The 57,671-nt window shown below is 63.5% G+C and carries 39 protein-coding genes; 22 read left to right on the top strand and 17 right to left on the bottom strand.

The features are described from left to right. Positions 1-159 precede the first annotated feature (159 nt). Positions 160-696, bottom strand: a complete 537-nt coding sequence (locus tag OXT71_08225; protein ID MDE2926368.1) for a cytochrome c3 family protein — start codon at positions 694-696, stop codon at positions 160-162. 203 nt (positions 697-899) lie between these two features. Between OXT71_08225 and OXT71_08230 the strand changes: the two genes are divergently transcribed. Both OXT71_08230 and OXT71_08235 read left to right on the top strand, forming a co-directional pair. Continuing rightward, complete coding sequence (locus tag OXT71_08230; GenBank protein ID MDE2926369.1) at positions 900-3,926, top strand: DUF1553 domain-containing protein; 3,027 nt, start codon at positions 900-902, stop codon at positions 3,924-3,926. Positions 3,927-3,940: 14 nt separating this feature from the next. Next, positions 3,941-5,383 carry a DUF1501 domain-containing protein gene (locus OXT71_08235; GenBank protein ID MDE2926370.1) on the top strand — a complete coding sequence of 481 codons (1,443 nt, stop codon included), beginning with the start codon at positions 3,941-3,943 and terminating at the stop codon, positions 5,381-5,383. A 265-nt stretch (positions 5,384-5,648) separates the two neighbouring features. On the opposite strand, the gene OXT71_08240 is transcribed toward OXT71_08235, so the two are convergent. From OXT71_08240 to OXT71_08270, 7 genes are all read right to left on the bottom strand, one after another. After that, complete coding sequence (locus tag OXT71_08240; protein ID MDE2926371.1) at positions 5,649-6,419, bottom strand: hypothetical protein; 771 nt, start codon at positions 6,417-6,419, stop codon at positions 5,649-5,651. 115 nt (positions 6,420-6,534) lie between these two features. Beyond that, positions 6,535-8,337, bottom strand: a complete 1,803-nt coding sequence (locus tag OXT71_08245) for an ABC transporter ATP-binding protein (GenBank protein ID MDE2926372.1) — start codon at positions 8,335-8,337, stop codon at positions 6,535-6,537. A gap of 7 nt (positions 8,338-8,344) precedes the next feature. After that, the gene (locus OXT71_08250; GenBank protein ID MDE2926373.1) at positions 8,345-9,565 is read right to left on the bottom strand and encodes an ABC transporter permease; all 1,221 of its coding nucleotides are present in this window, start codon (positions 9,563-9,565) and stop codon (positions 8,345-8,347) included. Between the two features lie 14 nt (positions 9,566-9,579). Continuing rightward, a complete protein-coding gene (locus tag OXT71_08255; protein MDE2926374.1) occupies positions 9,580-10,320 on the bottom strand; it encodes an ABC transporter ATP-binding protein in 741 nt (246 codons plus the stop codon). Next, positions 10,320-12,059: an efflux RND transporter periplasmic adaptor subunit gene (locus OXT71_08260; protein ID MDE2926375.1), complete on the bottom strand. Its 1,740-nt coding sequence runs from the start codon at positions 12,057-12,059 to the stop codon at positions 10,320-10,322. The genes OXT71_08255 and OXT71_08260 overlap by 1 nt, the downstream gene beginning before the upstream one ends. Positions 12,060-12,126: 67 nt before the next feature. Continuing rightward, a complete protein-coding gene (locus OXT71_08265; protein MDE2926376.1) occupies positions 12,127-13,923 on the bottom strand; it encodes an arylsulfatase in 1,797 nt (598 codons plus the stop codon). After that, positions 13,907-15,583 carry a hypothetical protein gene (locus tag OXT71_08270; protein ID MDE2926377.1) on the bottom strand — a complete coding sequence of 559 codons (1,677 nt, stop codon included), beginning with the start codon at positions 15,581-15,583 and terminating at the stop codon, positions 13,907-13,909. Before OXT71_08270 ends, OXT71_08265 begins: the two co-directional genes overlap by 17 nt. Before the next feature lie 78 nt (positions 15,584-15,661). Here OXT71_08270 and OXT71_08275 point away from each other — a divergent pair, with 78 nt between their 5' ends. From OXT71_08275 to OXT71_08285, 3 genes are all read left to right on the top strand, one after another. Continuing rightward, the gene (locus OXT71_08275; GenBank protein MDE2926378.1) at positions 15,662-16,555 is read left to right on the top strand and encodes a CAP domain-containing protein; all 894 of its coding nucleotides are present in this window, start codon (positions 15,662-15,664) and stop codon (positions 16,553-16,555) included. 153 nt (positions 16,556-16,708) lie between these two features. Continuing rightward, entirely contained in the window at positions 16,709-17,977 is a 1,269-nt protein-coding gene (locus OXT71_08280) for an ATP-binding protein (GenBank protein ID MDE2926379.1), read from the top strand. Beyond that, on the top strand, positions 17,977-20,175 hold the full coding sequence (locus OXT71_08285) for a hypothetical protein (GenBank protein ID MDE2926380.1): 2,199 nt from the start codon (positions 17,977-17,979) through the stop codon (positions 20,173-20,175). The genes OXT71_08280 and OXT71_08285 overlap by 1 nt, the downstream gene beginning before the upstream one ends. A 98-nt stretch (positions 20,176-20,273) precedes the next feature. On the opposite strand, the gene OXT71_08290 is transcribed toward OXT71_08285, so the two are convergent. Together OXT71_08290 and OXT71_08295 are read right to left on the bottom strand one after the other, a co-directional pair. Further along, positions 20,274-21,746, bottom strand: coding sequence for a DUF1501 domain-containing protein (locus OXT71_08290; GenBank protein MDE2926381.1), 1,473 nt, complete (start codon positions 21,744-21,746; stop codon positions 20,274-20,276). Between the two features lie 39 nt (positions 21,747-21,785). Continuing rightward, on the bottom strand, positions 21,786-24,314 hold the full coding sequence (locus tag OXT71_08295; GenBank protein MDE2926382.1) for a PSD1 and planctomycete cytochrome C domain-containing protein: 2,529 nt from the start codon (positions 24,312-24,314) through the stop codon (positions 21,786-21,788). Positions 24,315-24,531: 217 nt separating this feature from the next. Here OXT71_08295 and OXT71_08300 point away from each other — a divergent pair, with 217 nt between their 5' ends. The 4 genes from OXT71_08300 (at position 24,532) to OXT71_08315 (ending at position 29,226) form a co-directional block, all read left to right on the top strand. Further along, positions 24,532-26,298, top strand: coding sequence for a formate--tetrahydrofolate ligase (locus tag OXT71_08300; GenBank protein MDE2926383.1), 1,767 nt, complete (start codon positions 24,532-24,534; stop codon positions 26,296-26,298). A 5-nt stretch (positions 26,299-26,303) separates the two neighbouring features. Next, positions 26,304-27,104, top strand: a complete 801-nt coding sequence (locus OXT71_08305; protein ID MDE2926384.1) for a glucose 1-dehydrogenase — start codon at positions 26,304-26,306, stop codon at positions 27,102-27,104. 79 nt (positions 27,105-27,183) lie between these two features. Next, positions 27,184-27,564 (top strand): cupin domain-containing protein, encoded by a 381-nt coding sequence (locus tag OXT71_08310; GenBank protein MDE2926385.1) that lies wholly within the window; start codon positions 27,184-27,186, stop codon positions 27,562-27,564. A gap of 45 nt (positions 27,565-27,609) precedes the next feature. Continuing rightward, positions 27,610-29,226, top strand: coding sequence for a hypothetical protein (locus tag OXT71_08315; GenBank protein MDE2926386.1), 1,617 nt, complete (start codon positions 27,610-27,612; stop codon positions 29,224-29,226). Positions 29,227-29,248: 22 nt separating this feature from the next. On the opposite strand, the gene OXT71_08320 is transcribed toward OXT71_08315, so the two are convergent. Then, the gene (locus OXT71_08320) at positions 29,249-32,440 is read right to left on the bottom strand and encodes a TonB-dependent receptor (protein ID MDE2926387.1); all 3,192 of its coding nucleotides are present in this window, start codon (positions 32,438-32,440) and stop codon (positions 29,249-29,251) included. Positions 32,441-32,693: 253 nt separating this feature from the next. Between OXT71_08320 and OXT71_08325 the strand changes: the two genes are divergently transcribed. Continuing rightward, entirely contained in the window at positions 32,694-33,425 is a 732-nt protein-coding gene (locus OXT71_08325) for an aspartate/glutamate racemase family protein (protein MDE2926388.1), read from the top strand. Between the two features lie 79 nt (positions 33,426-33,504). Continuing rightward, complete coding sequence (gene menC, locus OXT71_08330; GenBank protein MDE2926389.1) at positions 33,505-34,626, top strand: o-succinylbenzoate synthase; 1,122 nt, start codon at positions 33,505-33,507, stop codon at positions 34,624-34,626. A gap of 41 nt (positions 34,627-34,667) precedes the next feature. On the opposite strand, the gene OXT71_08335 is transcribed toward menC, so the two are convergent. Continuing rightward, the gene (locus OXT71_08335) at positions 34,668-36,554 is read right to left on the bottom strand and encodes a pyrroloquinoline quinone-dependent dehydrogenase (GenBank protein ID MDE2926390.1); all 1,887 of its coding nucleotides are present in this window, start codon (positions 36,552-36,554) and stop codon (positions 34,668-34,670) included. A 286-nt stretch (positions 36,555-36,840) separates the two neighbouring features. Between OXT71_08335 and OXT71_08340 the strand changes: the two genes are divergently transcribed. From OXT71_08340 to OXT71_08375, 8 genes are all read left to right on the top strand, one after another. Next, positions 36,841-38,589, top strand: a complete 1,749-nt coding sequence (locus OXT71_08340) for a hypothetical protein (protein ID MDE2926391.1) — start codon at positions 36,841-36,843, stop codon at positions 38,587-38,589. 91 nt (positions 38,590-38,680) lie between these two features. Beyond that, on the top strand, positions 38,681-40,441 hold the full coding sequence (locus OXT71_08345; protein MDE2926392.1) for a hypothetical protein: 1,761 nt from the start codon (positions 38,681-38,683) through the stop codon (positions 40,439-40,441). A 279-nt stretch (positions 40,442-40,720) separates the two neighbouring features. Further along, complete coding sequence (locus OXT71_08350) at positions 40,721-41,284, top strand: helix-turn-helix domain-containing protein (GenBank protein MDE2926393.1); 564 nt, start codon at positions 40,721-40,723, stop codon at positions 41,282-41,284. After that, complete coding sequence (locus OXT71_08355) at positions 41,281-41,880, top strand: RES family NAD+ phosphorylase (GenBank protein MDE2926394.1); 600 nt, start codon at positions 41,281-41,283, stop codon at positions 41,878-41,880. The genes OXT71_08350 and OXT71_08355 overlap by 4 nt, the downstream gene beginning before the upstream one ends. Before the next feature lie 330 nt (positions 41,881-42,210). Continuing rightward, positions 42,211-43,083, top strand: a complete 873-nt coding sequence (locus OXT71_08360) for an extracellular solute-binding protein (protein ID MDE2926395.1) — start codon at positions 42,211-42,213, stop codon at positions 43,081-43,083. A gap of 6 nt (positions 43,084-43,089) precedes the next feature. Next, positions 43,090-44,718 (top strand): iron ABC transporter permease, encoded by a 1,629-nt coding sequence (locus OXT71_08365; protein MDE2926396.1) that lies wholly within the window; start codon positions 43,090-43,092, stop codon positions 44,716-44,718. A 3-nt stretch (positions 44,719-44,721) separates the two neighbouring features. Then, positions 44,722-45,774, top strand: coding sequence for an ABC transporter ATP-binding protein (locus OXT71_08370; GenBank protein MDE2926397.1), 1,053 nt, complete (start codon positions 44,722-44,724; stop codon positions 45,772-45,774). Between the two features lie 395 nt (positions 45,775-46,169). Next, entirely contained in the window at positions 46,170-47,711 is a 1,542-nt protein-coding gene (locus OXT71_08375; GenBank protein MDE2926398.1) for an ankyrin repeat domain-containing protein, read from the top strand. A gap of 110 nt (positions 47,712-47,821) precedes the next feature. Here OXT71_08375 and OXT71_08380 read toward each other — a convergent pair whose 3' ends face one another. The 4 genes from OXT71_08380 to OXT71_08395 form a co-directional block, all read right to left on the bottom strand. Next, positions 47,822-48,880 carry a hypothetical protein gene (locus OXT71_08380; protein MDE2926399.1) on the bottom strand — a complete coding sequence of 353 codons (1,059 nt, stop codon included), beginning with the start codon at positions 48,878-48,880 and terminating at the stop codon, positions 47,822-47,824. Positions 48,881-48,955: 75 nt separating this feature from the next. Next, complete coding sequence (locus tag OXT71_08385; protein MDE2926400.1) at positions 48,956-50,119, bottom strand: Xaa-Pro peptidase family protein; 1,164 nt, start codon at positions 50,117-50,119, stop codon at positions 48,956-48,958. 28 nt (positions 50,120-50,147) lie between these two features. Beyond that, entirely contained in the window at positions 50,148-50,918 is a 771-nt protein-coding gene (locus OXT71_08390) for a maleate cis-trans isomerase (protein ID MDE2926401.1), read from the bottom strand. Beyond that, positions 50,911-52,176, bottom strand: coding sequence for a hypothetical protein (locus tag OXT71_08395; GenBank protein ID MDE2926402.1), 1,266 nt, complete (start codon positions 52,174-52,176; stop codon positions 50,911-50,913). Before OXT71_08395 ends, OXT71_08390 begins: the two co-directional genes overlap by 8 nt. Positions 52,177-52,416: 240 nt before the next feature. On the opposite strand from OXT71_08395, the gene OXT71_08400 reads away from it, so the two are divergent. The 3 genes from OXT71_08400 to OXT71_08410 all read left to right on the top strand — a co-directional run bounded on the left by OXT71_08400 (position 52,417) and on the right by OXT71_08410 (position 55,834). Beyond that, a complete protein-coding gene (locus OXT71_08400; protein MDE2926403.1) occupies positions 52,417-53,925 on the top strand; it encodes a hypothetical protein in 1,509 nt (502 codons plus the stop codon). A gap of 72 nt (positions 53,926-53,997) precedes the next feature. After that, a complete protein-coding gene (locus tag OXT71_08405; GenBank protein MDE2926404.1) occupies positions 53,998-54,552 on the top strand; it encodes an MOSC domain-containing protein in 555 nt (184 codons plus the stop codon). A gap of 265 nt (positions 54,553-54,817) precedes the next feature. Beyond that, positions 54,818-55,834 (top strand): hypothetical protein, encoded by a 1,017-nt coding sequence (locus OXT71_08410; protein ID MDE2926405.1) that lies wholly within the window; start codon positions 54,818-54,820, stop codon positions 55,832-55,834. 19 nt (positions 55,835-55,853) lie between these two features. On the opposite strand, the gene OXT71_08415 is transcribed toward OXT71_08410, so the two are convergent. Then, positions 55,854-57,395, bottom strand: a complete 1,542-nt coding sequence (locus tag OXT71_08415; protein ID MDE2926406.1) for a hypothetical protein — start codon at positions 57,393-57,395, stop codon at positions 55,854-55,856. Positions 57,396-57,671: the final 276 nt, after the last annotated feature.

The raw sequence follows: 57,671 nt of genomic DNA on the forward strand, positions 1-57,671 counted from the left end.
CCGCCCCCCCACCCCCGGCGGGGGGGGGGCCCCTCCCCGGGGGGGGGGGCGCCCCCCCCCCACCACCCCCTCCCCCCCCCCCGCCGGGGGGCGGGGGGGGGGGGGCCCCCCCCCCCCCCCCCCCCCCGCCCGGAATCGGCGGCAGGAAAGCCGCCGCCCCTACTCGCCCAGCTCGTGGCAGAGATGGCAGTCGGTCGAGACCGACGAGGCCTTGTGGCAGTTCATGCACATCTCCATGTTGGCGGAAACCTCCTGGTTCAGAACCTCGTGGGTTTCCACGGCGCCGTGACAGGCGTTGCAGGGCTGTTGGGCGTTCACGTGGTTGGCGTGACTGAAGAAGACGAAGTCGGGAAGCTGGTAGACCCGGACCCACTCGGGCTCCTTGCCCTGCCGGTGCAGGACCTTGAGCGCCTCGATTCCCGGATCGTTCTTCCGGACCGTGTCGTGGCAGGTCAGGCAGACGGCGGTGGCCGGAAAACCGGCTCGCGCCCCCTTGGACGCTCCCGCGTGACAGCCTCCGCAGGTCAGTCCCAGCCGGGAGTGAAGCTTGTGACTGAATGGTATCGGCTGGGGCGCCACGACCCGGGGCAGATTCTCCTTCTTTCCCTTGTACTGCGGCACGACTTGGGCGAGGCTCAGAACGCCAAAGCCGGTAAGAACCGGAAGGAGCAGCCACCCGAGCCGTCCGCTGTCCATCGGCAGATGTTACCACCACCCTCCTCGACAACGCTCCGCGCAGGAGTGCCCCTTGTGGGTCCCCGCTTGACTTTCCGGCAGTTGAACTGCCGGAGAACGCTGGGTAGAGTCAGGACAGACTCATGCCGGGTTCAGCGCCTCCCTCGTCCTCTTACGGAACACGACGCCGCAGGGCAGGTGTCGCACGCGGCACGGCGCAATCCATGAATCGCATCCAGTTGGCTGTCGCCCGGGCCGGACTCGCCGGATTGCAGGTGGTGCTTCTGGCGGTGACGGCTCTGGGGAGCGAATCCTCTCCGGGGGGTGCCACCGGCGAAATCTCTTCCGTCCTGCAGAAATGTCAGTTCTGCCACCGCGGGGTCGGCGCCATGGCCGGCCTGGATCTGTCGAGCCGGGAAGGAGCCCTGTTGGGAGGGAGCTCCGGTCCGTCGCTGGAGCCGGGCGAGTCCGGACAAAGCCTCCTCTATGAAAAGGTCCGATCCGGCGAGATGCCCCCAAGCGATCCCCTGTCGAAAGCCGAGGTGGACCTGGTGCGGCACTGGATCGATCAGGGCGCCGTCTGGCCGTCCGGGGACCAGGATGGATCCCAGGCCGGAGCCGCTGCGCCCGAACCGCTCTGGTGGTCTTTGAAGCCGGTGCACCGCCCGGCCGTTCCGGTAGTGAAGCAGGCGGCCTGGGTTCGAAAGCCCGTCGACGCCTTCATCCTGGCGGCTCTGGAGGAACAGGGATTGAAGCCCTCTCCGCCGGCGTCCCGGGAGGCGTTGATCCGGCGGGCGACCTTGGATCTGCTGGGATTGCCGCCCACGCCCGGGGAGATCGAGGCGTTCGTCTCGGACACGTCGCCCCGGGCCTACGAGAACCTGGTGAACCGCCTTCTCGCCTCGCCCCACTACGGCGAGCGCTGGGGCCGGCATTGGTTGGATCTGGCCCGCTTCGGGGAAAGCCAGGGATTCGAGCGGGACAAGATCCGGGATCATGCCTGGCCCTACCGCGACTATGTGATTCGGAGCTTCAATCAGGACAAGCCCTATGCCCGTTTCGTCCTGGAGCAACTGGCCGGAGACATTCTGGAGCCCCGGTCCCGGGACGGAGTGGCGGCCACCGGTTTCCTGGTCGCGGCTCCGTGGGACGAGGTGGGAAACACTCAGCAGAGCGCCATCATGCGAGCCCGGGTCCGGGCCGAGGAGATGGAAGAGATGGTGGGGACGGTGGCCCAGACCTTCCTCGGCATGACGGTCAACTGCGCCCGATGCCACGACCACAAGTTCGATCCCATCTCCCAACGGGACTACTATCGATTGAAGGCCTGCCTGGACGGAATCCGGCCCGGCAACCGGCCCTGGATGACGCCGGAGGAGACGGTCGCCCACGAGGAACGAACCGAGCCTCTCAAGGCCGGAATCCGCAATCTGAAGCGGCGGGTGGCCCAGCTTCAGGACAAGGTCCGGGAGCGGGTTCTGAGGAAGCGGGGGATCGCTTCGCAGCCGGTCGCCGAACCCATCGCTCGTTGGACCTTCGACCTGAACGGGATCGATTCGGTGGGTGACGGGCATCTGTCCCCGGAATCGGGACCGTTGGTCGAAGACGGCGAATTCCGGTTCGAGGATGGCGGGATCCGGTTCAAGGACGCCGAGGGCCGATCCGACGCGTTGACCGTAGACCTGTCGGAAAAGACCCTCGAGGCATGGGTCCGGGTTTCAAAAGAGAACCGCCAGTTCCACTTCTTCAAGGTCGAGGATACCGATTCGCCGCTGCCCAGGGGGCGGTACGATGCCATCTACTACCACCACGAATCCAGCACCTGGCGAAACCTGAGCGAGTTCAAGAACCGCACCGTCAGTCCCGAGCGGTCCAAGGAGACGAAGACGGAGACCCCGATTCATATCGCCATTGCCTATGACTCCCGGGGCGGCATCCGAATCTACCGTGAGGGGCTGCTCTATTGGGCCCAGGATCCCAAGGGAGAGGGCCCCGAGTCCGCGCTTCAATTCTATGCCCGGGGCCGGACCAGGGTGGTCTTCGGCGGGAACAGGACGGGGACGGTGGACGAGGCCCGGCTCTATGATCGACCGTTGACCTCCGAGGAGATCGCAGCCTCCTTCCGGGCCGGCATTCAGCGGGTCACTCCCGAGGAGTGGAACGCCGAGGCCAGCTCTCAAGAGCGCCTCGCCAGAGATGAGCTGCTGGAAGAGGCGGCCCGTCAGGAGCGGCTGCTGGAGGGCGCTCCACCGGTTCCCCTGGTCTACGCCGTCCGGACCTACCGATCCGGTCCTCAGGTGATCATGGATCGGGGGGACCCCGCGACGCCGGGGGATCCGGTCGAGCCCGGAGGGCTCCTCGCCATCTCTTTGCCGGAGCCTGAATTCGGATTGCCTCCCGATGGGAACGAGGCCCGGCGGCGGCTGCGCTTGGCGCAATGGATCACCGACCCGGACCATCCTCTCACGGCGCGCGTGCTGGTGAACCGGGTCTGGCACTATCACTTCGGGCGGGGAATCGTCTCGACCCCCAATGACTTCGGATTCAACGGAGGCCGCGCCTCGCACCCCGTGCTCCTGGACTGGCTGGCGCAGTCCTTCCTCCGGCACGGCGGCAGCGTGAAACAGTTGCACCGTGAGATCATGCTCTCCAACACCTACCAACAGTCGTCCGCGTTCCGGGCCGACGCGGCGGCGGCCGACGCTGAAAACCGGTGGCTCTGGCGTTTCTCTCCCCGGCGGCTGGAGGCGGAAGTGATCCGGGACTCGCTCCTCGCCGTCAGCGGCCGCCTGAATCGTGAGTTCGGCGGCCCCGGATTCCGCCCCTTCGAAGTGAAGTTCTTCAACAGCCACTTTTACAACCTGGTCGACTCGGCCGATCCACCGATGCGGAAACGCACCATCTACCGGATCGTGGTCCGATCCGGGCACGATCCCATGTTGGAAGCGTTCGATTGCCCGGACGCCTCCGACAAGGCGCCCCGCCGCAGCCATACCACGACCCCCATCCAAGCCCTGGCGCTCATGAACAGTCCGTTCGTCCTGCGCCAGGCGGATCATCTGGCGGACCGGCTCCGCTTGGCTCTACCCGGTGACAGGGCGGGACAGATCGATTTGGCGTATCGGCTGAGCTTGGGGCGAACGCCCGGCCCTGAGGAAACGACCCGTGCCGTGACCCATGCCGGCGAGCATGGACTGGAGAGCTTCTGCTGGGCGCTGTTGAACTCGAGCGAATTCCTTTATCTCAACTGAAGCGGAAGGGTCCCATGGAAAACTCCAACCCGAAGCCAACATCGCTGCTGCCCAGAAGGCACTTCCTTTGGAATTCGGGCAGCGGTTTGGGCGCCATCGCTTTGGCCTGCCTGCTCCGGGAGGAAACCCGGGGAAGCGACACCCGGTCCAGGTTCGGGGCTCGTCCCTCCCATTTTCCAGGTCCCGCCAAGAGGATCCTGCACATCTATGCTGCGGGAGGCGCCAGTCACGTGGACACCTTCGACTACAAGCCCGAGTTGACCCGGTTGGATGGCAAGACCATGGCCGGGAAGCGAAAGGTCGACACCTTCTTCGGGCAACCCGGGACCTTGATGCAGAGTCCCTTTGAATTTCGGCGAAGGGGCCAGAGTGGGCTCTGGGTGAGCGATCTTCTGCCTCACTTGGCGGAGTGCGCCGACGATCTCTGCATGATCCGGTCCATGGTGGCCAAGAGCTCCAATCACACACCGGCCACATTTCAGATGAATTCGGGATTCACCCGCAACGGATACCCCTGTATGGGGTCCTGGGTCACCTACGGCCTGGGCTCCGAGAACCGGGACCTGCCCGGTTTCATCGTGCTTCCGGACCCCCGGGGTCTTCCCGCCGGAGGGTCCATCAACTGGACCGCCGGGTTCCTGCCGGCGTCCCATCAGGGCGTGGCGTTCCGAAACTCGGGCGATCCCCTGCCGTACCTGTCGACTCCGCCCACCGTCTCCTCCCGGCGCCGCGCCAGCGAGATGGAACTCCTGGCCCGGATGAATCGGGAACACTTGGAAATCAATCCCGGAGACAGCGCCTTGGAGGCGCGGCTCCAATCCTACGAGTTGGCCGCCCACATGCAGATGACCATCCCCGACATCGTGGATCTGGACACGGAGCGGCCGGAAACGCGGCGGCTCTACGGCCTGGACGAGGAGAAGACGAACAGCTTCGGCCGGAATTGCCTGCTGGCTCGCCGGCTGCTGGAAAAAGGTGTCCGGGTCGTTCAAGTCTGGATCGGCGGCGCCTTCGGCCGGCCTCGCATCAACTGGGACGGGCACGAGGACATCAAGGAGAATCACACCGATCAGGCCGACACCATGGATCGTCCGTTGGCCGGACTCCTGAAAGACATGAAGGAGCGGGGCATGCTGGAGGACACCCTGGTGGTCTGGTCGACGGAGTTCGGCCGGACCCCGTTCACCGAAGGGCTGGGCGCCAAGGGCCGCGACCATCACCAGCTCGCCTTCACCTGCTGGCTCGCGGGCGCCGGTGTCCGGAAGGGATTCAGTTACGGCGCTTCAGACGATGTGGGCTACGACGTGGCCCGGGACCCGGTCACCATCTACGATTTTCACGCCACCATCCTTCATCTGCTGGGGCTGGACCACAAGAAGCTCACCTTTTACCACAACGGCATTCAGCGCCGCCTCACCGACGTCCACGGCCACGTGGTGCGTGGTGTATTGGCGTAGGGTCGAGTCGTCACCGCCTAATTCCAGGATGTTCAGCTCCGCCATCCGGGACCCGGACTAAACCTGGGATTCCCGCGCAATGCCGAGGAACGGACCGTCCATGCTCCTCCTGTGAAATACGAAACTCAGTTAACACGAACCCGAGCCAGAACTTCCGTTCGGAACACAACCATCCTGTTTCTGGTGTCCGTGGAGCCTTCACCGCCAACGTACTGGACAAGGATGGACTTCATGTCTTGTTCCTCCTTCAAATCCCTCGCTTGACTCACTGGAACCTCACCCGGATCTGAAACTCCTGTCGAAACACCACTATCTGACTGGCAGACCCGGAGGTCCCCTCACCGCCGACGTACTGGACCACCAACCGGCCCGAGGTGGGGCCTCCGTCGTAGGCGTGGCGCATCTGGACCATGAACGGACCGTCCCTGGCGTACTCGGCTCCCCCGGCTGACTTCTCGGCCCAATAGGCCAAGTGCGTTCCAAGGGCCTTGCCCCCGGACCTCAGCATCTCGAAGCCCACAACTTTATCGTGGATCGCCCACTGGAGAAGCCTGCCGTGTTTCCAGGGGCCCATCGCGAACATCTGCTGGGCGAACTGTACAACCCGTACGGCGATCAGGCCGTTCGCAGCGTCGAACCCCAGGCTCCGGTCGCCCTGGCTCATGTTCGTGAAGATGTTTCCGAGCATGAAGAGCTGGAGCGTGTACTGGCCAAAGAACTCCGCATCACAGTATTTGTTGCCATCAACATCCGTCTCCAGCGTATAACCAGCGTTGCATGACTCGCATTGGCCATCACTGCCCAGTGTCCCATTTTCACAAGTACCCTCACGGCCAGATTCGGCATCCATGTTTCCGTTCAGCGAGTCAACCGACCTCACGACGGCGACGGTCTGCCAGTACATCGGGTCGTTCCCGATCACGTCAACGGCAATCGGGTCCGGGAACCTCAGTTGCGCCTCATCATAAGTTTGACCGAACCCCAACACCCCGAACGCGAGAAACGCCGCCAGGAAAACACGACACGAAAACTTCATGACACCCTCCTACTTCAACCTTGAGGTCCTTGCTTGTTCTCTCTAACGTGCGGGTGTTCAGATCTGTGAGACCTGGCTGACGGGAAGGCAACGATGGTGGTTGGAGTTCAGGTGGCTACGCCGTTCGCACCTGCCAGTGCCGTGACGTGTCCTGAGCCGTCCAGAGACGTTCGTAGAGGCCTGCGGCGTGGATCAGCCGCGAGTGGGTTCCCGTCTCCACGACCCGTCCCTCCTGGAGCACCACGATCCGGTCGGCGTTGCGGACGGTAAAGAGGCGGTGAGCGATGACCAGGACTGTCCGGTCCCGGGTCAGGCGGGTGATGGCTTCCCGGATCTCCAACTCCGACTCGGTGTCCACGCTTGAGGTGGCTTCGTCCAGGATCAGGACGGGCGCGTCTTTGAGGAGGGCGCGGGCGATGGAGATCCGCTGTTTCTCGCCTCCCGAGAGGCGCGCTCCCCTCTCCCCGACCATGGTGTCGTAGCCCTGGGGCAGGGATAGGATGAATTCCTCGGCGTTGGCGGCTCGGGCGGCGTCACGGATTTCGGCCTCGGTGGCGCCGGGGTTTCCCACCAGGATGTTCTCCCGGATGGTGGCATGGAAGAGATACACGTCCTGCATGACGTGGGCCACACTCCGGCGCAACGGTTCCAGCGCCAGATTCCGGACGTCGATCCCGCCGACCTTCACCGCTCCGAACTGCGGTTCGTAGAACCTGGGGACCAGGTTGCAGGAGGTCGTCTTGCCGGCGCCGGTGGGGCCGACCAGGGCCAGGACTTCGCCCGCTTCGGCCCGGAAACTCACCTCCCGAAGGACGGGAATCTCCGGCGCGTAGCCGAAGGTGACCCGGTCCAGCTCCACCGACCAGCGGAGGTCGCCGGGAATGGCGGCCAGGCCGGCCGCCCGCGATTCCACCGGCAGTTCCAGTAGCTCGAAGACTCGCCGCGCCGAGGCGGTCGCTTTCTGGATGACGTCGTTCAGGTTGGCCAGCCGCAACAGGGGCTGGAAGATCTGTCCCAGGTAGAGGACAAAGACCACCAGGTCGGCCAGGGCCACGTCTCCTCCCAAGGCCAGGCGTCCCCCCGCGGCGACGACCAGGAGGTAGGCCAGGCCGCCGGCGAATTCGACCACGCCCGCCGGGATCAGAGACCAGCGATTGGCCCTCACGATGCTGTCGCGATAGCGGGCGCTGGCCTGCCGGACCCGCCGCAGCTCGGAATCTTCCCGGACGAAGGACTTGATGACCGTGTGGCCGCCGATCCGGTCCAGGATCTCGGCCACCAGGTCGGCGCGGCGGCCCCGGGTTTTCCTCCAGGCTCGACTGGTCCGCCCCGCGAGCCGGTACACCAGCCAGGCGACCAGCGGCAAGGGCAGCGTGACGATGAGGGCCAGCTCGAAGTGAATGTTGAAGAGGATCAGGAGCATGGCTGCCGGCATCACCGCCGCCAGGAAGATCTCCGGCACCCCGTGGGCCAGAAAGTCCTCGATGACCTCCACGTCGTTGACGGTCCGGGACATGAGTGAGCCGCTGCGGCGATGCGTGTAGGCTCCGGGCGGGAGGGCCTGAACCCGGGCGTAGGTGCGGCCCAGGAGGTTGTGCAGCGTGCGGTAGGCGGCCACGTGGGAGAAGACACCGTAGCCGTAACGGAAGACCCCCCGCAGGAGAAAGAGTCCGGCCAGAGCAAGGGCCATCCAGATCAGCGTGGACCCGGAAAGACCCCCCTCCTGAAGCAACTGGATCAGCCGTCTCAAGACCAGCGGAGGGAAGAGTCCGACCACCGAGAAGAGGAGGCCGCACAGGAGCGACAGGGCCAGCAGTCTCCGGCTCTCCACTGCCAGATGGAACAGCCGGACCATGAGGGTTCGAGTCGAGTTGCCGCTCCGGTCCATCCGTGTCCCCGTTGCCACGTCCGGACCCACAGGAAGGCTACTCGTAGTGGAGCGCTTCGATGGGGTCCAGTTGTGCTGCCTTGTGGGCCGGATAATATCCGAAAAAGACCCCGATGGCAGCCGAGAAGAAGATGGAGACCGCGATGGCGTTGGGGGAGATCTGGGTCGGCCATCCCATGCCCTGGGAGACGAGGAAGGATCCACCGATCCCCATTCCAAGGCCGATCAAGCCGCCCAACAGGCAGAGCACGATGGATTCGGACAGGAACTGGACTCTCACGTGTCCGGGCCGGGCTCCGATGGCCATGCGAATGCCGATCTCCCGGGTCCGTTCGGTCACCGAGACCAGCATGATGTTCATGATGCCGATGCCCCCCACCAGGAGGGAGACGGCGGCGATGCTGGCCAACAGGCTGGTCATGACCCGGTTGGTGGCTTCGGCCGCTTCCGCGAACTCGCTCAGATTCCGAACCCGGAAATCGTCGGCCTGATCCCGACCCAGATTGTGGCGCTGGCGCAGGAGCGCGCTGATCTGCTCCTGGGCCGCGAAGCTCGCGCGGGCGCTCACGGCGGAGATCAGGCCGGACTGGACGTAGAGGACCCCTCCCTGGAACTTCTTCTGGACCGTGGTGTAAGGAACGATGATGGTGTCGTCCTGATCCCGCCCCCAGTTGTTGGCGCCCTTCTTCTTGAGGACTCCCAGCACCTGGAACGGGAGGTTCTTGACCCGGATCGTCTGGCCCACCGGGTCGCCTCCGCCGAAGAGCTCGTCGACGACGGTCTGGCCCAGGACGGCGACTCGAGCTGCCGTCTTCACGTGACTCTCTTCAAAGAATTCACCTTGGGTGAGGGGCCAGTTGCGCAGCAGCTGGTATTGCTCGTTGTACCCTTCGATGCGAGTGTTCCAGTTCTGGTTGCCGAACACGACCTGGGCCATGGTGGAAGCGCTGGGGCTCACGGCCTGTACCGTGGGAACCTCTTGAAGGATGGCCTCGAAGTCGGCGGCGGTGAGGGTGTTCTGAGTTCCCGATCCGCTCCGGATTCCCCACGACCGGCGGCTGCCGGCCCGGATCCAGAGGGTATTGGTCCCCATGGCGGCGATCTCCTCCTGCACCTGCCGCTGGGCCCCCTGACCCAGGCTGACCATGGTGATGACGGCGGCGACGCCGATGATGATCCCCAGCATGGTGAGAATGGAGCGGATCATGTTCCGGCCCAAGGACTTGAGGGAGATTTTCAAGATCATCCAGAAACCCATGGCGATTCTCCCGACTAGTGAAATTTGTCGCTGACGATAAGACCGTCCCGCAGTTGGATCGTGCGCTTGGCGTGAGCCGCGATGGACGCCTCGTGGGTCACCATGATCAGCGTGATGCCCTGATCCCGGTTCAGATCCACGAGAAAGCGCATGATCTCTTCCGACGTCGCCGAGTCCAGGTTGCCGGTGGGTTCGTCGGCCAGCAGGATGGCCGGCCGGTTGACCAGGGCCCGGGCCACGGCGACCCGCTGCTGCTGACCGCCCGACAGTTGATTGGGCATGACCTGGGCCTTCTCCGGGATGCCCACCACTTCCAACGCCTCCTCGATCCTGCGGGCCCGCTCCTGGCGGGGAACGCCGGCGTAGAGCATGGGCGCTTCCACGTTCTCCCAGATGGAGGTCCGGGGCAGCAGGTTGAAGCTCTGGAAGATGAATCCGATCTTCTGGTTCCGGATGTCCGCCCGCTGGGACGCCGAGAAGGTGGAGACGTCGATCCCGTCCAACCGATACTGTCCGCGGGTCGGCCGGTCCAGGCATCCCAACAGGTTCAGCAAGGTCGATTTGCCTGAACCCGAGGCTCCCATGACGGCCACGAACTCGCCCGAGACGACCTCCACGGAGACTCCCCTCAGGGCTTCGACCTGGACCTCTCCCAGGTCGTAGATTTTCCAAACGGCTTCAAGAGAAAGGAGACTGTCCCCGCCCGGCGGCGCGGAGTCGCGGAGATTCTGCTGCGCTGCGGCCACTTGAACCATCAACGGCCTCGACTGCCGGTGCCGCCGCCTCGGCCACCGGTCCCACCCCCTCGGGCGCCGCTCCGGTTGCTCGAGCTCCGGTTCCGGCGCGGCCCGAAGGCTCCGCTGAAGGGAGAAGTGCTGCCGCGCTGGACCTGGCCCGATTCGTCCAGCTTCCAGGTGATGATCTTCTCGTCTTCCTCCAGATCACTGCGCAATATGGCCGTCTCCCTTCCGTCGGTGATCCCCAGGAGAACGCGGCGCGGCTGGGGCTCGGCGTTTTCGTCCAGCACCCAAAGCAGACCGGGCCGGGGACGGGTCCGCTCGGCGCGGGGAAACCGGATCTTGGGTCCGGGACGGATGCCGTACTGTTCGATGGTGGAGATTCCGATCTCGGCATGGGAGATCTCGTCTCCGCCCCGGCGCGGTCCCCGCCGTTGCCCTCCGGGGCCCCGGCCTCGTCCTCCCCACGCCGGACGGCCGCCTCCGCCGTCAGCGTCGGCCAAGGCGGCCCGGTCGGCTCCCGGTCCTCGGCCGGGGCCGGCCATGGCGGTGCCGGGCCCGCCTCCCGAAGGCCGCCGTCCGCCGCCTCGCATCAACGCTCGAATCTCTTCCGGAGATATGCCCTCGGGCCGGAAACGAAGCGCCGAGTTGGCCACTTTCAGCACGTCCGCTTCCTGAGCGACCACGAAGTTGACGGTGGCCGTCATGGAGGGCCGCAGCTTCAATTGCGTGTTCTCCACGTCGATGATGACGTTGTAGACCACCACGTTGGTGGCACCGCCGCCGCTCTGCGCTCCGCCGGCCGATTCGGTGTTGGGGAGCTTGGAGCTCAAGCGGATCTCGGTAATCTTGCCCTCGAAGCTCTGTCCCGGAAACGCGTCCACGGCAAAATCGACCTGGGCCATTTCCGAGATGGCGCCGATGTCCGCTTCGTCAATCTGGGCGATGACCTGCATCTTCGCCAAGTCGTTGGCGATCAGAAAAAGGACCGGCGCCTGGAAGCTGGCAGCGACGGTCTGGCCGATGTCCACGTTGCGCTCGATGACGACGCCGTCGATGGGAGAGGTGATGTTGGTGTAGTGCAGGTCGACCTGCGCCATCGTGAGGCTGGCCTTGGCTTGCTGCACGTTGGCGGCGGCTTGATCGTTCTGGGCGTGGGCCGAACGGATGGAGGCTTCCACCTGGCTGACTTGGGCGTGGTTCTGGCTCAGGCGCGCCTTGGCCTGGTCGAAGGCCGCCTGGGCGTTCTCCAGATCGCGGTCCGAGATCACCTCGGCTTCGTAGAGCTCGCGGCTCCGTTTCAGCTCCCGCTCGGCTTCCTGTAGATTGACCTCGCCCACCTCCACGTTGGCCCGGGCGCTCTCCAATTCGGCCTCCCGGTTGATGAGGTTGGCCGCGGCGCTCTTGACGGCCGCTTCGGCGGTGGCCAGAGAGGCCTTGGCCCGCTCCATCTGGGCCTCGAAATTGGCCGGGTCGATGATGGCCAGGGTCTGGCCCTTCTTGACCACGCTGTTGAAGTCGGCATGGAGCTCCTGGATCCGTCCCGAGACCTGACTTCCCACCTGCACCGTCACCACGGCCTGCAGCAGACCGGTGGAGCTGACGGTTCGCCTCACGTCTCCGCGGCTCACCGGGACGGTCAGGTAGTCTTCGCCCGGCTGGCTGTCGGAGGGGCCCAGGTAGAGATAGCCGGCCGCGGAAACGGCCAGGACCAGGATGATGGTGACGACGGTGCGGAGGGTGCGCTTTTTTCTCACAAAATGATTATACGCCTGCCGATCTCACATGTTTCAACGAAAAATGAAGAGCTGCCGGAGAACCCGCTCAGCGCCCTTCGGAGGTCCCGGATCCGGACTGGACAAGGGAGACTTCCACGTAGCGGACGCCCACCGGTTTGTCGCCCCTGTGAAGCACGGCCTGCAGGCGAGTTTCACCCTCATCCAGCAGGACCTGGTCAAACGTGACTTCGGATGTCCCCGGGTCGAAGGGTTGCATTCTTCGGACCTGTTGAAGCCTCAACTCGGCATTTCCACCACCGGATGCCGGACCGAATAGGAACCGGATCCGATAGGCGCCCGCGCGATGGACCGTGATTTCCCAAAACCCCAGGTCGGTGTCTCCCCATCCGTCGGGACCCACCATGCGCCAGTCCTGGCGAGTGAGGATGACGGGGTCATCGTGGACCGTCCCCACCGCGATCCGGGGAGGAGCGTAGCCTCGGGAGGAGGAAACGTCCTGGAGCCAGTCCGCATAGGCGGAGCGAAGCCGCCCCACCACCTCGGGACGTCCGCCTGAAATATCCTGTTGTTCTCCCGGGTCGGCCTCCAGATCGTAGAGTTCCAGGGGATAGTCCTCGAATGTCTCGCCGGCGGGCAGACCGCGCGTGGCGAAGGCCACCGGCTGGACCAGCTTGTACCGCTGCTCGATGGCGGCGAAGTGGCGGAAGGGTTGGGGCTCGTTCCCCCGGTGGGACTGGATGAAGAGGGTCCGGTCGCCGGGATCCTGGCCGGCGCCGTCGAGCCGGGACATGAGGCTGACTCCGTCGAAGGCAACCCCGTCGGGAAACGCGATTCCGGCCGCCTCCAGCAGCGTGGGCATCAGGTCGATGTGGGCGGCGATGCGGCCGTCCGTGCCCGGCTCGAGCCGTCCCGGCCAGCGGAGCAGAAACGGCACCCGGATTCCCCCATCGTAGACTGTCCCCTTGAGTCCTCTGAGTCCGGCGGTGTACCGGCGCGTGGTGGCTCCGTTGTCGGTCATGAAGATGAGGATCGTGTTTTTCTCCAGTTCCATCCGCTTCAGGCCGTCCAACAGACGGCCCACGTTGTCGTCGATGTTGGTGATCATGCCGTAGATGCGGGCATCCTTGTCCTCCAGTCCGGTCTCCAGGTAGGACTGGCGGTAGGGTTCGGGTACGTCGTAGGGGGAATGAGGCGCGTTGGTGGGGATGTAGACGAAGAAGGGGCTCTCCCGATTCTCCTCGATGAACTCCAGCGCCTCCCGGAAGAAGATGTCGGTGCAGTAGCCCGGGTACGGCTTGGCCTTCCCGTTGTGCTGCAGGATGGGGTCGAAATAGGAGGTTTCGGGCGGGTCGGAAGGCTGGCCGATGCCGCCGCCCTTGTGGACCACCGACTCCTGGAAGCCCTGGTCCATGGCCCGGAGTGGATAGTTGTCCCCCAGGTGCCACTTTCCGAAGATCCCGGTCCGGTAACCCGCCTCCGAGAGAGTCTCGGCCAGGGTGACCTCGTCCGAGTGCATCATGGCCCGTCCCACGTAGGTGTCCACCACGCCGGTCCGGTAGTTGTAGCGGCCGGTCATGAGGCTGGCCCGGGTGGGAGCGCAGACGGGAGAGACGTAGAACCGGGTCAGCTCCACGCTCTCGGTGGCCAGGCGGTCCAGGTGGGGCGTGCGGAGGACATCGTCCCCATGGCTTCCCAACTGGGCCCAGCCCTGGTCGTCGGTGATGACGAGAATGATGTTGGGCCGTTCCGCTTCCTGAGCCGGAGGCGGCGAACATCCGAGAATCCAACAGCACAACAGAAGCAGCAGCCCGGATCGGGTGCCGGGCCCGCGGGGGTGCCGGCCAGCTGTGGAGGCGAGTGGAGAATCAACTGTAGTGGACATGGAGAAGAATCTGCTTGAGGTTCAATTTCCCGCTGGCCCGGGAACTGCGCTTCGCAACGCCGATCTCGAACCGGTTCATCCCCTGGCGGACCGGATCGGCCGAGAGCTTCCCGGACCGGAAGGGAACCCCCTTTTCCCCTTCCTTGCGAGGCGGCCGGACGCCTTCGGAATCCAACTCCACGGGCGTCTGATTGAGGGTGATCTCCAAGCGTTCGCCCGGCATCAGGTTGGGGACCTCCACTTCGATGTCCACACTCTTCAATCGTCCCGCTTTTTCGGCGGCAGGCAGGTCGTCTCCGACCCGCATCTCGACCGCTGTCCGGTCTTGACCGGGGCTTTCCGCCAAGTCCACCGGAACCTGGCCCGGATAGCTGGCGATGGAGTAGGGGCCCACGTTGCCCATGACGTCCACCGTCTGGACGTAGTCGATGGCGAAGGTCTTGTCCTGGTAACGGAGCGCGTCGCTGGAACCGATGTGGTTCAGGACTTCGTAGCCTTCCGCCGCAGGCCGTCCGTAGGAGATCCTGGGCACCCTGCGGTATTGGAAATTCCAGAGATAGATGCCGTCGGCTCCGGCCCAGAGGATGTTGGAAGCGGCTCCCCGGAAGGCGGCGTCGGAACCGAACATTTGAGTTCCGCAGTTGATGCAGGGGTAGACGGGGACCTGGTGCCGGTGGCCCAGTCGGACCAGCTCCTCGGCCGGATTGGTGAAGGGGACGTAGCCTCCACCGATGAGAAGGCGGTCCACCAGCCCCTCCTTCAGCCAGGTCTCGATGTCGATGCCGATGCGCCGACAGGCGGCCACGGTTCCCGGGCTGCGGATTCCAAGCATCAGCGGCCGGCCCCGGCGCTCCGACTCCCGGTCCAGGACCTTGCGGGCCGAGCGGATCAGGTCGGTCATCAGGGGCATCCCTTCTTCCTCCTTGCCCGTCTTGAAGTACCAGGGCATGCGGAAGAAGTTCAGGTCCACACCCGCCACGTCGTATTTTTCAACCGTGTTGCGGATCCACCAGAGCCGGTCTTCCCGGACCTGGGGAACGGCGAAATCCAGGCCCGACCAGATGGCGGCCGCCTGGCTGCTGAACACCGGTCCCTTCATGCTCTCGTCCCCCAGCAGCCATTCCGGGTGCTCCACCTTGAGGGGATAGATCAGCTTGCCCGCGGGCATGCCGTAGGAGTCGTGGGTGTCGTTCATCCGCAGGGAGCCGAAGAGTTCGACGTCCCGCCCGCGGGCGGCATCCACCATGACGGGAGTGGGATCTGAGATGACCGGATTCAGGGGTTTGCCGAGCTGTTGAGTCTCCCAGTAGCGGGTCTTTCCTTTGCCGATGGCGATAGCCCACATGATGCACCAGGCGATGCTGTCCACGGGGGTCTCCAGGATGGGAACGAAGCGTTGGGCCAGGAAGGCCTCCACGCTCTTTTCGGCGTCGTCGCTGTAGCAGAGGTCTCCGTCATCGTCCAGGATGACGCGCCGCCGGCGCCAGGCGGCTTCCCGCCTCTGCTCCACGAGCCGGGCCGCCGAATTGCCGCCGCAGCCGGTCAGCCCGCCGGCAAGAGAGGCGGACAGCGCCAACCCGGTTCCCTGCAGGAACTGCCGGCGGGAAGAAGATCTTAGGATCGAAGTACTCTCGGGATCGCTGGCGGGCCGGTATTTCATGGTCCAGAGAATAGCACCTCGAAGCCCCTGCGGCATGACGTTGATCAGTTCCCGAAGGGGCGGCCTATAATTGCTTCGGTGCGTCTCGTCTTCGGTATTTCACTGCTGTCGTTTCTGGTGGGGACCCAGCCCGAGTCCGCCCGGGAGCTGACGGAGAAATCGATCCGGGAATTGCGGCTGATGGTGGTGGAGTTCATCAACCAGGATCGGCTAAAGGCCTCGGCCCGGCCAGTGGTGTATTCCGAACCCCTCTCCCTGCTGGCCGACGAGCATTGCCGGGAGATGCTGCGGGAAGGCTACACCAGCCACTGGAACCGGGCCGGCTGGAAGCCATACATGCGTTATTCGCAGGGCGGGGTCACCGATCATACCTCCGAAAACATCGCCAGCATGAACAGCACCGGCTTCGAGGTGAGCTTCGACTCCGTCAAGGCCGAATTGACCGCGCGCCACGAGAGCCTCATCGGTGAGGAACCGCCGTACGACCAGCACCGCCAAAACATCCTGGACCCTCACCATACCCATGTCGGAATCGGGGTGGCCTACAGCAAGGCGGGCCTGCGGATGATCCAGATATTCGCCCGGCGGTACGTGAGCCTGGAGCCCATTCCCGCGAGGCAGGGACCCTCCGCCAGCGTTCAACTGAAGGGCAAGTTGCTCGTGCCCGGATACGATCTCCAGGCGATCTCCGTCTTCTACGAACCCCTGCCGGAAGAGATGTCCCTGGCCCAGTTGATGGGGACCTATTCCTATGCTTTGCCCGCTGACGAGAAGATCTACAGGACCCGTCTGCCCTCGATCATGCGCTACGCCGACGGCACCCGGGGATCGGTGGACGTCCGGGGCCGGTCCTTCTCCCAGACCATCTCCTTCCCCTCCCGGAAAGGGGTCTACACCCTGGTCGTCTGGCTCGAGAAAGAGAACGAGGTTCGGGGGTTCACGGCGACCAACGCCACCGTCTTCGTGGAGTGAGACGGAGAACTTCCTAGTTCGTTGAGATCACTCTAGATAGGCGCCTCGTGCACTCGGTAGGTTCCAATCGGACCTCATTCCGAAACTTCCCAACAAATCTGTTGCCAACAAATCCGTTGGTAATGTATGATGGGTTTTGTAGAGGAACCAGATATGAAAAAACTCAAGAAGGCAGGTGGCAACTGGGTCGACGGAGATCGATTCTTCGATCGAGACGTCGAACTTGAGGCATTGAGTGAGCGTGTCAAAGAGGGAACCCACACTCTGCTGACGGCGCAGCGCCGGATGGGTAAGACGAGCCTAGTAAGGGAACTGTTACGCCAACTGGCGGATGAAGGCAGCTTCGAGACCATCTTTGTCGATCTGGAAGGCGCTAACGACTCCGCTGACGCCATCGCCGAGATTGCAATCCAGACACGATCGGTTCGGACTGTTTGGGGTCGTATCAAGTCCGGTTTCGCGAACTTCCTGGAAGACTTTGGTGATCGAATCGAAGCCTTGGAAGTAGCCGACGTGAAGGTCAAGTTGCGCGCCGGAATCGATGCCGGAAACTGGCGCCAGCGAGGTGATCAAATCTTCACGGCACTTGCATTGAGCGAGAAACCAGTTGTGTTGGCCATCGATGAGTTGCCGATCCTAATCAACAGACTACTCAAGGGTCAGGACTACCGGATCACGCCGGACCGGCGGGACGCGGCAGACCAGTTTTTGAGTTGGCTCCGCAAGAATGGGCAGACCCATCGGGGGCGGGTATCCATGATCGTCTCGGGCAGCGTTGGTCTTGAACCCGTTCTCAAACAAGCCGGCCTCAGCGCGCAGGCAAATATTTTTTCGCCGTTCGAGTTGAGACCTTGGAGCCGGGAAATTTCCATCAAATGCCTGGGATCGCTGGCGTATACCTACGGCTTGGACCTATCTCGTGAGGTCCGATCCGAGATGTGCCACCGTCTCCGATGCTGTGTTCCCCACCACGTACAGCAGTTTTTCGACCATCTTCATGAACATTTGCGCCGGAATAAAAGACTCGCAGCGACACTCGCCGATGTCGGCCATGTGTATGAGCAGGATCTTCTCAGCGTCCGTGGACAAATCGATCTGGAGCACTATGAGAGCCGGCTGAGGATGATTCTGGGAACTGAAAGCTACAAGACCGCACTCAGTCTGTTGACGGAGACAGCGGTAGGCGATGCTCTACTGAGGTGGAAATCGATCGAGAAGTATCGCGGCGGTCATTCGACAGGTTCTGGGGATTCGGTGACAATCGAAGATGTTCTGTACACCTTGGAGCATGACGGTTATCTGGCCGCCGACTCCGATGGTTATCGGTTTGTTTCGGGTCTGCTTGAAGACTGGTGGAAGGCCCGACACGGTGCGTATTTCATTCCGATCGACAGGCGAAGATCGAGACAAGAGGCGAAGTGATGAAGGCAATCACCAAGAAATACAATCCGGGGTTTTTGACCGACGACGAACTCTTGCAATCGTTCTGTGTACGGACCGGCGAATTTGAATCGATCGTCGAAACTCTAAGCGAGAGCACCGGAAATTCGAATCCACACATCATCGTCATCGGTCCACGTGGCAGCGGTAAGACTCACCTGTTGCTTCGAGTCGCGGTCGAGATCCGGCGAAACCCCAAGTTGGAGAGGTTTTTCCCCGTCGTATTCGCCGAGGAGAGCTACGAGGTTACGACTTGCGGCGAATTCTGGTTGGAATGCCTTGGCCGTCTTGCGGACCAGGCACCGTCCACGGATGGTGTGGATCTGCACCGTACCTACGAAGACCTGAGATCCAGTCCGGATGATTTCATTTTGTCGGAGCGTTGTCTCGGGGTGCTCTTGGATTTCGCCGACCGTCACAGCCAACGTCTGGTGCTCCTGGTCGAGAATCTGAACATGTTATTCGCGGACATGCTCGACCCGGACGCGGGATGGCGGTTGAGAAAGACGTTACAAACGGAACCACGAATTCTCTTGCTCGGAAGCGCAACCAGCCGATTCAAGGAGATCGACCATCCCGAAAATGCTCTCTACGACCTCTTTCGGATCATCACCCTTAACCCACTCAATACCAGTGAGTGCGCAACGCTTTGGAAGACCGTTTCCGGACGATCTACTGAGTTGCGGACCATCAGGCCGCTGCAAATTCTCACCGGCGGCAGCCCCCGATTGCTTACCATCGTCTCTTTTTTCGGGGCGGGGCAATCATTCCGTGAATTGATGGAAAACTTACTAGCACTGGTCGACGATCACACGGAGTACTTCAAGAGTCATCTCGACTCACTGCCGGTCCAGGAACGACGGGTCTACCTGGCACTCGCGAGGCTTTGGAAGCCGTCGCTTTCCAGGGAAATCGCGGATTTGGCGCGTCTGGACACGAACCGGTGCAGCGCTTTGCTCGCACGTCTTCTACAACGTGGTGCGGTAACCGTTGAAGGAGGAACTGCCCGGCGCAAACAATACTATCTGACCGAGCGTCTATACAACATCTACTACTTGCTCCGTCGCGGTTCCGGAGCAGCGGCAATGGTGGATGCACTCATTCAATTTATGGCTTCGTACTATTCGCCTGAAAGATTATTGGAATTAGGTAAGCGAATTGCGGCTGAGACAGGAGTTGGTGACCAGCGAGCAAGGGAACTCGCTCGGGAGGCATTCGCAAATCTACTTGACCTACCGTTGCTAAAGTCATACCGGGAAACACTCCTTACCCACGAGGATGTTGTTAGCGCATTTGGGTCATCGAGCAGCCCGGAAATAGCGCCACAAATCGCCTATGCGCTTATAGCAAAAGCTGCCAAATTAGGTCCGACGGAACCGGCACTTACCATTTATGACGATGTAATCGATCGATTCGGTTCCTCTGAAACGTCTGAGCTCTTGCAAGTAGTGCAGTTCGCTTACGTTCTAAAGGCGGCGATTCTCATTGGAATTGGTCGTAATAGTAAGGCGGTTACGGTCTGCGACGATATTGTGAACCGATTCCGAACCCGTAGGGATCCAGCATCCTTAATATTATTGGCGATGGCATTTTTCAGCAAAGGAAGCGTGTTGCACTTGATTGGCGACGCTCCAAACGCGCTCTATGCGCTTGATCAAGCATTAGATCGGCTTAGTACAGCCGAAGCAAAGGGAATTAAGGGCCTTACCCCAATGGTTTCCAATACAATCCTAGGCAAGGGGCATGCGTATCATAAGAATAACCAACCAGGAGATGCTCTTGCTGCTTACAATGAGATCGCAACCCGATTCGGTGGAACCGACGATCCGCAGACCGCTAACGTGGTAGCAAAAGCCGTCGTAAAGAAAGTTATTCTCCAATGTGAAATGAATCGCACTGTCAGTGAAAATGAGGTCGTGATGCTGCTGGAGCACCTGCCAGCAATGGATTATCTTCCCGTAGGCTGTGTGCCTCTACTGATCCAATTTTGCGTCATGGCGGGTCCAATCCGTGCTCTTGAGTTGATCCAAGGGTCTCCGGCCTCCGATCGGTTGTTGCCCCTGGTCACCGCTTTAGAACAAATCCTTGGTCGCTCGCCTCGGGTAGCTCGGGAAGTTGAAGAGATTGCGGCTGATATACGCCAGGAACTAGAAGAAAAGATAGCTCTCGCCCGATCCTGATCAGGTAGGTCCAGTGTAGAAACCCACCGCCGGGAATTCGGAGTCACTGTCGGCAGGAGTTTGTCCCGAGACGAGAAGCAAGTCGCCTCGGCACCGTGTCAGGCCAGAGCGCCCTCGATCACCTGGCCCCGCTGGCCGGTGAGGCGCTCTTCCAGGCCGTGGTAGAAGTAGGTCAGCTTGGTGTGGTCCAGGCCCATCAGGTGCAGCACCGTGGCGTGCAGGTCGGAGACGTGGTAGGGGTCTTCCACCGCCTCGAACCCAAGCTCGTCGGTGGCTCCGATGGCCTGACCGCCCTTGACGCCGGCCCCGGCCAGCCACATGGAGAAGCCGAGCCAGTTGTGGTCGCGGCCCGGCTTGCCGACGCCCTCGCTGGTGGGAGTTCGCCCGAACTCGCCGCCCCAGATCAGGAGCGTCTCCTCCCAGAGGCCGGTCCGTTTCAGGTCTTCGATCAGTGCGGCCATGGGCTGGTCGGTCTCGTAGCCGTGGAGCGAGTGGTTCTTGATGCAGTCCACGTGGCCATCCCAGGTTTCGGGGCCGTGCCCGCCGCCCGAGTAGAGTTGGACGAAGCGGACGCCCTTCTCGATGAGCCGCCGCGCGATGAGGCACTTGCGGCCGTAGTCGGCGGTGAGCCGGTTGTTGAGCCCGTACATCTCCCGGGTCTGCTCACTCTCCTGTTCGACGTCCACCACGTCGGCGGCCGTGGTCTGCATCCGGTACGCCAACTCGTAGGAGTGGATCCGGGCGGCCAGCTCCGATTCCTGCTCCCGGCCCTTCAGGTGCTTCCGATTCAACCGTTGCAACAGGTTCAGGGAGTGGCGCTGGGTCCGTTCGCTGACGTCCTCCGGCGTCGCCAGGTTCAGGAGCGGATTGCCCTTGCTTCGGAAGAGGGTTCCCTGGTAGGCGGCCGGCATGAAACCGGCGGTCCAGTTGGAGGTTCCGCCGATGGGTCCGCCCCGGGGATCGGTCATGACGACGAAGCTGGGCAGATCGTTGCCCAGTGTGCCCAGACCGTAGCTGAGCCACGAGCCCAGGGAGGGTCTCCCGATGATGACGTTGCCCGTGTTCATCTGGATGTTCCCCGAGGCGTGCGCCGCCGTGTCGGTGTACAGGGAGCGAATCACGCAGAGGTCGTCGGCAAAGCGGGAGACGTGGGGGTAGACGCTGCTGATTTCCAGGCCGCTCTGGCCGTGCTTCTTGAACTCGAACGGAGATTGCATCAGGTAGCCGATGGGACGGTTGTTGGACCCCACCTTCACCTTGCCCTTGTAGGGAGTGCCGTTGTACCTGGTCAGCGCGGGCTTGGGGTCGAACAGGTCCACGTGGCTGGGCCCGCCGTTCATGAAGAAGAAAATGACGTGCTTGGCGCGCGTCGGGAAGTGGGGCAGCTTGGGAGCCAGGAGCTCCGGCGGGGCGCCGTCGACTGAAGCCGCGTTCAGTCGTCCGAAAAAGCCGTCGGTAGAGAGGAGGTCGATGAGGGCCAACCCGGCGAATCCTCCGCCCGTCTCCCAGAGGAACTCCCGCCGCGTCCGGCCACAGGGTGGATTGTTGCGTGTGAACCGCTTCGTCTGCATCGTTGTTCTCCCGGCAGGGCCGATTCCTACGGTGCCTCCTCAGTTGGGGTAGACGAATTCATTGAGATTGAAGACCACCCGGCAGAGTTGAACCAGGCTCTTCTCCCGGGCCACGAGCCGGTTCCGGTTCCGGGCGCTTACCTCCCAGAGGTGGGCCTCGGTCTCCTGGTTCAGGAAGTCCACCATTTCCCGGTGTTCGTCGGGAGTCGGTCCGCGGGCGAGCGCCAGGCGATACACGAGATCCACCTGCTGGGCCAGGTCAGGGCCCGCCTCCTCCAGGACTCTGCGAGCCAGGTGGAAGGCCTGCTCGTTGGCGAAGTCTCCGTTGAACAGCGTCAGGGCCTGGGGAGCGATGCTGGTCACCGGCCGCTGGGCGGAACTCCGGGTCGTGTCGCACAGGTCCAGGACCTCCAGCATGGGGATGAGCATGGAGCGCTTGATGAAGGCGTAGACGGTCCTGCGGGAGGCCTCCCGGGGATCGGACGTATACCAGATCTTGTCCGGATCCGGATGCCCTTCCAGCGCGGCCTCGGGTATGGGCGGCACCATGCTGGGGCCGTACATCTTGCGATTGAGCTGTCCGCTGGCCGCCAGCATCGAGTCCCGGATGGCCTCTGCCTCGAGCCTTCGATAGTGGGCCCGCCAGAGGAAGCGGTTTTCCGGGTCCGCCTCGAGGTACCCGGCCACTGGCTTCTTGCCCATGCGGTACGTGTTGCTGGTCATGATCAAGGTGTGGAGCTTCTTGAAGGACCAGCCCTCTTCGATGAAACGGCTGGCCAGCCAGTCCAGAAGCTGGGGATGGCTGGGCCGGTCTCCCATACTGCCGAAGTCGCCGGCGCTGCGGACCAGTCCCTGGCCCAGGTGCTGCTGCCAGACCCGGTTGACCAGGACCCGGGCGGTCAGGGGGTTTTCCGGGCTGGCGATCCAGCGGGCCAGGGCCAGTCTCCGCCCACTGCTGTTTCCCTTGGCGGAAAACGGGGGCTGGGAGCTGACCAGGGCGGCGGGAAGAGCCGGGACGGCCACGTCGCCGGGACTGGCGGCCCGGCCTCGCATCAACACGTGGACCACCTCCGGCGGCTTCGACTCGTAGAGGTAGTAGCCGCGGTCCAGATCGGGAACGGATCGGCGAACCCGGGCGATCTCGGCTTCCAACCCGGCGATCCGGCCCACCAGCTCGGGAGGGAGGGCCTCGGCCGTCTTGGCGATCATCTCCGTGGAGTATTGCCTGGCCAGTTCCTTCTGCTCTTCCGTTCTCTTCCTGATGTCTTCCAGCAGGGCAGCCACGGCCTTTGCGGGGAGTCCGCTTTGACCCGAGCGGAGCCGGTCGATCCGGAAGTCCTCCCGCAGCTTGTCGATCTTGGCTTCCAGCTCCTTGATGCGCTCGTCCCTCTCGGACTGCCGGGTCATTTGGGTGTGATCCCCCACCGGCAGGCTGACCTCCCGGCGTCCGGTCTGGGACCGGCGGAGGCCGTTGAAGAGGGCGACCATTCCGTAATAGTCCTGCTGGGTAAGGGGATCGAACTTGTGGTCGTGGCAGCGGGCGCAGCCCATGGTCAGTCCCAGGAAGGCCTCCGAGGTGGTTCGAACCACGTCGTCCAATTGATCGAAGCGGTCCTGGTCGAAGTCGGCCGGTTCGTCGTCCCAGGGGCCCAGCCGGTTGAAGCCCATGGCGACATGGGTCTCGGCGGTGGCGTCCTCCAGCTCGTCTCCGGCCAGTTGCTCCAGGATGAACCGGTCGTAGGGCTTGTCCTGGTTCAGGGACCGGATCACGTAATCCCGGTACTTCCAGACCTCCGGTTTGGTGGCGTCCCGCTCGTAACCGTTGGTTTCGGCGTAGCGGACCACGTCCAGCCAGTGCCGGCCCCAGCGCTCCCCGTATCCCGGGCGGTCCAGGAGTTCTTCGATCAGGCGGTCGAACGCTTCCGGGCTGGCCTCTTTCAGGAACTCGTGCTGTTCCTGCGGAGTCGGCGGAAGGCCGACGAGGTCGAGGTGCATGCGCCGCAACAGCGCTTCGTCTCCCGCCGGAGGAGATGGTTTCCAACCGCGGCCTTCCAACCTGGCCAGGACGAAGGCGTCGATGGGGTTCCGAATCCATTCCGTGTTCTTCACCACAGGGACCGGAGGCGAGGTCGGCGGTTGAAACGACCAGTGGTCCTTCGCTTTCGCCAGCGGACTCGAATCGGCCGATTCGGCGTATTCGGCGCCGGCGTCGATCCAGGCCCGGAGCAGGCCGATCTCTTCGGGAGTGAGCCGATCTCCGGTCTTGGGCATGAGCCGGTCAGGGTCCAGACCGGCCACGGTCTGAATCAGCAGACTCCGGGCGCTGTCGCCGGGGATGACCGAGGGGTGTCCCGAGTCGCCTCCTTTCAGAGCGTGGCCGCGTTCGTCGAGCCGCAGGCCGTTCATCTGGACGGTCGCTCCGTGGCACGCGTAGCAACGGTCCCTGAGAATCGGCTCGACCTGCTCGGAGAAGTCCACGCCGGCAGGAGCTGGGGGAGGGAGGTCCCGGCTCCCGGCCACAGCGGCGGTGACGGAAAAGATCAGCGACACGCCGAGCCAGTGGAACATGGGAAGACTTTTGCTCGATTCAGACCAGAAAATTGCTGATTTCGCAGGTATTCTAGCAGCCGCGTGTGAAGCTCGCCACGGAAACGGAGCGCCGGCAGATCCCGGCGGGTATGGTCGTTCCGAGTCCGGCGCGAACGGTTGAGCTCCGTGGCAGCATGACCGGGGACGGGCAATCCGTAGTAGACTGGAAAGGCACGAGGATCAATTCTCCGTGGCGATGACGAGTTTGGATCCCACAAAGCTGGAAGGCTGGCAGTTGGCTGAGGCCGCCGAAAAGGTGGCCACGCCAATCGATCAACTGGGTTCGGAACTGGGCCTTCGGACGGACGAATTGCTTCCCGCCGGCCGGGGACTCGCCAAGGTGGATCACCGGGCGGTCATGGAAAGGCTCCGAGGCTCTGCCCGCGGGCGGTACGTCGACGTCACCGCCATCACCCCGACGCCTTTGGGAGAAGGAAAAACCACCACCACCATCGGACTGGTGCAGGGTCTGGCACGGATCGGCTGCAGAGTGGCGGGCGCCATCCGGCAGCCCAGCGGGGGGCCCACCTTCAATCTCAAGGGGTCGGGCGCCGGCGGCGGCCTCTCCCAGTGCATTCCCCTGGCCCCGCTCTCGATCCGGCTCACCGGCGACCTGGATTCCATCACCAACGCCCACAACCTGGCCATGGTGGCCCTGACGGCCAGGATGCAGCACGAACGGAACTACGACGACCGCAAGCTGGAGTCGCTGGGGCTGAACCGTCTCGACTTGGATCCCGGCCGGGTGGAGATGAAGTGGGCCATCGATTTCTGCGCCCAGTCCCTGCGTAACATCAACATCGGGAACGGCGGCAAGATGGACGGCTATCCCATGGAGTCGGGCTTTCAGATCACCGCCTCCAGCGAACTCATGGCGATTCTGGCCGTCTCCCGGGATCTGGCGGATCTGCGGGAGCGGATCGGCAGGATCGTCGTGGCCTGGGACCGCCGGGGCGGGGAGGTGACGGCTTCCGATCTGGAGGTGGCCGGCGCCATGACGGCGTGGATGACGGAAGCCGTCCATCCGAACCTGCTCCAGACCATGGAAGGGCAGCCCATGCTGGTACACGCGGGTCCCTTCGCCAACATCGCGCTGGGCCAGAGCTCCGTCATCGCCGACCGGATGGGAACCCTGCTGACCGACTATCTGGTCACCGAGAGCGGGTTCGGATCCGACATCGGATACGAGAAGTTCTGGAACCTCAAATGCCGGTACTCCGGGCTCCGGCCCGATGCGGTGGTGATCGTGGCCACGATTCGGGCCCTCAAGAGCCACGGGGGCGGGCCGCGGGTTCGCCCGGGCCAGCCGTTGGACCCCGCCTACACGGAGGAGAACCTGGAACTGGTGGAAGAGGGATGCTCCAATTTGCTGGCCCACATCGACATCGTTCGGAAGAGCGGGATCGAACCGGTGGTCTGCGTCAATCGGATCGTCACCGATTCCGACGAGGAGATCGCCTTGGTGAAGCGGGTCGCCGAAGAGGCCGGGGCTCCCTTCGCCATGTCCGACCACTGGCTCAAGGGAGGCGAGGGAGCCGTGGAGTTGGCCGAGGCGGTGGTGGCCGCCTGCGAGCAGAAGCGCGATTTCCGGTTTCTCTACGACATGGAGAGCCGGCTCGAAGCACGGATCGAGTGCATCGCCACCCAGGTCTACGGGGCCGGAAGCGTGAGCTACTCGCCGGAGGCCCGGCGCAAGCTGGAGCGGCTGGACAGCGATCCCCGGAACCGCTCACTGGGGCTCTGCATGGCCAAGTCCAATCTGAGTCTCTCCCACGATCCACAGTTGAAAGGCCGGCCGCGCGGTTGGGAGCTCCCGGTTCGGGACATCCTGCTCTACCGGGGCGCCGGACTGGTGGTCCCGGTGGCAGGGGGAATCCATCTCTTGCCCGGAACCGGTTCCCGGCCCGCCTACCGCGGGATCGACGTCGATCCGCAGACGGGCCGGATCCAGGGACTGTTCTGACCGGCATGCCAGGGTCCGATCGATTCAGTCTCCAGGGCAAGGTCGCCGTTGTCACCGGAGCCGGATCGGGCCTGGGAGAGGATCTCGCCTTGGCCCTGGCCGAAGCCGGCGCCGACGTGGTCGTCGGGGACCGGGACGGTGCCCTGGCCGAAGCCGCAGCCCGCCGCATTCGCCGGCGGGGACGGGACGGGTTGGGAGTGGCGGCGGACGTCTCCCGTCCCGACGACGTCGACCGCATGATGGCGGCCGCGGAGGAGCGTTTCGGGCGCCTCGACATCCTGGTGAACAATGCCGGGATTTCCATTCACGCCCCCACCCTCGACGCCACCCTGGAGGTCTGGCAGAGGGTCTTCGACGTCAACGCAACCGGGACTTTTCTCTGTTCCCAGCGAGCCGGCCGGATCATGGTGCGCCAGGGGGGCGGTTGCATCATCAACATCGCCTCGGTCTACGGGCATGTGGGAGTGGACCCTTCCGTCTCCCACCCGCCGGGCAATCCGACCCGCGAAGATCTGGCCTACTCGGCCAGCAAGGGAGCCGTGATCAGCATGACGCGGGCGCTGGCCACCTATTGGGCGGACTACAAGATCCGGGTCAACGCCATCAGCCCCGGGATGATCCGGACCGAACGGCTGAAAACGGCCGTTCCCAAGGACACCTGGTCCAGAATGATCCAGCGCACCCCCTTGAAACGCCCGGGGACGGGGGAGGACCTGCAAGGGGCCGTCATCTACCTGGCGTCGGACGCGGCTTCGTTCGTCACGGGACAGGTCCTGTGCGTGGACGGAGGCTGGCTGGCCTGGTAGAGATTCACGCCACGGCGCCCCCGATTGGCGCCGCTGAGCTTTTGACGAACGAGACGACTACGGACGGGAGATCGAAAAAATGAACAAAGACAGGTCCAAGGCATGCAAACCGGTTCGTTTCGTGGATCTGGCGAACATCGCTGAAAACCAGGAGACGCTGGACCACAAGTCCTTCAACGACGCCTTCGGGCTCCCCGGCCATCTGCGGATGTCGGTGGGCCGGCTGGCCCCCGGTGGGAGCGTGGAGCACCACCGGCACTTCACCATGGAGGAGGTCTACTACCTGATGAAGGGCCGCGCCATGGTGAGAGTCGATAACGATGAGTATGAGGTGGAGGAGAACACGGCCATCTACTTTCCTCCCGAGCCCATGCGGTCGGTCTACAATCACACCGACGAGGACTGCTGGTGGCTCTTCGTCGGAGCCCCACCCGATGTGAAGCCGCAAGATCAGAAGTAACGACGCTCCGGCCACGCCGCCGCCGGATTCCGAATTGGAGGAGTCATGTATTTGAAACACCGGGTCCACCTGTATCTCTTCGTTCCGCTGGTCCTTTGCCTGGCCGCTGGTTGTTCCGGCAGCGGACCGGGCACGCCCGAGCCCGACGGATTCCGTTTCGAGACGGTTCCGGGAGTGGTCCGCGGCGAGGCGCCGCTCCTGGCCATCGATGACCACCTGTTGCCGTTTTGGCGGAACGTCTCCCTCTACTATTCCAAGCCGGAGGTGAGGCTGGAGCCGGTATTGACCCCCAGCCGCGACGATCCCGACAAGCCGGATTACATCGGGACCCATTTCTACGGGACGGTCCTCTTCGACGAGGGCAAGTACCGCATGTGGTACTACCCCCTGGGGACGGGAGAAACCGAATCGGGGTTCACCGTAGGGCCGGTCGCCTACGCCGAGAGCGACGACGGGATCCACTGGGTGAAGCCGAACCTGGGACAGGTGGAATACAAGGGGAGCCGCGAGAACAACCTTCTGGATCTGCCCGGGGAGCGGATGTACGGCGGTCACGTCCTCAAGGATGAGGAGGAACCGGATCCGGAGCGCCGCTACAAGATGGTTTACAACCTCCACAACGGCACGACGTGGGTCTTCCGGACGGCTACAAGCCCCGACGGAACTCACTGGAAGGTCAAGGACCGGGATGCCGTCGACAAGTTCATCGAGATCGCGGGGGTCTACAAGCACAACAATTTCTATGCGGTCCACGGCCAGGCCGTCGGGCACAGCGAAGGGGGCCATGCCCATGGGCGCCAGGGTTACGCCGCCGTCTCGGCCAATTTCGACGACTGGGTATCGGGGTACGCCCCGGCGTTTCTGATCCGGGAGCCGGAGGACCCCGCCCAACGGGGCGGTCGCAAGCCCTACGATCAGGTGCATCTGGGCATCGGAGCCCGCAGCTACGGCAGCGTCCTGGTGGGCCTGTTCGGGCTCTGGCACAACTTCCCGGGAGACACGACCCGGAACGTCCCGGCGGCCTGGTTCGGACACGGCAAGATCTCGGCCGACTTCGGCCTGGTGGTCAGCAACGACGGGATTCATTTCCGCGAGCCGGTGAAGGGGCACGTCTACCTGCATCGGGACGATTCGCCGGTGACCAACGATCCGGGAAAAAGCTACCCCACCATCCTCTGCCAGTCGGGCAACGGCATCCTCAACGTCGGCGACAAGACCCTCATCTACCACGGACGCTGGCGCAATGCCGAGTACGGTGAGGAGTACTACGCGGAAGTGGGGCTGGCCACGCTGCCCCGGGATCGCTGGGGCGCCCTGGGACTCTATCCGGAAGGATCGACGAGGCTGGACGAGCCCAAGGGCTGGGTCTGGTCCGCTCCGGTGACTCTGCCAACGGGTGGTTTCGAAGTGGTCCTCAACGCCGACCACGCCCGACTCATGAAGGTGGAGATCTCCGACGCCGCATTCCATCTGCTGCCCGGTTATTCGGGGGAGTCGAGCGGCGTTCCCCAGGGAGAGGGAGGACTCGACGTTCCCGTCCAATGGCCCGGAGGAGACCTGGCCGCCCTGGCGGGTCAGACGGTGCGCCTGCGGATCCACATGGAGCGAGGGGCGGACGCCGATCCCCGGCTCTACGTGGTCTACCTGAGGCAACTCGATTGAATGCGAGACGGCCGGAACCGGATCAGAACGAATACTTGAGCGCCACCTGGACCTGCCGGGCCGGCGAGGCTTCGCCCAGTGCGCCGAAATCGGCCGTGCCGAACTGGTTGACCCGGGCTTTCCGCCGGAGGACGAAGTTGGCGCGGTTGGCTGCGTTGAACATCTGCAGGCGCAGTTCCAGATTCTGGCCTTCGCTCAGCCGGAACGTGCGCCGGAGCGAGAGGTCCACGTTGGCCAGGCCGGGTCCCTCCACGGTGGTCCGGCCCGCGTTGCCGTAGCGGAAGCCGTCGGGACGCACGAAGGCCTCCGTGTCGAACCACCGGCTCGGCGTGCGCTGGTCCGGGGCCAGGTTCGGATTCCCGATCCGGTCCGGCCACTGGGAGAACTCGGATCCCACATCCAAGCGATCGCCCGGGAGATAGACGGTGAACCAGGGACCGTCCTGGAAACTGGAAATGACCTGCATGGACCACCCGCCCAGAACCGCACCCAGAGGCCCGGTCTGGAGGTAGGGCTTGCCCCGGCCGAAGGGGGGTTCGTAACTCGTTGTAATGACCAGCCGGCGCCGGAGGTGGAGTTCCGAGAGTCCGCGGTTGTGGTGCAGCGGCAGGTTCCGGCTCCTGAAATAGCGCCGTTCGTACGATCCTTCCCAGCCCCCGCCGTTGTTGATCTGGCTGGACCAGGTGAAGGAGCCGCTCAGGTGCAGTCCTTCCGCTCCGGGCCGCCTCTCCAACCGAAACTGCATGCCATGGTACCTGGAGTCGGCGTCGGCCATGGGAATGTGGACAGCCTGCAACCCGGGGAAGGGGCGGCGGGCCTGCCGGTCGCCGGTTCCCGGAAGAGCATCGTTGAGAGACACGGTATCCAACTGGTTCGCCGTATGGGAGCCCAGATATCCCGCCTCCAGCATCAGGAGAGGGGAGAACTTCTGCTGCAGCGAGAGGCCCCAGACGTGGGTCGAGGAGAGCGGGAGCGGACTCTCCACTCCGAAGATGGTGGGTACGGCCGATCGGGACAAGGCCGCCGGAAAGGGGTCGGACAGGCTCAGGACGGGAGTCTCCAGGGGAGCGTTGAAGGTGGAGCGGATGGCGCCCTCCCGCGGAGTCCGGGTCAGCCGGTAAAGCATCCCGGTGTCCAACTCGTTGGCATAGATGCCGTATCCAGCCCGCACCACGGAGTTGGTTCCCACCCTCCAGGCCAGTCCGGAGCGGGGCAGGAAACCCTCGCTCCATCTCCAGCTCACCAGGGGAATCCCGGCCGGATAGCGGCCCGTTTCACCCGGCTTCAGGTCGAGGTCCAGGGGCGGCGCCGCAATGGCGCCCCGATGGGGATCGAAATTGGACACGAAGCCTCGCTTGTCCTTCCAGGGGAATCTCCCCTCGTAGCGCAGCCCCAGGGTCAGGGTCAGCGTCGGGCTCAGCTTCCAGTCGTCCTGGAGGAACAGGTAAAGGCTGTTCTGGTGCAGGTTGGCCCGGTAGGACTCGCCCCCCAGAGACGTTCGGGCCGGATAGCCGAGAAGGAAGTCTCCCAGCGCGTGTCCGGTATAGCGGTCGAAGAAGTAGAACCGGGAGCGGGCCTCCATGTTGATGAACATGTAGTGTTGGCGGAACTCGGCCCCGGTCTTCAGCGAGTGGTCGCCCCGCTGGAAAGAAATCTGTTCCTTGATCTGCCAGTTCCCGGTGATGGAGTCGCCCTGAAGCTGGATGTCGCCGAGATTGGTGTAGCCCTGGACCTCCACGATGGGAATTCCCATTCGATCCACGACGTTGTCTTGGAGCTGGCGGATCCCCAGCGCCGCCGAGGCCTCCGGTTTGGGATTGGAAGGCGCCGCGTAGTAGGGCCTGCGTGTCCAGTGGATACTGGCCACGTTGGTGAGGCCACTCGCCAGGGTCCTCGTGTTGGTGATGCTCTGTCCGTAGGCGCGGAGAGGCTGGGTGGCGGAAAATGCAGAGATCGCGCGCACGGTGACGTAGGGTCCTGAATTCCAGACGAAGCGCCCCGACCAGCGGCTCTGTTCCGAATCCTTGAAATCGATCCGCGTAATGAACTGCGGGTTGTCATACGGGGCGAAGGAGTCGGGGCTGGTGAAATTGAGCGCGCGCAGCGTGTTTGGCCGGGGAAAGAAGGCCAACAGCCGGGTCGCCACCGGATTGATCCTTTCCGGAGGAATGGCGTTGTTGGGGAAGAGGTTTCCGGTAGCCGGATCCCTCAACGGTCTGGAGAAACGGCCCTCCCTCTGTTCGAGGGTGGGGACGACTCCAGTCAGCGGCCGAATCTCCCGGATCGACTCGAGCTGGTACGAGACGAAGAACCAAGCCCGGTCCCGCCCGTCCATCAGGTGGGGAATCCGGATCGGCCCCCCCAGGGTGGCGCCCACCTGATTGCGCTTGTACTCCTGCTTCTCGTGCTCGAAGAAGTTGCGGGCGTCCAGGTTGTCGTTGCGGTGAAACCAGAACAGGTTGCCGTGATAGTCGTTGCCGCCGCTGCGGGTGACCGCCACGATCTGGCCACCGGGCCGGATTCCGTACTCGGCCCCGTAGAGGCCAGTCTTGACCTCGAACTCCTGCAGGGCGTCGGTGCTGGGCTTGAAGTTGGAAAAACGGGGAAACAGAGACCCGTCCACGTAGGTGACATTGTCCCGTTGCCGCATGCCCTGGACCCGGATGTTCCCCATGGCGCTCCCGGTGGTGCTGGTGCTGCTGGCCGGCGCGGTCCCTGGCGCCAGGGTTGCCAACTTGGTGAAGTCGCGATCGTTCAGGGGCATGTCTTCCAGCTTCTTGCGGCCGATGACCTCTCCCAACTCCGCGTTTTCCGACTCCAACTGGAGAGCCTGCGCCAAGGTTCGGCGGACTTCCGCCGAGTCTCCGGACAACAGATGGAAGTCCTGGCGAACCGTCTGCCCTATCTGGAGCAGGACTCCGGTGCGAACCTCCGTCTGGTAGCCGGCCAAACTCACGTGGATCTCGTATTCGCCGACGGGGACCCCGTCCACACGGTAGTTGCCGTTCGCCGCGCTCAAGGCCACGAAGACCTCGTTGGTCTGGATCCGGGTCAGGGTCAGCTCCGCGCCGCTCAGAATTTCGTTCTGACCGTCCCGGACGGTTCCCAGAAGTGTCCCCGTGCCCGTTTGTGCCATGGAGGGACTTCCGGTCAGGAGCAGCAGTCCTGCAGCCAGAACCAGGATGGGAAAAAGGGAGCGCAGCGGCGTGTGCATCTTCGGTGCCTGGTAGGGTCCAGAATAGCACGAAACCCCCGCCATCCTGGGCGTTTCACTGGAATTCACAAGGTCAGATCGTTGCTTGAGCAGTCCAATGCCTCCCATGAAGTCGATCGACACATTTCGACTCGATTAAAGTATTCATTTTGAAGAGTGTTACACCATAGAATACGGGTTCGGCGACCGCGTGCATGTAGTCGGTGTGACTTCCAGGTTCGGATAGGATCGTATTTCCAGGAGCCTTCCAAAAATGAGCATTCGTCATCGAATCGGATTGATGGTCCCCTCCACCAACACCACCTGCGAGGGGGACTACCAACTGGTGGCGCCCAAATCCATGACGGTTCACGGGCAACGGCTCTGGCTGACCAACGACTCCATGGGCGAAGACGGCATGGAGAGGATGAACACGGACATCGAGAGCGGCGCCCGCTACTTGTCCACGGCCCGGGTGGACGCCATCGTCTATGCCTGCACCACCGGGAGTTTCTTCAAGGGCGCCGGCTGGGATCGGGACATGCTCGACCTCATCGAGCGAACGGCGAAGGTTCCCGCCATCGGTACCAGTCCGGCCGTGGTCGAGGCGCTGCGCTTCATGGGCGCCCGCAAGATCTCCGTGGCCACCCCCTACCCGGATTGGAGCAACCGGAGACTCCGCACCTACCTGGAGACCGCCGGTTTCACGGTCCTCAACGTGGAGGGCGAGCCGGTGGCGGTGGGCGCCGGCCAGCAGGGGATCAACGATCAGGATCCGGAATCGGTGGTGAGGTTCGCCTCCCAGGCCTGCCGGCCCGAGGCCGATCTGCTCTTCTGTTCCTGCACGGCCTGGCGGTCGCTGGAAGTGGTGGAGGAACTGGAACGGATCACGGGCCGTCCCGTGGTGACCTCCAACCAGTCCACGATCTGGGCCTGCTTCCGGAAGCTGGGACTGACCGGCCCCATCGAAGGGTACGGCAGTCTGCTTCGGCGGATGGATCACTGAACCGGTCGTTCGCCCGGACCGCGTAAGCCCTTCTCGGACCGGTGTTCCGCTCCGGACCATTCGGTATATCCTGGGACCCATGAGAATCGATGCCATCGAAGTGGTCCACGTGGCCATGCCGCTCATCTATCCCTGGCGGACCGCCTACGGTGAGGATGCGTCCGTTCAGTCGGTCCTGGTCCGGATGGAGTCGCAGGGGCTGGCGGCCTGGAGCGAGGCGGCTCCACTGGCCGCTCCCCAGTACCTGCCGGAATGGGCGGGAGGCGTCTTCGCCTGCATCCGGGACTGGTTAGCCCCGATCCTGGTGGGACAGGAGATCGCCAGCGGGGAGGAACTTCAGGCCCGGCTTGCCTTCGTCAAGGGAAACTCGTTTGCCAAGGGCGGCCTGGACAGTGCCTGGTGGGTGCTGGAGGCCATGCGCCGGGGAGTACCGCTCTACCGGCTCCTGGGAGGACGGCGTTCGCAGGTCGACGTGGGAGCCGACTTCGGAATCATGGACTCGGTGGACGATCTGTTGGTTGCCATCGACCGGGCTGTGGTGGCGGGTTTCAAGCGCACCAAGCTCAAGTACGGGCCGGGATGGGATCTGCCCATGTTGAAAGTGGTCAGGAAGAACTTTCCCGATCACACCTTCCACATCGACTGCAACAGCGGCTACCGGCTCTCGGACCTGAAGATGTTCCGGGAGATCGACCAGTTGGGCCTGGCCATGATCGAGCAGCCGCTGCAGTACAACGACTTGGCGGACCACGCCCGGCTCCAGGAGGAGCTGCAAACGCCCGTCTGCCTGGATGAGAGCGTGACCTCCCCCGACAAGGCCCGGAAGGCCATCGAAATGGGAAGTTGCCGGATCGTCAACATCAAGACCTGCCGGGTCGGAGGACTGACGCCGGCCCTGGAAATCCACAACCGGTGCCAAGAGGCAGGGATCCCCTGCTGGATCGGGTCCATGTTGGAGAGCGCCGTGGGCGTGCGGGTCAACCTGGCCCTGTCCACGTTGGAGAACTTCACCTACCCCGCCGACCTTTTTCCCACCAGCCGTTTCTACCGGAAGGACCTGGGCCGTCCCGAAGTGTTCCTGGATCAGGGGCCTTCAGGCGAACCGGTCATGAGCCTGTCGGAGGAGCCGGGCCACGGAACCGAGCCGGATCCGGCCATGCTGGAGGAGTGTACGGTCGCCCGCGCGACGATCACGGCGTGACGCCGGACCGGGAACGGCAGCTTCCAGCCGCCGACTCTTGATCACGGAAGCGCAAACGCCACGAGCTTGCCGCCGAAGACCTTGTTGTACTTGTTTCCCCCACCGGCCGCGATGACGAGGAACTGCTTGCCGGTCTTGGGTCCCAGATAGCTCATGGGAGTGGCGTGGCCGCTGGCCGGCAGGCGCCGGACCCAGACCTCCTCGCCCGATTTCTTGTCGAAGGCTCGGATGCGGCTGTCGTTGGTGGCCGCGATGAAGACCAGCCCGCCGGCCGTCACAATGGGGCCGCCCAGGTTGGGGGCCCCGGTCTTGGGGATTCCGCGGCGCGTCAGTTCGTCGATCTCGCCCAGGATGGACTGCCAGCGGAACTCGCCCGTGTTGAGGTCGATGGCGGTCAGCGAGCCCCACGGCGGCTTCTGGCAGGGGTATTGGTTGGAATCCCAGAAGCGTCCGTACTTGGTGCCCCGGGCCCGGAAAGGGACCTTGGATCCCTCGGGCCGCTCCACCATCCGGACGAAAGCGCCCACGTCCATGGAGTTGATGTAGAGCACCTGGGACTCGGGATCGAACGCCGCCCCGCCCCAATTGGATCCGCCGTTGGTCCCCGGAAACATGACGGTCAGCTCGCGGCCGATGGGCCGGAACAGCGGGCCCTCCACATAGGCGTCCTTGACCATTTCCAGGCACTCGGCGCGGGACTCCGGTGTGACGTCGGTGATCTCGTCCCGGGTCATTGCCTGGCGAACGAAGGGCGGCGGCTTGACGGGAATCGGCTGGGTCGGGGAGTAGTACTCGCCGGGGATGTCCCCCTGCGGCACCGGCCGTTCCTCGACTTCGAAGAGCGGTTCTCCCGTCTCTCGATGGAGCAGGAAGACGAACCCGGTCTTGGTGGTCTGGGCCACCGCCGGAACCGCCTTGCCGTTGCGGCGCACGGTGACCAGGGAGGGCTGCGAAGGCAGGTCCCAGTCCCAAAGGTCGTGGTGGATGGTCTGGAAGTGCCAGACGCGTTTCCCGGTTCGGCAGTCCAGGGCCACGATGGCGTCGCTGAAAAGGTTGTCCCCTCTGCGGTCCCCTCCATAGAAGTCGGTGCCGGGAGAGGTCAGGGGAACGAAGACCATCCGGCGCTCCTCGTCCACGCTCAGGTTGGACCAGGCATTGACGCCCGACCGGTCCTTCCATGAGTCTCCCTCCCAGGTGTCGTGCCCGAATTCCCCCGGACGGGGAACGGTGTGGAAGCGCCAGACCCTCCGCCCGGTCCGGGCGTCGACGGCCTGGATGTCGCCGCTCGGTCCCTGGGGTTCGCCGTCGGTGACCCAACTGCCGGCCACCACCACGTCGCCGCAGGGAGCCACCGGCGAGCCCAGTCCCCACCGGAGATGACCGTAGTCCCCCATCATCCCGCTCTTCAGGTCCACCATCCCCGAGGTCCCGAATTCCGGGTCGACTTTCCCGGTGGCCGCGTCCACCGAAAAGAGGCGGCCCAACTGGTCCCCCAGAAAGATCCGCTTGACCTTCCCATCGGTCCAGTGGGCGACGCCCCTGCTCTTGTACATGTTCACCCGCTCGCTGCGGTCGAACTTGGGATCGAACTCCCAGAGCTTCTTGCCCGTGTCCGGATCAAGCGCCAGGAGGCGGTGAAAGACCGTGGAGACGTAGAGGACGCCGTCCACCATCAGGGGCGTGGTCTGAAAGGAGGAGAAGGTGGGCAACTCGGAACCGTCGCTGAAGTCGCCCGTGTCGTAGACCCAGGCTTCCTTCAGGCGGCCCACGTTCTCGCGGTTGATCTGGTCCAGGGAGGAGTACTGCATCCCTCCCGGGTCCCCGCCGTAGGAGATCCATTCCCGGTCCTGGGCGGGAAGGAGTCCCTGAACCGGCAAGGTGACGAAGAGAAACAGGCGGAAAAAGGCCGAAGGGCGCGCTGTGCTCATGCGTTTCTGATAGCAGCGCGCCGAGAGGGAAGTCAAGGAAACAGGCGGGTGGCCGGTCCACGTTACTGAGGAATGCGAAGGGACTGACGCGGAGCGCTGTGTAAAGCGGCACGTTATCGTCGTGACGATCCTCATGACAATTCGCGGTCCTGTCGTCAATTGTCATGATCATTCGCGACACAGTTGTCAATTGTTCGCAATCGATCCAACGGTTCCGATTCAAGTCCGCGCCTTTCCCGAGATCAGGCTGGCGGCTCCACCCTCCCTGCGGTATAAAAACCGCCAGATGAGACGCTCCGGACCGCCCCCTCGCAGGGGCGTTCGCTACGAACCTCCCGAGAAGCCACCGCACCTGCTCTCCCTGGGACTCGGCCTTCAGCTCGTGATGCTGAACATCAGCGGAATCGTGCTGATCCCCAAGATCATCATCGAAGCCGCGGCCGTCGGCGAGGTCTACCTTTCCTGGGCCGTCTTCGCCGGACTCTGCGTCTGCGGCCTGATCACCGTCATCCAGGCGGTTCGGGTCGGCAACATGGGAGCGGGGTACATCCTCCTGATGGGGACCTCCGGCACCTTTGTCGCCGTGTCGATTACGGCTCTGGTGGAGGGGGGACCGGCTCTACTGGCCACCTTGATCGTGGTTTCGTCCCTGTTCCAGTTCGTCTTGGGCTCGCGTCTCGTACTGCTGAGACGGGTGATTACGCCGTTGGTGGCGGGGACGGTCATCATGCTGGTAGCGGTCACCATCATGCCCATTGCCTTCAACATGTTGTCCCGGCCGCCGGAAGGAACTCCGCCGGCTGCCGCCCCCGTCAGTTTCGCGGTGACCCTCCTCGCCATGGCGGGTCTAGCCCTCTTCGCAGCGGGCGCTTGGCGGCTCTGGGGCCCGGTCTTGGGCGTGATCGCGGGTTGCAGCGTAGCGGGGTACTATGGGATCTACGACACTGCCCGAGTCGTCTCCGCCCCTTGGTTCGGGCTGCCGCCCATCGGGTGGCCCGGGTTCGACCTGAGTTTCGGCTCGTCGTTCTGGGCTTTGCTCCCGGTATTCATATTCGTGGTGGCCATCGATACCGTGAGGACCGTAGGCGGCTCCATCAGCATCCAGCAGGTGTCCTGGCGGCAGCCGCGAGCGACCGATTTTCGGTCGGTGCAGGGCACCATCGGTGCAAGCGGCCTGTCCAACCTCCTTTCCGGACTGGTGGGGACGTTGCCCAACACCACCTACTCCTCCAGCATCTCGGTGGCCGCGCTCACGGGTGTGGCGGCCCGCAACGTGGGGGTCTGCGTCGGGATCCTCATCATCGTCTTCTCCTTCATTCCCAAAGCGACGGCGGTGATCCTGGCGATTCCCAATCCGGTCGTTGCGGCCTACATCGTCGTGCTCATCTCGCTGCTGTTCGTCGTTGGAACGCGGATCGTGGTCCGGGACGGCCTGGACAGTCGCAAGAGCATCGTGGTCGGCGTCGCGTTCTGGTTGGGCGTCGGTTTCCAGAACCGGCAGATTTTCTCGGAACACCTGGGAGATGCGGCGGCGTCGATTATGGAGAACGGGATCGCCGCCGGTGGACTGGCCGCGATCGTGATGACAGTCGCCCTGGAACTGTCCAAGCCCCGGCGGAGGAAGATCAAGACGAAGCTGGGTCTGGAGTCGTTGGCGGAGGTCGACGAGTTCGTTCAGCGATTCGCCAAGGACAAGCATTGGAACGCGACCTCAACGGGACGACTGCGCGCGGCGACGGAGGAGGCGATCCTGAGCTTGGTTCCGTATGAGAGGGATACGGAGCCGGAAGACGCGCGGAACCTGGTCCTGTCGATGGGAGGTGACGGCCGGAAGGCGGAATTGGAGTTTATTGCCGCAGCGGGGGAGGGTAATCTTGAAGATAAATTGGCGCTGTTGGGACAATGGGCGGAACAGTCGAGCGATCGCGAATTCTCGCTCCGGCTGCTCCGCCACTTCGCCACCTCCGTGAATCACCGTCAGTATCACGACACCGACGTCGTGACGATCCGTGTAGACGCGGACAAGGAATCATGACGCGCAGGCTGACGGGCGGCCCGGGAATCGGTCAGCTCCTATTTCGGAAACGAACCGGCAACGACGGGTTGCGACAAACAGGGATATATTTATGAAGCCATCCGCTCCAGCTCTTCAGAAAGATCTTCGTTACGAACCCAACGAACGGCCCCCGAACCTGCTCTCCCTGGGACTCGGATTTCAGCTTGTCCTGCTCACTATCGGCGGGATCGTCCTGACTCCGGCGATCATCATTCGCGCGGCCGGCGGGGAGGACGCCTACATGACCTGGGCCGTCTTCGCCGGGCTCTGCGTCTGCGGCGTGTCCACGATCCTCCAGGCCGTCCGCGTCGGACGGTTCGGTTCCGGCTACGTCCTCCTGATGGGAACCTCCGGCGTCTTCATCGCCGTGTCGGTGACGGCGCTGACGGATGGGGGACCCGGACTGCTGGCGACCTTGGTGGTCGTCTCGTCCATATTTCAATTTGTTCTGGCGTCGCACCTGTCTTTGCTGCGTAGGGTCATTACGCCGTTGGTGGCGGGGACCGTGATCATGCTGATCTCGGTGACCATCATGCCCATCGCCTTCAACCTGGTGGCCGACGCGGCGGAAGGGGCGGCCTCCACGGGTGCGCCTGTAAGCGCGGCGGCGACCCTCGTCTTCACGGCAGGTCTGGCCCTCTTCTCCAAGGGCAGCTTGCGGCTCTGGGCACCCGTTCTGGGTGTTACCATCGGTTGCATCGTCGCCTCTTTCTACGGTCTCTACGACGTCGCTCGAGTCGCCGACGCTGCTTGGTTCGGAATGCCCACGAGCGGTTGGCCCGGTCTCGACCTGACGTTCGGCGCCCCATTCTGGACCTTGCTCCCGGTCTTCGTTCTGGTGACCGTGGTAGGCGCCATCGAAACCGTCGGCGACGCCATCGGAATCCAGCAGGTCTCATGGCGGAGGCCGCGGGCGACCGACTTTCGCGCGGTGCAGGGGGCCGTCGGAGCGGACGGCGTGGGCAATCTCCTGTCGGGCCTGATGGGGACCGTGCCCAATACGACCTACTCCACCAGCGTCGCCGTCACCGAGCTGACCGGCGTCGCCGCGCGCTCCGTGGGGGTCTGCATCGGAATCCTCTTCTTCTCCTTTGCCTTCCTTCCCAAAGTGACGGCGGTGATCCTGGCGATTCCGGACCCGGTGGTGGCGGCTTACATCCTGGTGCTGATGGCCGTCCTGTTTGTCCTGGGCATGAGGATCGTGGCGCAGGACGGCCTCGACAGCCGCAAGAGCGTGGTCGTCGGGCTGTCTTTCTGGCTGGGCGTCGGCTTTCAGAATCAGCAGATTTTCGCGGACTACATGGACGGCACCCTGGCGACCATCCTGGGGAACGGCATGGCGGCCGGCGGATTGGCCGCGATCGTGATGACGGTGGCTCTGGACCTGGCCAAGCCGAGAAGGAGGCGGGTCAAGGCCATGCTCAGCCTCGATTCGCTGCCGGAGATCGACGGGTTCATCTGCAAGTTCGCCGCCGCCAAGGATTGGAACGAGGCGTCAACGGAGCGGCTCCGGGCCGCCGCGGAGGAATCGGTCCTGAGTCTGATTCCGGAGGGGGAGGCGTCTGAAGCGGCAGAGGCCCGGCACCTGTTGCTCCTGGTCCGCGGGGACGGCCGCGGGGCGGAGTTGGAATTCATCGCCTCGGCAGTGGAGGGGAATCTCGAGGACCGTCTGGCGCTCCTGGGCCAGTGGGCGAGGCGATCGGTCGACCGCGAGTTCTCGCTGCGGCTGCTCCGCCACTACGCCAGTTCGGTGCGCCACCGGCAGTACCACGACACCGACGTCGTGACGGTGCGAGTCGACGCGGACGCCCCGGTGAAGAGCGGGGGGTGAGGCGTCCGTGGCGAACGCCACCGAAGCCAGTCCCGAGGCAGGGAGTTCGCCGGTGGTTCCTCATACGATTTTCTCCGCCGGTGAGGAATCGATCTCCCATCGCCAAAAACTTTATCTACTGGCATTTCTGGTCGTGGAGGATCCCGCTCGTATCGAGTGCGGGGACCGGATCTTATTGATATGAAGATCGTTTCCAAGACGGATGACATAGTGGACATACTGGACATATTGAGCGCTAACGTTATAGGGTCTTTTCCAACAAAAAAGGGAAGGTAACCGATGAATAGAACGTCCGGACCGACGACGCAGGCCGGCAAATTCCGTATTGAGGGTCTTGTGGGTCTTTCTAGAGCCGCGGAAAACTTTCTTCACGGCCACCCACGGGAAGCCCGTATGGTCGTGAGTGTTGCTCTGGAAACTGCCGCCGCCCAACGGGATGCGTATGGGCGTAGGGCCGTCGTCAACGTTCCCGGTCGACTTGAGCCTTTCATCGTTCGCCGGCGCATGAGCCCGGATATGATCGGGGTTTCAACAGCCGCAAAACGCCTGAAGGTTTCGCGCACGACGATCTATGCGTGGGTGGAACAAAAAACGCTGCTCGCCTGGAAGTCAACAAAGCGTGGTCTGACAATTCCGGCCGCGCAGATTCTTGGCCCGGGGAAGGTGGTTCCGGGACTCGCCAGGGTTATGGGTATCATTGAAGATCCCGAATTAGCTTGGGAGTTTTTGACCCAGGAATGGCCTTTTTCCGACCGTGTCGCGCGTCCTCTTGAGGAATTGATGGCAGGGCGGATAGAGGATGTCGTAGACGCAGCACCCGGCTTCGGTACGGACTTCACTTGAACCGACCCGCCTATCCGCGCGACCGGATCGAAGCTGTACTTTTCAGGGCGAAGCTGCCACCCAGCTATCGGATCGTACCTGGCCGCTATGTGGCGTCACCGATGGGCACCGCGTCGGCCGACTCCCGATTTTGCTCCAAGACTGGAGTCTATACGATGCTCTATGCCTCGCCCGACTTTGCTACCTCATTCATCGAAACGGTTGTGCGGGATCGATTCGTGCGACGGCGAAGGCGTGAGATCCTCCTCAAGGAAGTGACCGAACGAGTTTGGGCCTCGATTGCGACGAAACCGAGAATAGGACTGACGCTGCTTGATCTTCGTCATGATGGGTGCATCTTGATCGGTGCACAGACCGACACGGTAAATGCCCGCAATCATGCTGCCGGCCGCGCCTTTGGGAAGGCGATTTATTCCGATCATGACGACATCGACGGCTTGGTATACGCGTTCCGTTTGACTGGTAGTGACGTCTACGCTGTGTTCGACCGCGCAGTAGGCAAGCTTGAACTGACGGCTTCAGGACTGCTGCCGGATCACCCGGAACTGCCGGATGTGTTGGGGAAACATGGCATCGGCTTGGTCCTTGAACGGTAGCGGGGGTGGACCTGTTTTACGGTCTGTGAACGGCCTGCCGGGCAGTCAGAGATCAATGGTTTTGTCGTCAGACCTTTGAGGTTGCGGAGTTGACCAAGGTATTGATGAGGTGCAAGACGCTCCTTCGTCCAGGCTGCAGTTGATTGTGAAATTGAAATTCAGTTTCATGTACGGGCAGGTTAGAGAAGGAGCCTCAACATTATGAACGCGAATCCCCGTCGATTTGTCATCCTTGCCGCGATCTCATTGTTGTTGACCGGCATCGCGAGTGCACAAGAGGTCAACGTCTACTCGACGCGCTCCCACTACGGGTCCGAGCCCGCCTTCGAGTTGTTCACCGAAAAGACCGGAATCAAGGTCAACTTCTTCATGGGCAACAACAACGAGGTCTTCGAACGGCTGCGGGCCGAGGGTGCCGACACCCGGGCCGACGTCATGGTGACGGTCGACGCGGGCAATCTGTGGAACGCGGCCCGCGAGGGGCTCCTCATGCCCGTCGAATCCGAGGTTCTGATGGGGAACGTTCCGGCGCATCTCCGTGACCCGGAGAACCAATGGTTCGGCCTCGCTGTCCGCGCGCGCACCATCATGTACAGCACCGAGCGCGTGAAGCCTTCGGAGCTCTCGACGTATGCGGGGCTGGCGGATCCGAAATGGAAAGGCCGCATCTGTTTGCGCACGTCCAACAGCATTTACAACCAGTCCCTGCTCGCCTCGGCGATCGGAGTTCACGGCGAAGCGGTCGTGGAGAGGATGATTGGAGGCTGGGTCGCGAACGAGCCCGAGATCGTCAACTCGGATCGGCCCGTCCTCCGCGCCATCGCGGCGGGGCAGTGCGACGTCGGGATCACCAACAGCTACTACCTCGCGCGCATCCTGGCCAAAGAACCCGATCTGCCGGTCGCGGCGTTCTGGGCCAACCAGGAGACGACCGGAACCCACGTGAACATTTCGGGGGCGGGGGTCACCAAGTACGCGAAGAACAAGGAAAACGCAGTTCGACTCCTGGAGTTCATCACCTCCGTCGAGGCGCAAGAGACACTTGCCGCGAGCAGTTTCGAGTATCCGGCAAATCCGGCTGCGGAGCCGCACGCCGTTCTGAAAGGCTGGGGCGTCTTCAAGCAGGAGCAGGTGGGCGTCGCTGCGGCCGGTCAGAATCAGGTGGCCGCGATCAAGCTCGCCGACCGTGCCGGCTACCGGTAGTTTCTCATGGCTCGAAGCTCGCGAGCGCTCGCCGTCGGAGCATGGCTCACGGCCGCGCTCGTCGCGCTTCCGGTTCTCAGCGTCGCGCTCAATCTGACCTCTCCGCGGGGTGAGGTGTGGCGTCACCTCGCGGATACGATTCTCTGGGAGCTCCTTTCGAACACATTCTGGCTCCTGGTCGGCGTCGGCTCGCTCGCCGGCACCATTGGGACGGTCTCCGCATGGCTCGTCGCGACCCGTCGGTTTCCGGGCCGCGATATTTTCGAATGGGCGCTCGTCCTGCCGCTCGCCGTGCCGACCTATGTCATCGGCTTCGTGTTCGTGGCGCTCTTCGAGTTTGCGGGGCCGGTCCCCACGTTTTTGCGCGAGACCCTCCATATCGGTTGGCGATTTCCGAACGTGCGGTCCTACGGCGGCGTGGTACTCGCAATGAGCCTGGTCGTGTATCCGTACGTCTATCTGCTCGCTCTGACCGCGTTTCGCGAGTTGGGGGCGAACTTCACCGAGGCGGCGCGTAGCCTGGGCTGCCGACCGGCAGCCGTATTCCGGAGAGTCGGATTGCCATTGGCCCGACCCGCGATTGCCACCGGCGTCGCACTCGCCCTCATGGAGACGCTCGCGGACTTTGGAACCGTTTCCGTGTTCGGCTATCGAACGTTGACGACGGCCATCTATCGCGTCTGGTTCGGCATGTTCGACCGTGTCGCGGCGGGTCAGCTCGCGGTGGTGCTCATGCTGTTCGCGTTGATTCTCGTTACTCTGGAACAGCGGGCACGGGGTCGTATGCGATTCGTTCAAGCTCACGGGCGAAACGTCGCTCGAACGCTTCCGCCGCTCACGGGAACCAGAGGCTGGGCGGCGACGGCGTTCCTTTCCGGCGTACTGGCGGCAGGATTCCTTGTTCCCACCGGCGTTCTTGCCTTCTGGAGCCTCCGCGCCGCGGAAGGGTCGCTGCTTCCCGGAAACTTTCCGGCGCTCTTGCGCAACACGCTCGTCCTCGCGGCATCCGCCTGCCTGCTCGCGGTCGCGGCGGCAACCGTCCTCGCTTATGCGGCCCGCTTCACCCGTTCGCGTGCTTTGGCGTTCGGGACTCGGGTGGCGAGTCTCGGTTATGCAATACCCGGCTCCGTCATCGCCGTCGGCGTCTTGCTGACGCTCAGCCGCGTCGACGGCATCGTCAACGCCGCCCTCGGTTGGTTCGGAGACTTCGGAGCCGGCTTGCTTCTGACCGGCTCGGCGCTCGGCCTGTTGTTCGCTTATCTCGTCCGCTTCATCTCGGTAGCGTTCTTCCCGGTGGAGTCGGGGCTCACCCGGATCTCGGGTAGTATGGACGAGAGTGCGCGCGGTTTCGGCGCGGGACCGGCCCGCGTACTTGGGCTCGTTCATCTCCCGCTTCTGCGAGGCTCCCTGTTGACCGCTCTCATTCTCGTCTTCGTCGATGTGATGAAGGAAATGCCGGCAACAATGCTGATCCGACCGTTCGGCGTCGACACCCTCGCCGTGGAAGTGTGGCAGCGAACGGCCGAGTCGATGTGGACCGAAGCGTCGGCCCCGGCACTCTCCATCGTCGCAGCCGGGATCTTGCCCGTCATCGTGCTGACGCGGCTTCGGGGGATGAGCGAGGCGCGCCTGTAGACGATGTCGGACGTCTTCCTGTCCCTCCGTGGCCTCGACAAGACTTTCCAAGGCACGCCGGCGCCGGCCGTGTCGGACGTGTCGTTCTCGATGCCGAAGGGTGAGATCCTGGCGCTCCTGGGTCCCAGCGGGTGCGGCAAGACGACGACGCTTCGTCTGATCGCCGGATTCGAGACACCGGACCGCGGCACGATTCGCATTGGAGGTCGAATCGTGCAGAGCGGCGATATCGAGTGCCCGCCCGAAGAGCGCCGCGTCGGTTTCGTCTTCCAGGACTACGCGCTGTTTCCGCATTTGGACGTCCGGCGAAACGTCGAGTTCGGCCTGTCCGGACTCGCCCTCGGCGATCGCAGGAGGCGCGCTCGCCAGGCGATGGATCTTTGCGGCCTCGAGGGGATGGAATTACGCTTTCCGCACGAGCTTTCCGGCGGTCAACAGCAGCGCACGGCGCTCGCGCGGGCGCTGGCTCCAGGGTACGAGCTTCTATTGCTGGACGAGCCGCTGTCGAATCTGGACGCGGCCCTGCGCACGAGCTTGTGCAAAGAGCTTCGACGGATCCTGAAGCATGCCGGTCGCGCGGCCATCGTCGTCACGCACGACCGGGAGGAGGCCTTTCAGATCGCGGACCGGGTGGCGGTGATGCGCCATGGGCGTCTTGAGCAAGTCGGCTCGGCCCGCGACCTTCACGATCGTCCGGTCAGCCGGTTCGTTGCGGAATTCGTGCTGGACGCCACCTTCCTGGCGGGAGTCGTCGCGAGGCGGGGAGTCGAAACCGAGATCGGTCCGATTCCGGGTGCGGACTCGCTGGCGGCAGGGACGAATGTGGTTGTTGCCGTCAGACCGCAGCAGCTTGAACTCACACCGAGTCGCGACGGGTCAGGCGTTGTCGTCGAGCGCGTGTTTCGCGGCTCCCATGAACGCTATCGTGTGCGGTTGCCTTCGGGAACTGAGCTTGCGAGTTTCCAAACCCTGCGGACCGAGGCCTCGTCGCTGGACGTTGGCGAGCCCGTCGCCCTGAAGCTCGCCGACCCCGCGCCGCCCATTTTCGGCGAGTAGTTCCCGAAAATGCTGATTGTGCGGCCAGGCCAACGGCGCACGCTTTGGAATGCCCAGCGGGAACTTTCCATACGACCGAGCGGATGCTTGGCGAGAAGAGCTTTTTCATCAATCTCTCGTCGCCCTGGGTGAGAAGTGCGGGTTCAGCTACCGTGCCTGGCACGAACCACGAAAATCCCGATGATCTTTCCGGCCACGCCTGGCATCCAAGCTGATGCGGCACTCGGAATCGCCGGTTTTGGGCCAGCACGCAAGACCGGACGAGCCACGTCGTCAGGTTGTCTCACGGCAGACCGTCCGGCTAAAATATGCGCTCACCTCGACGGAATGGTGTAGGTGAAATCTGGAGGTGATTTCCAATGATCCGGGCACTGAATCAATCCAATAGAGTTTGTTTGCTTCTGCTTCTCTTACTGGTTGCGGTGAGCTGCTCCTCCAACGTCCGGCGGGAGATGGAGGATGCGGTGGAGGCCGGCGAGGCTTCCGATGTGGAAGACCTGATCGTGGACGGGGCCGACCCCAATCGCGTCTATGGCGGCAAGTCGCTGCTGGTCAGGGCGGCCGAGCAGGGACACGCCGGGGTGATCCAGGCCCTGGCGGCGGGTGGCGCCGATCTGTCCTGGGCGGATCCGGACGGAAAAACGGCCCTGATGCATGCGGTCGAAAAAGGGCACCTTGAAGCTGCGGACGCGCTCTTGGGACTGGGAGGCGAACTGGACGGCGAGGACCGCCGGGGAGAGCGGCCTCTGGCTTTGGCGGCCGCCGAGGGACAGACGGCCATGGTGGAATTCCTCCTGGAGAAAGGCGCCGACGCGGGGGCCAAAGACGCCGCGGGCCGGACACCCCTCATGCGGGCCGCGGAGGAGGGGCACACGGACGTGATCCAGGTCTTGGAAGGGGCCGGGGCCAAGGTCAAGGACTCGGACAACTCGGGTCGGACCCCTCTGCTTTTCGCGTCCACCGGCGGACATACGGCAATCGTCTCCGATTTTCTCTCCAAGGGGGCCGACGTCAACGCCTACACCAAGATGGGATGGACTCCTCTCATGGTGGCATCGGGGGAGGGTCACCTGGAGACCGCGAAGGTTCTCTTGGAGAAGAAAGCCCGGGTCGATTACAAGGACGCGGACAAGCGCACCGCCCTGCTCTGGGCGGCGGGTCGAGGTCAGACTGCCATGATCGAGCCTCTCCTGGAGAATGGAGCCCAATTGGACGCCATGGACAACAATGGCCGAAACGCCGTCTGGCTCGCCGCCAGTCACGGCAACGACGAGACGTTGGCGCTGTTGCTGGAGAAGGGGCGAAAGAAATGGCCGCGATCTCTTCGGTATTTCCGGGACGCCGGCGATAGACGAGGCCAGACCCCACTCATGGCGGCGGCGGAAGGGGGTCACATCGGGAGCATGAATCTGCTCATCGACTCGGGTTCCAGAATCAGGACCCGCGCCCGGCGGTCCGGATGGACAGCCCTTCTCATCGCCGCAAACCAGGGTAAGACCGAAGCGGCCAAGCTCCTGATGTCCAAGGGGGCCAACGTGAACGCCAAGACCAAGGATGGTCTTCCGTGCTTGATGCTGGCTGTCAACGAAGGGCACGCCGACACGGTGGAGGCTCTGATTCAAGGTGGAGCCCGGATCAATTTTCGTCTCAACGCCGATTGGACTCCGTTGATGCACGCGGCTTCGGAGGGCAGGGAAAAGATCGTACGTTCGCTTTTGGCGGGAGGCGCCGAAATCGAGGCTACGAACTACAACGGCTGGACCGCTCTCATGCTGGCGGTTGCCGAGAAGGAACCCGAATGCGTCCAGGCCCTGATCGAGGGCGGCGCCGAGGTCAACATCAAGGGAAACGATGGCCGGAGTGCGCTGAAGCTGGCGGTTCAGCAGGGTTACGGACGAATTGTGGGGATTCTCACCGAGGCCGGAGCCACGCAATAGTCTTCAGGAGGGGACATTTCTGTCCCCTCTTCTTCTTTTTCATTCAAATATTCTTCAACTTCCCATTTTCAGGTTGCCCACGAATCGGCGGTTGGGAAACCGCCGCTCCATCAGCTTGGGTCGCGGAAGGTCAGGACTCGCTTGGGGTTCTCCACGAAGATCTGGTGGAGAGCCTTCTCGTCCACGCCCAGGTTCTTCAGGCGGGGCACGATGTTCTCCAGGATGTGCCCGTAGCCGTTTCCGCCGTAGGTGACCAGGTCGCACTGGAAGCAGCAATCCTGAGCCGCCGTGACGGAACCGGCGTAGCCGTCGGCCACCAGGGTGGCGATGATGTGGTTCCGCAGGTCGTCAGGCGGATGCTGGCGGCCCGCACCGGCAAAGTACATTTCCCGTCCGTAGGTGTCGAATCCCAGCATGCAACCGGTGTCGGCCAGGCGCTTGTACCGGTCCAGGTCTTCGCGATAGCGGTTCTCGATGTGGCTCATGATGACCCGGTCCGGTTGGACGCCCTCCTCCTTCAGCAGCTCGATGAGGGAGAGGGGTGAGTCGGGATCGTGACCGGGATGGACGGAGATGGGGGCGCCGGTTTCGAGATGCGCGCGGGCGCCTGCACGGAACGTCTTTTCCTCGTCGGGGTGCAAGGGCCAGGACGCCCCCAACTCGCCGATGAGGCCGGAGAGGACGTCGGTGCCGTGACCGCCGCGGGTGATGTCTCCCACGATCTCTTCCTGGATGTCCTCGATGGTCTTGGAGTCCATGTCCGGCGGATGTGAGGGATAGATGTAGTATCCGCTGCCGGCGATCACGTGCAATCCGGTTCTCTCGGAGATCCTCCTGAGACCGGCCGGGTTGGGTTCGATGCCGTTGATGGTGCAGTCCACCATGGCTCGTCCGCCCAGGTCCATGTAGAGCTCGACCTCCGAGGCGATGACGTCGTCGTCGTAGGACCTGAGGTTGGGCAGCGAACTCATGGTGTTGTTCCGGACCCAGCCCAGAGTGGACAGGCTCAGTTCCTGATCCGTGAGCCGTTTCCCCTTCTCGTCCTGAGGCGGCTGGTAGTAGCAGGTCAGGTCGAAATAAAGGTGCTCGTGAATCAGGGTCACCCCCAGGTCTTCGGGCTCGATGGGACCGGTCACCGTCTGAATCTTGCCTCGTAGCGCTTCGATCATGCTGTCCTCTCCGTTTGTCTTCGTTTGGGGTTGGATTTGGCGGTCTCCAGCCGCTGGGTCCGGGGCCCGTTGCTTCTAACTTCCGAATCTGACTTGCTGCAGCCGCGCCGGAGTCCGGGCCAGGGCTTCGGTCTCGTCTTCTCCTACCAGGATCGTCTGGCTCAAATTCACACCGTACTCGCCGTACTTGCGGACCGACATGGGCAGGTGGAAGGTCATGCCGGCTTCCAGTGGTCGAGGATTGTCGGTGCGCATGAGAAAGTCCACCTCTTCGATCCAGCTTGGCGGATAGCCGATTCCCACCGGATAGCCGAAGTTGTAATGGAAGACGTGGCCGGGAAGGACCGGCTCCAGGATCGCCAGCGCCGTGCGGGCCACGTGAGCGGCTTCGACACCGGGGCGCGCCTCCTCCCGTATACAGGCGAGCGCCGCGCGGCCGGCCGCCTCCACGCGTTTCATGTCGTCCGACGGCGGTCCCAGAACCGCGGTGCGCATGAGGGGCGCCACGTAGCGCCGCACCTGGGCCGTCAGTTCCAGGAAGACGGTCTGTCCCCGGCGCAGCGGCAATCCCATGAAGGTGCTGTGGGCGCTGCCGGCCCGGTAACCGGCGGCCACGATGGGTCCCCAGCAGACGGTGTCGCTCCCGTTGCCGTACATGGCCTCCATGATGGCCGCGGCCACGTCCGAATCCCGTTGGCCTTCCCGCATGGCGGCGTAGGCCGCCTCCACCCCCAGATCGGTGAGGATGGCGGCGCGGCGCATGCAGGCGATCTCGGCCGGCGACTTGACTAGGCGGGAACGTTCCACCACGCCGAAGGGATCCTCGATCCGCAAGTCGGACAATTCCCCTGCCAGGCGCCGGTAGTGGTCCGGCGAAACCGCCCGGTTGCGCCGCTCCAGGCCCAGTGTCCGGACCTTCAGGCGGCGCACCGCGTCCAGCGTGACTCGAAGCGGGTCTTCGAACGGTCCGTAGAACACCTGCCCCCGATGCCAGCAGGAGTTCGCTGCCCGGGCCTCCTCGAAATGGGAGGTGACCAGAATCGGGTCCCCGCCGGCAGGGACCAGAAGGCACTGGTAGTCGGAGAGGTTCTCCGTGTCCATTCCGGAGAGGTAGAAGACATTGTGGGGACTGAACAGGACCAGCGCGTCCAGGGACCTCGACGCCATGGATTCGTGGACCCGTTCCAGGCGGCGCCGGTACTCGGCGACGTCGAAGGCGGGCTCTCTGGGGATGGGCATGTCCGTTTTCTCCTTCGGGGTCGGGGAATCAGCCTCCGCTGGAATTCGACGCCGGGCCGGCGGTGCCGTGGTGAAACAACGAACCCATGGACGCATCCACCTGGAATGGTCCACCGCCGACGAGCCGAAGCGCTTGCCAGAGGGTCACCTGGTTCGCCGTCAGGACGGGCTTGCCACCGACCGCTTCCTCCAGACCGGCGACCCAGCCGGCCGAGTGCATGGCCGTGTCGGGAACCACGATGGCTTCGGCGTCCGGGTGATCGTTGCTCTGGACGAAGCGGGTGACCTGCTCCTGGTTCAACAGGGCCACCTCCACCCCGGTGACGATGCCCAGGCAGTCCAGGTGGACCGTCTCGACTCCGGCATCGGTGAGGAACCGTTTCAGCAGCAGGGTCACGTCCCGGGGATAGCTGGCGGCCACCGCAACGCGGCGAATGTTCAGGAAATGAAGGGCCGATACGAAGGCCAGCGAGGTGCTGGAGACCTGGACTCCCAGGTAGCCGGCCACCGGCCGGACCTGATCCCGGGCCCCGTCCAGTCCGTAGACGAAGCTGCCGCTGGTGCAGGCCCACATGGCGGCGTCCACCTTCTTGGGAGCCAATTCCCGGGCGCCCTCCAGGAGGCGGTTCACGTCCCCCGTAGCCAGGCAAGCGTCCTCGCGGTGGGCGTCCTCGGAAATGGTGGTGTGCACGACCTCCATCTCCACCCGGGGACGGACCATGGGAGCCATGCGGGGGTAGTCATCTTCGGCCGAATGAAACGGATAGAGGATTCCGATGCGCGCTGACTGATCAGTCATGAGATTTGGCAGCGATTGTCTCCGCCTGCTTCGGCAAGCACAACACCAGCGTCAGCGACAGCGCCGCCATGGCCAAACCGAATCCGAAGCTGGCGGGAAAGCCGAAGGCGTCGGCGAGGGCGCCGTGGAGCGCCGGTGCGAAGGAACTGACGGGAAGCACCAGTGAAAGGAAGGCGTTGTTCCGGGCCGCCGCGGCCGCCGCGGAGACGCTGATGACGTAGTTGGGAAAATAGGCGCCGGCCAGTTCGCCCCCGCCCATGAAGGCGAAGGCCATCAGGAAGGCGTGGCCCGGCACCACCCAGGCCCAGAGGATCCCTGCCGCCGTGAGCAGGACCGTCGTCACCAGGGGCGCCCGGATCCCCCAACGAATCATGATCACTCCCAGGGCGAAACCGGTGACGGCCTTGAATCCGAAGCGGAGGGCGTTCATGTAGCCGGCGTAATCCTTGGGATCGGCCCCCAGGGCCTCCCGGCTGTAAAGGGAGAGGTTGGTCGTGGAGTTCCAGGCCAGGAACAGGAACAGATACGCGATCCAGATCAGGAAGAGGGTCCGGCCCTGGAGATAGGACCGGAACGTGGTCTTCATGGTCTCGGCGAAAGGGGGTTTCTTCTCTGCGATATCCACCAGGCGGAAGCGCGTGGCCAGGAAGGCGACCCCTCCCGTGCAACCCGCGGCCATCAGGTAGAGGAGCCCGAAGTCTTTGGGATGGGACAGAGCCGGAATTCCGCCGCCGAGGATGAACTGGGCCAGCAGGTTGCCCACCACCGCCAGGATGGGTGTGAAGGCGAAGGTCCATTTCAGGCAGCGGGCCCGGCCCTTCAGGCTCGTTCCCCGCTTCAGGCACTGGTACATGTAGACGATGGAGGAGGAGTCCGCCAGTCCCAGGACCAGCCCCTGACCGATGACCACCCCCAGGCGGATCGAATCCGCCACCGGCAGGAAGAGCGAGAGCGCCACCAGGATCAGGGAAGAGGAGGTGATCAGATTGGCCGCCACCACCACCGTCCGCTCGAAGCGGTAGGCCAGGGTCCAGGAGAGGATGACGGGAAAGAAGAATCCCAGGAAATAGGCCGAGTTGGGCAGGTTGGCCACTGCCGCGCTGGCGCCCAGCTTGTCGCACAGAGCCGCCTGCACGATCCCGACGTAGACCACCGGCGAAGCGAAGTAGATCAGGAGATGCGAGATGGCGAAGACCCAGGAGTTGTGCCGGTCCATCTCCCGAGTGACCGCCTCGGGTTTCAGGGTCTCTGCGTTCACTGATTCCTCGTTTCCGCTCCTCGTGGGTCGAAGGGCCTATGCTAGACCATCGCCCCGTCGCGAAACACCTCTGCTTTTTTCGTTTCTGAGGGGGGTAGGCATTTCAGCGGTCCGTTCACTCGTTGCCTGAGGGTTAGTTTGGAGATCGGCGACAGGAATGCCGCCGCTCCATACCTTGACTTTTGCCGGGTCGGACCCAAGAATTCGGGCGGAAACCGAGAACCTCAGGGAGGGTGTTTTATGCGGAAACCCAATCGTTTTCTGCTCTTGGGGCTGACCTTGCTCCTGCTGCCGTCCTGTCAGCCGGGCGCACCCGCGGAGCCGAGCCCGGTCCGGGAGATCGATTCCAGGGTGCAGCTCTTTGTGGACGACCACCTGATCGCCGACAGCGACCGGGTCTGGCGTTCGCTGACCGGGGCTTACAACACCCGTCCCCGGAAAGTTGCCGAAAACCCCATCATCAAGCCGGACCGCCCCTGGGAAGGCTATCTGGTGCTGCAGCCGGGCAGCGCCATCTACGACGAGGAGGAGCAGATCTTCAAGCTTTGGTACAACACCTTCGGCAATTCGCGGAAAACCGACGTCCGCGAGTTCCTCTGCTACGCCACCTCCAAGGACGGGATCCACTGGGAGAAGCCCGAACTGGGCATTGTGGAGTTCCGCGGTTCCAAGGCCAACAACATCGTCCTCGACTGGGTCAGCTGGAATCACGTGGTCCTCAAGGAGCCGGACGATCCGGACCCCAACCGCCGTTACAAGATGGCCTACTGGCAACATCACGACCGGCCCAAGCACGGCATCTGGGTCGCCTTCTCGCCCGACGGTCTGAACTGGACCGACTACGAGAACAATCCGGTGGTGCCCATCTGGGGCAGCGGCGACACCTTCGGCCTGATGCGGGACCCCGGCACGAAACAGTACTGGCTCTACCACAAGACCAGCCCCGGCGGACCGCGCAAGGTGTCGCGGCTGGTGAGCGACGACTTCATCCATTGGCGCGACAGCCGCTTCGTCCTGGAGCCGGACGAGTTCGACCCGCCCCACACCGAGTTCTACGGGGTCTCGGCCTTTCCCTACGGCTCTAGCTACCTGGGATTGATCTGGGTCTTCCATACCGACATCCAGACCATGGACGCCCAGTTGGCATCCAGCCGGGACGGTGTGAACTGGGAGCGGTCCGTTTACCGCCGGCCCTTCATGGTCCTGGGCTACCAGGTGAACGGCTACGGCGGAAGCAGTTTCGACAGCGGGATGCTGTTCCCCATCTCGACGCCGGTGGTCCATGACGGTGAGGTCTGGATCTACTACTCGGGGTTCGACAACCTTCACAACGCCCCCGCGGCCGAACACAAGGGACAGATCGGCCTGATGAAGATCCGCCAGGACGGCTGGGCCGCCCTGGACGCCACCGCCGAGGGTTACGTCACCACTCACCCGCTCCGCTTCGAGGGCAGCACCCTGAAGGTCAACGTGGAGCTGCTGGCCGGCGGCAAGGGAGGGGCGGACGCTCCCTGGAAGGACATCTTCAACGACGACCCGGACAACAACGGCTATTTGCGGGTCGAGCTCCAGGACCGGAGCGGCCGGACCATTCCGGGCTACGGCGCCTCGGATTCCACGTTGAGCGAGGAAGAGGGCGTCTACCGGACGGTGAGCTGGGAAGGAGGCGACCTGAGTGGCGTGACGGGCCCGGCCCGGCTCAAATTCGTCTACAGCCGCGCCCGGCTCTACTCGTTCCAGATCAAATAGCGGCGCCATTGCACCGGACTCAGCCCTTTCCCGGCGGACGCCACCCGGCCGGCGGCGGAGCGGAGGATATCGATGACAAGAACGTTCGTCACTTTGGATCAACTGCAGGAGGCACTGGATACGATTCTGGCGGCTCCCCGCCAGGAGGGCAGGGTGGAGGCCATCACCGCCTGTCCGGCCACGAACGTCCGGAAGTCTTTGAGCGAAGCCCGCCTCTCTCCTGAGGGGGGTCTGGAAGGGGACCGCTGGCAAGAGACCTGCTGGCGCAAGCTTCCAGACGGCAGCTCCGATCCCAAGGTGCAGTTGACCCTCATCAATTCGCGCCTCCTTTCCCTCATCGCCGGCAGCCGCGATCGCTGGTCCCTCTCGGGAGACAACCTGGCGGTGGACATGAACCTCACCGCGGAAAACCTCCCGGTCGGCACCCGTTTCCGGATCGGCGAGGCATTGGTGGAGGTCTCGGAACTGCCGCACACGGGCTGCAAGAAATTCTCGAGCCGTTACGGTGTCGACGCCCTGAAGTTCGTGAACGGCCCCGGTACGAAGGATTTGCGGTTGCGCGGATGCTACGTCTTCGTGGTGGAGGCGGGGCAGATCCGGGTCGGCGACTGCATCCGGAAACTGTAGGCGAGGCACACCGCCTGCCGCCATCGGCGGCATCGAGATCGTTTGCCGGGACCTGAAGGGCCAGGTCCTGGGGATTCCTGTCCATGAATTGATCGGCGGACGCTGCCGGGTCCGGCTCTGTCCGGGAATCGGCAGGAGCGCTGCACCGTCCCGAAGGCGACCGGTGCACGTCCAAATGCGGGCGAGTTCGCGTTACGAGAGGCTCAACGGCGGCTCAGGGACGCGACCAAGGAGTTCGAGGCGATGGAGGTCACCCGGAATCGACATGGACAGGCGTAAGTTTATCTATGCAACGACGTTGCCGCCTCTACTGGGAGCGGGGACCGGGATGAGGCTCCCGACCCGCTTCCAGGGCCAGGGCCAGAGGTGGAGGAAACTGAAGCTCATCTTCCCCTGCGCCGAAGAAGGCGGCTGGGACCGGTGCCCGTCGGCTCCTCACATCGTCCAGGCCGGCGATCGGCTGCGCATGTACTACATGAGCATCGAGGGTCAGCGGAGGCGAATCGGCCTTGCGGAGGCTGACATTTCCGATCCCCTGAGTTGGAGGAAGGTTTCGAACCAGCCGCTTTTGGACTTCGGTCCGCCCGGGTCGATCGATTCCCACTGGGTGAGTTATCCCTGGGTGGTCCCCGTCACCGGGAAGCACTGGCACATGTATTACTGTGGCTGGGGGGGAGACTACCACTCCTTCGGCAGGTTCAAGGCCTATCGGACCACTCTGGCCGAGAGCGACGACGCCGGCCTGACCTGGAAGCGCAGCGGCCGGTCCCTGCTTGAATTGGGAAGGCCCTTTTCCTGCGACGAGCACGGCACCGGTTCCTGCGCCGTCCTGAAGGTCGGTTCGCAGTATTGGATGTGGTATACGGCCGTCGTACGCTGGCCTGAGACGAACAGCAAGATTTCAATCGCCCTTGCCGTCTCGAACGACGGGGGCCATACCTTCAGGCCGCATCCCGCGGGGGCGCTGATCAATATTCCGCCCCGGATCGACTCCTACCTTTCAACCTGTTCCAAGCCCTTCGTGGAAAAGACCGGGAGCGGCTTTCGAATGTGGTTCAGCGTCGTCAAAGACCATCGCCGTCTCTACCGCATTCACTACGCCGAGAGCCCGGACGGAATACGGTGGAAGTGGTGGCCCGACCCGGTGCTGGAGGTCAGCGAGTCGGGTTGGGACAGCGAAATGACCTGCTATCCTTGCATTTGGCGCTCGGCGGAACACACCTACCTGTTCTATGACGGCAATCGCTTTGCTGGAATCGGGGTGGCGGAGTTGGTGGGTTGACGATCCGTTGAACAGAGATTCATCGCGTGGATGCGTAGAAGCGGAAGTCATCCAGAGCGCCTTTGAAGAAGCCGCCCATGTCGTGGGTCAGGTCCCGGCTCAATGGCGCCCTGTTTTGGACGGGCTTCCGAAAATCCAGCTCCGCCCCTACCGAGAGAATGGATCGGCCCGTTCTCCTTCCGCCCGGGTGAGGCGCCGCTGCAACGAGCTGTCCGTCCAGGTAGAGGCGAATCATGGCGGCCTCTTCACTGTATTCCGCCAGGATGTGCTGCCACCGCTGCAAGACAACTGGCCGGGTAGCCCGGCACCGAGTGAAGCCATCGGCAGCGTTTGACCTTCCCACCTCGAATAGTGGCCGCCCCCGGCCGTCGATCCCGATACGCCATTCACGGCTGGGAAAGCCCGAAAACATCCCTTCCACGTTGGACTTGCTCACCAGAGCCTGGGGACGGCTCACGTCGCCCGGCCACAGGTAAAATGAGATCGAAAGGCTTCCGCGCCCAAGAAGCGGCATGTGGTGAGCCCACAGAAAATCGTCCTGACCGTCGAACTCGTAGGCCGTTCCCGTCTCTGGACGGGCACCCGGTCGTCCCACCACGGCACCCTCGTTCCGGCCCCGGTGCCCAAACGTGGTTCCGTCTTCCAAATGGTCGCCGCCGCCTTCATCCAGGGACCAGTGACAGACCAAGCTGTCTGAGGGTGAGGCATCAAGGTATCCGAAGCCGTAGCCGATGGCACCCACGTACCTGGCGTCTTGCCGGCCTCCTCGTTCCCGCACCCCGTTCCACCACATCTGAACCCGGCCGTCCGGCAGGATCAAGACGCCGGGCTCGTAGGTCGCCCAGTTATCCCAACTGAAGGGAGTTGTAGTTGCCAGGGGATTCGCCGGCCCGGGCGCAAATCGGAGTCCGTCCCGGGAAACGGCATACCCCAGATTGTAAGGCGCCGACCAGGTGCTACAGAACAGATAGTACAAACCTCCATGCCGGACGACACAGGGACCGGCCAATCCGCGGGCCGGCTGCCAGGCATCGCGGGCATTCCAGGCGGGAGTGTGGTTGCCATCCCCATCGGCGGGAACGGCAAAGTCTATTCCGTCAGGGGAGACGGCATAGCCGATGTGGTCGAAATTGCCGGAAGTCTCGGCCTGAAAGTACATGATATAGCCCCCTTCAGGCCGTTGAACGACGCAAGGCTCGCTGGCAGTGAGAATCGGCAGGCCGTTGATCTTCTTGCCCTCCAGTTGCGCCGCACCCAGGACCAGGCGGAAATTCTTCCAGTGAGTACCATCGTGGCTTTCGGCGTAGCCGATCTGCTCGATGCCGTTGGCCGAAAAGTAGATCCGGTAAAGCCCTCCCTCCTTGAAACCCCATGGCTCCAACACCTCTTTGTTGCACCAGGGATAGTCCGGGTTGGGGAGTAAGCGTCGAGCAGGATCCTTGACCCAATGAACTCCGTCGCGGGAGGAGGCATAGGCGATAGTCCACCGGTGTCCGGCGTCATATGGGGGGTATTCGATGGCTTCGTACCACATTTCGTAGACACCATCGACCAACTGCACACACGGCTCGCCCAGGTAGCCCTCGTCGTACGAGCCAGGTGGTCCGTTGTCAAGGACGGGGCTCGGATACTTGAAAATCTCCAGACGGGGCACATCCCGTCCCCCACCTTGTTCCTCCGGACCAGGGTCCGCGACACAGCCTGTGAGCAGTGAAGCGGTGAAAGTGAGAGTCGCGGCTACGATGGGGATTCGGGCTGGTCTCCGGACAGGTTCCGTCCTCACCGGGTTCTTCGTGATCGAGTCGGTGAAAGACACGACAGCATCAAGACCTCGTAT

This window comes from Acidobacteriota bacterium, assembly GCA_028874215.1.
GTDB lineage: Bacteria > Acidobacteriota > UBA6911 > RPQK01 > JAJDTT01 > JAJDTT01.

Bases quoted from the DNA above. Each gene is read 5' to 3' on its own strand.
- OXT71_08350 (MDE2926393.1), top strand. From the start codon at position 40,721: ATGAATAGAACGTCCGGACCGACGACGCAGGCCGGCAAATTCCGTATT.
- OXT71_08365 (MDE2926396.1), top strand. From the start codon at position 43,090: ATGGCTCGAAGCTCGCGAGCGCTCGCCGTCGGAGCATGGCTCACGGCC.
- OXT71_08370 (MDE2926397.1), top strand. From the start codon at position 44,722: ATGTCGGACGTCTTCCTGTCCCTCCGTGGCCTCGACAAGACTTTCCAA.
- OXT71_08280 (MDE2926379.1), top strand. From the start codon at position 16,709: ATGAAAAAACTCAAGAAGGCAGGTGGCAACTGGGTCGACGGAGATCGA.
- OXT71_08405 (MDE2926404.1), top strand. From the start codon at position 53,998: ATGACAAGAACGTTCGTCACTTTGGATCAACTGCAGGAGGCACTGGAT.
- OXT71_08390 (MDE2926401.1), bottom strand. From the start codon at position 50,918: ATGACTGATCAGTCAGCGCGCATCGGAATCCTCTATCCGTTTCATTCG.
- OXT71_08265 (MDE2926376.1), bottom strand. From the start codon at position 13,923: ATGTCCACTACAGTTGATTCTCCACTCGCCTCCACAGCTGGCCGGCAC.
- OXT71_08250 (MDE2926373.1), bottom strand. From the start codon at position 9,565: ATGGGTTTCTGGATGATCTTGAAAATCTCCCTCAAGTCCTTGGGCCGG.
- OXT71_08305 (MDE2926384.1), top strand. From the start codon at position 26,304: ATGCCAGGGTCCGATCGATTCAGTCTCCAGGGCAAGGTCGCCGTTGTC.
- OXT71_08285 (MDE2926380.1), top strand. From the start codon at position 17,977: ATGAAGGCAATCACCAAGAAATACAATCCGGGGTTTTTGACCGACGAC.
- OXT71_08385 (MDE2926400.1), bottom strand. From the start codon at position 50,119: ATGCCCATCCCCAGAGAGCCCGCCTTCGACGTCGCCGAGTACCGGCGC.
- OXT71_08315 (MDE2926386.1), top strand. From the start codon at position 27,610: ATGTATTTGAAACACCGGGTCCACCTGTATCTCTTCGTTCCGCTGGTC.
- menC (MDE2926389.1), top strand. From the start codon at position 33,505: ATGAGAATCGATGCCATCGAAGTGGTCCACGTGGCCATGCCGCTCATC.
- OXT71_08255 (MDE2926374.1), bottom strand. From the start codon at position 10,320: ATGGTTCAAGTGGCCGCAGCGCAGCAGAATCTCCGCGACTCCGCGCCG.
- OXT71_08335 (MDE2926390.1), bottom strand. From the start codon at position 36,554: ATGAGCACAGCGCGCCCTTCGGCCTTTTTCCGCCTGTTTCTCTTCGTC.
- OXT71_08400 (MDE2926403.1), top strand. From the start codon at position 52,417: ATGCGGAAACCCAATCGTTTTCTGCTCTTGGGGCTGACCTTGCTCCTG.
- OXT71_08340 (MDE2926391.1), top strand. From the start codon at position 36,841: ATGAGACGCTCCGGACCGCCCCCTCGCAGGGGCGTTCGCTACGAACCT.
- OXT71_08380 (MDE2926399.1), bottom strand. From the start codon at position 48,880: ATGATCGAAGCGCTACGAGGCAAGATTCAGACGGTGACCGGTCCCATC.
- OXT71_08310 (MDE2926385.1), top strand. From the start codon at position 27,184: ATGAACAAAGACAGGTCCAAGGCATGCAAACCGGTTCGTTTCGTGGAT.
- OXT71_08290 (MDE2926381.1), bottom strand. From the start codon at position 21,746: ATGCAGACGAAGCGGTTCACACGCAACAATCCACCCTGTGGCCGGACG.
- OXT71_08225 (MDE2926368.1), bottom strand. From the start codon at position 696: ATGGACAGCGGACGGCTCGGGTGGCTGCTCCTTCCGGTTCTTACCGGC.
- OXT71_08410 (MDE2926405.1), top strand. From the start codon at position 54,818: ATGGACAGGCGTAAGTTTATCTATGCAACGACGTTGCCGCCTCTACTG.
- OXT71_08345 (MDE2926392.1), top strand. From the start codon at position 38,681: ATGAAGCCATCCGCTCCAGCTCTTCAGAAAGATCTTCGTTACGAACCC.
- OXT71_08325 (MDE2926388.1), top strand. From the start codon at position 32,694: ATGAGCATTCGTCATCGAATCGGATTGATGGTCCCCTCCACCAACACC.
- OXT71_08270 (MDE2926377.1), bottom strand. From the start codon at position 15,583: ATGAAATACCGGCCCGCCAGCGATCCCGAGAGTACTTCGATCCTAAGA.
- OXT71_08230 (MDE2926369.1), top strand. From the start codon at position 900: ATGAATCGCATCCAGTTGGCTGTCGCCCGGGCCGGACTCGCCGGATTG.
- OXT71_08300 (MDE2926383.1), top strand. From the start codon at position 24,532: ATGACGAGTTTGGATCCCACAAAGCTGGAAGGCTGGCAGTTGGCTGAG.
- OXT71_08295 (MDE2926382.1), bottom strand. From the start codon at position 24,314: ATGTTCCACTGGCTCGGCGTGTCGCTGATCTTTTCCGTCACCGCCGCT.
- OXT71_08320 (MDE2926387.1), bottom strand. From the start codon at position 32,440: ATGCACACGCCGCTGCGCTCCCTTTTTCCCATCCTGGTTCTGGCTGCA.
- OXT71_08235 (MDE2926370.1), top strand. From the start codon at position 3,941: ATGGAAAACTCCAACCCGAAGCCAACATCGCTGCTGCCCAGAAGGCAC.
- OXT71_08240 (MDE2926371.1), bottom strand. From the start codon at position 6,419: ATGAAGTTTTCGTGTCGTGTTTTCCTGGCGGCGTTTCTCGCGTTCGGG.